The organism is Ruegeria profundi (genome assembly GCF_001507545.1).
GTDB classification, from domain to species: domain Bacteria; phylum Pseudomonadota; class Alphaproteobacteria; order Rhodobacterales; family Rhodobacteraceae; genus Ruegeria; species Ruegeria profundi.
Genome location: NZ_LQBP01000009.1, coordinates 1 through 54,675, shown reverse-complemented (window position 1 = coordinate 54,675; position 54,675 = coordinate 1). Strand labels below are relative to the sequence as shown.

The 54,675-nt window shown below is 57.8% G+C and carries 63 protein-coding genes and 1 pseudogene (1 of these 64 only partly in view); 39 read left to right on the top strand and 25 right to left on the bottom strand.

Annotation, left to right across the window (positions count from 1 at the left end; genetic code table 11):
• From AVO44_RS16440 to AVO44_RS16425, 4 genes are all read left to right on the top strand, one after another.
• A protein-coding gene (locus tag AVO44_RS16440) for a F0F1 ATP synthase subunit C (RefSeq protein ID WP_005981269.1) crosses the window boundary here: on the top strand, positions 1–222 show its 3' portion. The gene continues 3 nt to the left of window position 1, outside the view; 222 of the gene's 225 nt are visible here — the last part of the coding sequence; its start codon lies off the left edge, out of view; it ends in the stop codon at positions 220–222.
• Positions 223–308: 86 nt separating this feature from the next.
• Positions 309–860, top strand: coding sequence for a F0F1 ATP synthase subunit B' (locus tag AVO44_RS16435; RefSeq protein ID WP_068339164.1), 552 nt, complete (start codon positions 309–311; stop codon positions 858–860).
• A 5-nt stretch (positions 861–865) separates the two neighbouring features.
• Complete coding sequence (locus AVO44_RS16430; protein ID WP_068339162.1) at positions 866–1,426, top strand: F0F1 ATP synthase subunit B; 561 nt, start codon at positions 866–868, stop codon at positions 1,424–1,426.
• Positions 1,427–1,595: 169 nt separating this feature from the next.
• Positions 1,596–2,456: a glycosyltransferase family 2 protein gene (locus AVO44_RS16425; protein ID WP_068339160.1), complete on the top strand. Its 861-nt coding sequence runs from the start codon at positions 1,596–1,598 to the stop codon at positions 2,454–2,456.
• Positions 2,457–2,468: 12 nt separating this feature from the next.
• Here the strand turns inward: AVO44_RS16425 and AVO44_RS16420 are convergent, their stop codons facing one another.
• A complete protein-coding gene (locus AVO44_RS16420) occupies positions 2,469–3,239 on the bottom strand; it encodes an FCD domain-containing protein (protein WP_068339157.1) in 771 nt (256 codons plus the stop codon).
• 147 nt (positions 3,240–3,386) lie between these two features.
• Between AVO44_RS16420 and AVO44_RS16415 the strand changes: the two genes are divergently transcribed.
• The 4 genes from AVO44_RS16415 to AVO44_RS16400 all read left to right on the top strand — a co-directional run bounded on the left by AVO44_RS16415 (position 3,387) and on the right by AVO44_RS16400 (position 9,043).
• Complete coding sequence (locus AVO44_RS16415; RefSeq protein WP_068339154.1) at positions 3,387–4,586, top strand: aminotransferase-like domain-containing protein; 1,200 nt, start codon at positions 3,387–3,389, stop codon at positions 4,584–4,586.
• A 45-nt stretch (positions 4,587–4,631) separates the two neighbouring features.
• On the top strand, positions 4,632–5,042 hold the full coding sequence (locus AVO44_RS16410; protein WP_068339151.1) for a hypothetical protein: 411 nt from the start codon (positions 4,632–4,634) through the stop codon (positions 5,040–5,042).
• 140 nt (positions 5,043–5,182) lie between these two features.
• Complete coding sequence (locus AVO44_RS16405) at positions 5,183–8,638, top strand: chromosome segregation SMC family protein (RefSeq protein WP_068339149.1); 3,456 nt, start codon at positions 5,183–5,185, stop codon at positions 8,636–8,638.
• A 54-nt stretch (positions 8,639–8,692) separates the two neighbouring features.
• Positions 8,693–9,043 (top strand): hypothetical protein, encoded by a 351-nt coding sequence (locus AVO44_RS16400; protein WP_068339146.1) that lies wholly within the window; start codon positions 8,693–8,695, stop codon positions 9,041–9,043.
• A 100-nt stretch (positions 9,044–9,143) separates the two neighbouring features.
• Here the strand turns inward: AVO44_RS16400 and cbiB are convergent, their stop codons facing one another.
• Both cbiB and cobD read right to left on the bottom strand, forming a co-directional pair.
• Positions 9,144–10,064, bottom strand: coding sequence for an adenosylcobinamide-phosphate synthase CbiB (gene cbiB, locus AVO44_RS16395; RefSeq protein ID WP_068339143.1), 921 nt, complete (start codon positions 10,062–10,064; stop codon positions 9,144–9,146).
• Positions 10,061–11,026 (bottom strand): threonine-phosphate decarboxylase CobD, encoded by a 966-nt coding sequence (gene cobD / locus AVO44_RS16390; RefSeq protein WP_068339141.1) that lies wholly within the window; start codon positions 11,024–11,026, stop codon positions 10,061–10,063. Before cobD ends, cbiB begins: the two co-directional genes overlap by 4 nt.
• Positions 11,027–11,209: 183 nt before the next feature.
• Between cobD and AVO44_RS16385 the strand changes: the two genes are divergently transcribed.
• On the top strand, positions 11,210–11,572 hold the full coding sequence (locus tag AVO44_RS16385) for a response regulator transcription factor (RefSeq protein ID WP_068339139.1): 363 nt from the start codon (positions 11,210–11,212) through the stop codon (positions 11,570–11,572).
• On the opposite strand, the gene AVO44_RS16380 is transcribed toward AVO44_RS16385, so the two are convergent.
• Positions 11,554–12,543, bottom strand: coding sequence for a glutathione S-transferase family protein (locus tag AVO44_RS16380; protein ID WP_068339136.1), 990 nt, complete (start codon positions 12,541–12,543; stop codon positions 11,554–11,556). The two genes, AVO44_RS16385 and AVO44_RS16380, sit on opposite strands and share 19 nt — an antisense overlap.
• Before the next feature lie 212 nt (positions 12,544–12,755).
• Here AVO44_RS16380 and AVO44_RS16375 point away from each other — a divergent pair, with 212 nt between their 5' ends.
• Entirely contained in the window at positions 12,756–13,109 is a 354-nt protein-coding gene (locus tag AVO44_RS16375; protein ID WP_068339134.1) for a hypothetical protein, read from the top strand.
• Here the strand turns inward: AVO44_RS16375 and AVO44_RS20755 are convergent.
• Positions 13,106–13,860, bottom strand: a pseudogene (locus tag AVO44_RS20755) (IS5 family transposase). The gene AVO44_RS16375 and the pseudogene AVO44_RS20755 overlap by 4 nt on opposite strands.
• A gap of 345 nt (positions 13,861–14,205) precedes the next feature.
• A complete protein-coding gene (locus tag AVO44_RS16355) occupies positions 14,206–15,378 on the bottom strand; it encodes a MalY/PatB family protein (protein WP_068339123.1) in 1,173 nt (390 codons plus the stop codon).
• Between the two features lie 94 nt (positions 15,379–15,472).
• On the opposite strand from AVO44_RS16355, the gene def (AVO44_RS16350) reads away from it, so the two are divergent.
• From def (AVO44_RS16350) to AVO44_RS16335, 4 genes are read left to right on the top strand one after another with little or no spacing between them, the layout of a single operon-like run.
• Positions 15,473–15,991: a peptide deformylase gene (gene def, locus AVO44_RS16350; RefSeq protein WP_068339120.1), complete on the top strand. Its 519-nt coding sequence runs from the start codon at positions 15,473–15,475 to the stop codon at positions 15,989–15,991.
• Positions 15,988–16,482: a peptide deformylase gene (gene def, locus AVO44_RS16345; RefSeq protein ID WP_068339115.1), complete on the top strand. Its 495-nt coding sequence runs from the start codon at positions 15,988–15,990 to the stop codon at positions 16,480–16,482. The genes def (AVO44_RS16350) and def (AVO44_RS16345) overlap by 4 nt, the downstream gene beginning before the upstream one ends.
• Before the next feature lie 2 nt (positions 16,483–16,484).
• Complete coding sequence (gene fmt / locus AVO44_RS16340; RefSeq protein ID WP_068339112.1) at positions 16,485–17,399, top strand: methionyl-tRNA formyltransferase; 915 nt, start codon at positions 16,485–16,487, stop codon at positions 17,397–17,399.
• Between the two features lie 5 nt (positions 17,400–17,404).
• Positions 17,405–17,641 carry a hypothetical protein gene (locus tag AVO44_RS16335; RefSeq protein WP_068339109.1) on the top strand — a complete coding sequence of 79 codons (237 nt, stop codon included), beginning with the start codon at positions 17,405–17,407 and terminating at the stop codon, positions 17,639–17,641.
• 157 nt (positions 17,642–17,798) lie between these two features.
• Here the strand turns inward: AVO44_RS16335 and AVO44_RS16330 are convergent, their stop codons facing one another.
• The 6 genes from AVO44_RS16330 to AVO44_RS16305 form a co-directional block, all read right to left on the bottom strand.
• Positions 17,799–18,422: a trimeric intracellular cation channel family protein gene (locus AVO44_RS16330; RefSeq protein WP_068339105.1), complete on the bottom strand. Its 624-nt coding sequence runs from the start codon at positions 18,420–18,422 to the stop codon at positions 17,799–17,801.
• Positions 18,419–18,886 carry a ribonuclease HI gene (rnhA, locus tag AVO44_RS16325; RefSeq protein ID WP_068339102.1) on the bottom strand — a complete coding sequence of 156 codons (468 nt, stop codon included), beginning with the start codon at positions 18,884–18,886 and terminating at the stop codon, positions 18,419–18,421. The genes AVO44_RS16330 and rnhA overlap by 4 nt, the downstream gene beginning before the upstream one ends.
• The gene (locus AVO44_RS16320) at positions 18,879–19,463 is read right to left on the bottom strand and encodes a class I SAM-dependent DNA methyltransferase (RefSeq protein ID WP_068339099.1); all 585 of its coding nucleotides are present in this window, start codon (positions 19,461–19,463) and stop codon (positions 18,879–18,881) included. Before AVO44_RS16320 ends, rnhA begins: the two co-directional genes overlap by 8 nt.
• A complete protein-coding gene (locus AVO44_RS16315) occupies positions 19,460–19,912 on the bottom strand; it encodes a DUF3429 domain-containing protein (protein ID WP_068339097.1) in 453 nt (150 codons plus the stop codon). The genes AVO44_RS16320 and AVO44_RS16315 overlap by 4 nt, the downstream gene beginning before the upstream one ends.
• On the bottom strand, positions 19,909–20,859 hold the full coding sequence (gene ispH / locus AVO44_RS16310; protein ID WP_068339094.1) for a 4-hydroxy-3-methylbut-2-enyl diphosphate reductase: 951 nt from the start codon (positions 20,857–20,859) through the stop codon (positions 19,909–19,911). The genes AVO44_RS16315 and ispH overlap by 4 nt, the downstream gene beginning before the upstream one ends.
• 194 nt (positions 20,860–21,053) lie before the next feature.
• A complete protein-coding gene (locus AVO44_RS16305) occupies positions 21,054–21,629 on the bottom strand; it encodes a LabA-like NYN domain-containing protein (RefSeq protein ID WP_058283597.1) in 576 nt (191 codons plus the stop codon).
• Positions 21,630–21,769: 140 nt separating this feature from the next.
• Between AVO44_RS16305 and folK the strand changes: the two genes are divergently transcribed.
• From folK to recO, 13 genes are all read left to right on the top strand, one after another.
• Positions 21,770–22,339 (top strand): 2-amino-4-hydroxy-6-hydroxymethyldihydropteridine diphosphokinase, encoded by a 570-nt coding sequence (gene folK, locus AVO44_RS16300; RefSeq protein WP_068339525.1) that lies wholly within the window; start codon positions 21,770–21,772, stop codon positions 22,337–22,339.
• 86 nt (positions 22,340–22,425) lie between these two features.
• On the top strand, positions 22,426–22,779 hold the full coding sequence (rpoZ, locus tag AVO44_RS16295) for a DNA-directed RNA polymerase subunit omega (RefSeq protein ID WP_068339091.1): 354 nt from the start codon (positions 22,426–22,428) through the stop codon (positions 22,777–22,779).
• A 27-nt stretch (positions 22,780–22,806) separates the two neighbouring features.
• Entirely contained in the window at positions 22,807–24,939 is a 2,133-nt protein-coding gene (locus tag AVO44_RS16290; protein ID WP_068339089.1) for a RelA/SpoT family protein, read from the top strand.
• 16 nt (positions 24,940–24,955) lie between these two features.
• Entirely contained in the window at positions 24,956–25,654 is a 699-nt protein-coding gene (locus AVO44_RS16285; RefSeq protein WP_068339086.1) for a DUF2062 domain-containing protein, read from the top strand.
• Positions 25,647–26,393: a pyridoxine 5'-phosphate synthase gene (locus AVO44_RS16280; protein WP_068339082.1), complete on the top strand. Its 747-nt coding sequence runs from the start codon at positions 25,647–25,649 to the stop codon at positions 26,391–26,393. Before AVO44_RS16285 ends, AVO44_RS16280 begins: the two co-directional genes overlap by 8 nt.
• 39 nt (positions 26,394–26,432) lie before the next feature.
• Positions 26,433–27,410: an NADPH:quinone reductase gene (locus AVO44_RS16275; protein ID WP_068339078.1), complete on the top strand. Its 978-nt coding sequence runs from the start codon at positions 26,433–26,435 to the stop codon at positions 27,408–27,410.
• 1 nt (position 27,411) lies between these two features.
• The gene (gene acpS, locus AVO44_RS16270) at positions 27,412–27,831 is read left to right on the top strand and encodes a holo-ACP synthase (RefSeq protein WP_068339076.1); all 420 of its coding nucleotides are present in this window, start codon (positions 27,412–27,414) and stop codon (positions 27,829–27,831) included.
• 57 nt (positions 27,832–27,888) lie between these two features.
• Positions 27,889–28,728, top strand: a complete 840-nt coding sequence (gene lepB / locus AVO44_RS16265; protein ID WP_068339073.1) for a signal peptidase I — start codon at positions 27,889–27,891, stop codon at positions 28,726–28,728.
• Positions 28,725–29,402: a ribonuclease III gene (rnc, locus tag AVO44_RS16260; RefSeq protein ID WP_068339522.1), complete on the top strand. Its 678-nt coding sequence runs from the start codon at positions 28,725–28,727 to the stop codon at positions 29,400–29,402. The genes lepB and rnc overlap by 4 nt, the downstream gene beginning before the upstream one ends.
• Positions 29,403–29,594: 192 nt before the next feature.
• Positions 29,595–30,503: a GTPase Era gene (gene era, locus AVO44_RS16255; protein WP_068339070.1), complete on the top strand. Its 909-nt coding sequence runs from the start codon at positions 29,595–29,597 to the stop codon at positions 30,501–30,503.
• Positions 30,500–30,829 (top strand): DUF1491 family protein, encoded by a 330-nt coding sequence (locus AVO44_RS16250; RefSeq protein WP_068339067.1) that lies wholly within the window; start codon positions 30,500–30,502, stop codon positions 30,827–30,829. Before era ends, AVO44_RS16250 begins: the two co-directional genes overlap by 4 nt.
• Positions 30,830–30,974: 145 nt before the next feature.
• Entirely contained in the window at positions 30,975–31,838 is an 864-nt protein-coding gene (locus AVO44_RS16245; RefSeq protein ID WP_233422008.1) for an autotransporter domain-containing protein, read from the top strand.
• A 95-nt stretch (positions 31,839–31,933) separates the two neighbouring features.
• Positions 31,934–32,659 (top strand): DNA repair protein RecO, encoded by a 726-nt coding sequence (recO, locus tag AVO44_RS16240; RefSeq protein WP_068339062.1) that lies wholly within the window; start codon positions 31,934–31,936, stop codon positions 32,657–32,659.
• On the opposite strand, the gene AVO44_RS16235 is transcribed toward recO, so the two are convergent.
• The 3 genes from AVO44_RS16235 to AVO44_RS16225 all read right to left on the bottom strand — a co-directional run bounded on the left by AVO44_RS16235 (position 32,643) and on the right by AVO44_RS16225 (position 35,524).
• On the bottom strand, positions 32,643–33,035 hold the full coding sequence (locus tag AVO44_RS16235) for an META domain-containing protein (protein ID WP_068339060.1): 393 nt from the start codon (positions 33,033–33,035) through the stop codon (positions 32,643–32,645). The two genes, recO and AVO44_RS16235, sit on opposite strands and share 17 nt — an antisense overlap.
• A 41-nt stretch (positions 33,036–33,076) precedes the next feature.
• Complete coding sequence (locus AVO44_RS16230; protein WP_068339057.1) at positions 33,077–33,631, bottom strand: hypothetical protein; 555 nt, start codon at positions 33,629–33,631, stop codon at positions 33,077–33,079.
• A gap of 201 nt (positions 33,632–33,832) precedes the next feature.
• On the bottom strand, positions 33,833–35,524 hold the full coding sequence (locus AVO44_RS16225; RefSeq protein WP_068339054.1) for an acyl-CoA dehydrogenase family protein: 1,692 nt from the start codon (positions 35,522–35,524) through the stop codon (positions 33,833–33,835).
• A 145-nt stretch (positions 35,525–35,669) separates the two neighbouring features.
• Between AVO44_RS16225 and AVO44_RS16220 the strand changes: the two genes are divergently transcribed.
• Positions 35,670–36,434 (top strand): sulfite exporter TauE/SafE family protein, encoded by a 765-nt coding sequence (locus AVO44_RS16220; protein WP_068339051.1) that lies wholly within the window; start codon positions 35,670–35,672, stop codon positions 36,432–36,434.
• On the opposite strand, the gene AVO44_RS16215 is transcribed toward AVO44_RS16220, so the two are convergent.
• The 3 genes from AVO44_RS16215 to AVO44_RS16205 form a co-directional block, all read right to left on the bottom strand.
• Positions 36,431–36,973, bottom strand: coding sequence for a hypothetical protein (locus AVO44_RS16215; protein ID WP_233422007.1), 543 nt, complete (start codon positions 36,971–36,973; stop codon positions 36,431–36,433). The genes AVO44_RS16220 and AVO44_RS16215 overlap by 4 nt on opposite strands.
• A gap of 33 nt (positions 36,974–37,006) precedes the next feature.
• Positions 37,007–37,297 carry a hypothetical protein gene (locus AVO44_RS16210; RefSeq protein ID WP_068339048.1) on the bottom strand — a complete coding sequence of 97 codons (291 nt, stop codon included), beginning with the start codon at positions 37,295–37,297 and terminating at the stop codon, positions 37,007–37,009.
• A gap of 382 nt (positions 37,298–37,679) precedes the next feature.
• Positions 37,680–39,278 carry a phosphoenolpyruvate carboxykinase gene (locus tag AVO44_RS16205; protein WP_068339045.1) on the bottom strand — a complete coding sequence of 533 codons (1,599 nt, stop codon included), beginning with the start codon at positions 39,276–39,278 and terminating at the stop codon, positions 37,680–37,682.
• A 347-nt stretch (positions 39,279–39,625) separates the two neighbouring features.
• On the opposite strand from AVO44_RS16205, the gene AVO44_RS16200 reads away from it, so the two are divergent.
• Genes AVO44_RS16200 through AVO44_RS16170 form a run of 7 tightly spaced genes read left to right on the top strand, consistent with a single transcriptional unit; the run spans position 39,626 to position 45,049 of the window.
• Positions 39,626–40,330: a response regulator transcription factor gene (locus AVO44_RS16200; RefSeq protein ID WP_068339042.1), complete on the top strand. Its 705-nt coding sequence runs from the start codon at positions 39,626–39,628 to the stop codon at positions 40,328–40,330.
• A 32-nt stretch (positions 40,331–40,362) separates the two neighbouring features.
• The gene (locus AVO44_RS16195; RefSeq protein WP_068339039.1) at positions 40,363–42,081 is read left to right on the top strand and encodes a sensor histidine kinase; all 1,719 of its coding nucleotides are present in this window, start codon (positions 40,363–40,365) and stop codon (positions 42,079–42,081) included.
• A 4-nt stretch (positions 42,082–42,085) separates the two neighbouring features.
• Entirely contained in the window at positions 42,086–42,556 is a 471-nt protein-coding gene (locus tag AVO44_RS16190) for an HPr kinase/phosphorylase (protein WP_068339037.1), read from the top strand.
• The gene (rapZ, locus tag AVO44_RS16185; protein WP_068339034.1) at positions 42,541–43,434 is read left to right on the top strand and encodes an RNase adapter RapZ; all 894 of its coding nucleotides are present in this window, start codon (positions 42,541–42,543) and stop codon (positions 43,432–43,434) included. The genes AVO44_RS16190 and rapZ overlap by 16 nt, the downstream gene beginning before the upstream one ends.
• On the top strand, positions 43,431–43,838 hold the full coding sequence (locus AVO44_RS16180) for a PTS sugar transporter subunit IIA (RefSeq protein WP_068339031.1): 408 nt from the start codon (positions 43,431–43,433) through the stop codon (positions 43,836–43,838). The genes rapZ and AVO44_RS16180 overlap by 4 nt, the downstream gene beginning before the upstream one ends.
• Positions 43,839–43,840: 2 nt before the next feature.
• Positions 43,841–44,110, top strand: a complete 270-nt coding sequence (locus AVO44_RS16175) for an HPr family phosphocarrier protein (protein ID WP_068339028.1) — start codon at positions 43,841–43,843, stop codon at positions 44,108–44,110.
• 39 nt (positions 44,111–44,149) lie between these two features.
• The gene (locus AVO44_RS16170) at positions 44,150–45,049 is read left to right on the top strand and encodes a lysophospholipid acyltransferase family protein (protein WP_068339025.1); all 900 of its coding nucleotides are present in this window, start codon (positions 44,150–44,152) and stop codon (positions 45,047–45,049) included.
• A gap of 51 nt (positions 45,050–45,100) precedes the next feature.
• On the opposite strand, the gene AVO44_RS16165 is transcribed toward AVO44_RS16170, so the two are convergent.
• Positions 45,101–45,976 (bottom strand): 3-hydroxybutyryl-CoA dehydrogenase, encoded by an 876-nt coding sequence (locus AVO44_RS16165; RefSeq protein ID WP_068339022.1) that lies wholly within the window; start codon positions 45,974–45,976, stop codon positions 45,101–45,103.
• Positions 45,977–46,139: 163 nt separating this feature from the next.
• On the opposite strand from AVO44_RS16165, the gene AVO44_RS16160 reads away from it, so the two are divergent.
• The gene (locus tag AVO44_RS16160) at positions 46,140–46,955 is read left to right on the top strand and encodes a DUF6473 family protein (protein ID WP_233422006.1); all 816 of its coding nucleotides are present in this window, start codon (positions 46,140–46,142) and stop codon (positions 46,953–46,955) included.
• A gap of 58 nt (positions 46,956–47,013) precedes the next feature.
• On the opposite strand, the gene AVO44_RS16155 is transcribed toward AVO44_RS16160, so the two are convergent.
• From AVO44_RS16155 to AVO44_RS16130, 6 genes are all read right to left on the bottom strand, one after another.
• Entirely contained in the window at positions 47,014–47,943 is a 930-nt protein-coding gene (locus AVO44_RS16155; RefSeq protein ID WP_068339019.1) for an electron transfer flavoprotein subunit alpha/FixB family protein, read from the bottom strand.
• Positions 47,943–48,701: an electron transfer flavoprotein subunit beta/FixA family protein gene (locus tag AVO44_RS16150; RefSeq protein WP_068339016.1), complete on the bottom strand. Its 759-nt coding sequence runs from the start codon at positions 48,699–48,701 to the stop codon at positions 47,943–47,945. The genes AVO44_RS16155 and AVO44_RS16150 overlap by 1 nt, the downstream gene beginning before the upstream one ends.
• Before the next feature lie 161 nt (positions 48,702–48,862).
• On the bottom strand, positions 48,863–49,435 hold the full coding sequence (locus AVO44_RS16145; RefSeq protein WP_068339011.1) for a cob(I)yrinic acid a,c-diamide adenosyltransferase: 573 nt from the start codon (positions 49,433–49,435) through the stop codon (positions 48,863–48,865).
• On the bottom strand, positions 49,436–49,639 hold the full coding sequence (locus tag AVO44_RS16140; protein WP_068339009.1) for a twin transmembrane helix small protein: 204 nt from the start codon (positions 49,637–49,639) through the stop codon (positions 49,436–49,438).
• Positions 49,640–49,719: 80 nt separating this feature from the next.
• Positions 49,720–50,547, bottom strand: a complete 828-nt coding sequence (locus tag AVO44_RS16135; protein WP_068339006.1) for an SDR family NAD(P)-dependent oxidoreductase — start codon at positions 50,545–50,547, stop codon at positions 49,720–49,722.
• 69 nt (positions 50,548–50,616) lie between these two features.
• The gene (locus tag AVO44_RS16130; protein ID WP_233422005.1) at positions 50,617–51,225 is read right to left on the bottom strand and encodes an SH3 domain-containing protein; all 609 of its coding nucleotides are present in this window, start codon (positions 51,223–51,225) and stop codon (positions 50,617–50,619) included.
• A 201-nt stretch (positions 51,226–51,426) separates the two neighbouring features.
• Between AVO44_RS16130 and parC the strand changes: the two genes are divergently transcribed.
• The 3 genes from parC to AVO44_RS16115 all read left to right on the top strand — a co-directional run.
• The gene (gene parC / locus AVO44_RS16125) at positions 51,427–53,772 is read left to right on the top strand and encodes a DNA topoisomerase IV subunit A (protein ID WP_068339000.1); all 2,346 of its coding nucleotides are present in this window, start codon (positions 51,427–51,429) and stop codon (positions 53,770–53,772) included.
• A gap of 97 nt (positions 53,773–53,869) precedes the next feature.
• A complete protein-coding gene (locus tag AVO44_RS16120; RefSeq protein WP_068338998.1) occupies positions 53,870–54,463 on the top strand; it encodes a hypothetical protein in 594 nt (197 codons plus the stop codon).
• Between the two features lie 113 nt (positions 54,464–54,576).
• A partial coding sequence (locus AVO44_RS16115; RefSeq protein ID WP_038034850.1) for a GTP-binding protein occupies positions 54,577–54,675 on the top strand: 99 nt, incomplete at its 3' end.

The following is a 54,675-nucleotide window of genomic DNA, read 5'->3' as shown; positions in this document are numbered from 1 at the left end:
GAAGGCGATCTCGCACATATCGGCGCAGGCCTGGCAGCAATCGGTTCCGGCGCAGCCGCAATCGGGGTGGGCAACGTAGCAGGCAACTTCTTGGCCGGCGCTCTGCGCAACCCTTCGGCGGCTGCGTCGCAGACCGCAACCCTTTTCATCGGTATCGCGTTTGCAGAAGCTCTGGGGATCTTCGCATTCCTGGTCTCGCTGCTGCTGATGTTCGCCGTCTAATCTGCGGAACCTGATCCTTACGCGCAGGTGGGTCCAAGCCATAGCGGCCCACCTGTTGTAAAGACAATGTTCCGACGGAGGACATCATGGCGACAGAACCCGTAAACGAAGAAGTAGCTGGCTCGTGCGTCGACGCTGGTGGCTCTGCCATCGGGATGCCGCAGCTCTGCTTCGATTGGTTCCCCAACCAGATTTTCTGGCTGGTCATCACGCTGGTCGTCATCTTTCTGGTCCTGTCCCGCGTGGCCTTGCCCCGCATCGCGGCAATCCTGGCCGAGCGCAAAGGGACCATTACAAATGACCTGGCTGCGGCCGAAGATCTGAAGGCCAAGGCGGTCGAGGCCGAAGAGGCCTATAACAAGGCGCTGGCCGATGCCCGTGCCGAAGCGCAGCGTATCGCAGCGGAAGCCCGCGCTGAAATCCAGTCTGGTCTGGATGACGCGATTGCAAAGGCGGATGCGGAAATCGCTGCAAAGGCGGCTGAATCGGAGAAGGCAATTGCCGAAATCCGTGCCGGGGCGCTGGAAAGCATTCAATTGGTTGCCAAGGATACGGCGGCTGAACTGGTGACCGCACTGGGCGGCGAGGCAGATGCCAAAGCCATCGACAGTGCCGTTGACGCGCAGATGAAAGGATAAGTGACATGCGGAACACTCTTGCCCTTATCCTGACCTTTGGCGCAGCCAGTCCGGCATTGGCAGCCAAAGGCCCGTTCTTCTCGCTTGGCAATACCGACTTTGTCGTTCTTCTGGGCTTCATCGTCTTTATCGCGGTTCTGTTCTATTTCAAGGTGCCGGGTATGATCGGCGGTGCGCTGGACAAACGTGCCGAAGGCATCAAGTCCGAACTGGACGAAGCCCGCGCTCTGCATGAAGAGGCCCGCAGCCTGTTGGCGTCCTACGAGCGCAAACAGCGCGAAGTTCAGTCTCAGGCGGATGCCATTGTGGCGGCGGCGAAAGACGATGCTGCTCTGGCGGCCGAGCAGGCCAAGGCCGATCTGGAAAGGTCCATCGCACGCCGTTTGGCCGCTGCACAGGATCAGATCGCGTCAGCCGAAGCCTCGGCTGTGAAGGAAGTGCGCGATCAGGCTGTCACCGTGGCTGTTTCGGCAGCCAACGCGGTGTTGGCAAAGCAGATGACGGCAGCGCAGGCGAACAAGTTGATCGATGCGTCCATCGAGGATGTAGGCGAAAAGCTGCATTGATAAATCAGTGCAAAGTGAGGCGTACCACAGTGTTTCAGGGACGCTTTGCATGGCTTGATCGAATTCGAAACAGGCGAGGGTGCATGCATCCTCGCCTTTAACTATCGGTTTGATTGTTTTTTTAAAATAGTTTACCACCTCAGCGGTTATTCTCGAATTAAACCGAAACATGCCTGAGTTGCCGCGGATCAGCCTCGTGATCCCCAATCTGAATTGCGCCAAGTTCATAGAACGCACGATAAGGTCAGTCCTTGATCAGAACTATCCCAATCTTGAACTGATCCTGTCCGATGGCGGCAGCACGGATGGATCACTCGAAATCATTGAAAAATATAGACCCCATTTCTCGCACATGATTTCCGAGCCGGATTCCGGTCAGGCCAATGCGTTAAACAAGGGTTTTGCCTTCGCGACCGGTGAAATCATGGGGTGGATCAATTCTGATGATATCTTGTTGCCCGACAGCTTGTCGCTTGTTGGATCACTGTTCACGCTCAACCAAAAGACGGAATGGTTGACCGGACGATTGACTGTTATTGACGAGAACGACCAGGTCCAGTGTGCTGTACGTCCCCGGCCTTTGACGCATGAGAGGTTTTTGGCGGCTGACTATCAGTGGATACAGCAGGAATCGGCCTTTTGGCGGCGCAGTCTTTGGACGCGCGCGGGTGGTTATTTAGACGAGTCCTTGAGTCTTGCCGTAGATGGTGAGCTTTGGCTGCGCTTCTCACGGTATGCCCAACTAACGTCGGTTCACAAACAAATCGGCGCGTTTCGGGTTCGCAGCGGACAAAGGTCCGAAGCGATTGATGAATACCACGCTGAGATGCTGAAAGTCATCGACCACGAACGACGGAATGCAACGGAAACGAATGACTTGACCAAGGCGATTTTGGATGCCCCTCTTCAATTGCGCCAACGCAAAGAGGCCGAAGCGACCTTTCCGGGCTTAACGAAACATGATCCAAAGCCGTTCAAACGGTCCAAACTCTGGAAACACGCGCTTTTGCGCCGAATGCATCACATCTAGGGGGCCGCAAAACTAGCGGTTCCCAATCTCATGGTGCAGGCGCTGTCGTGCTATGGCTTCGTTGCGTTCGGCTTTTTGGTGATCTTCCATGCAGCGCTGAACATAGTCCAAGTGCCGGTGGATTGCGCTGCGCGCACCTTCTGGGTCTCGGGCTTGGAGGGCCGTGTTAATGTCGCGATGCTGATCCAGAATTGCGCTGCGCGTAGTGTGTTGCTGAAACATCATTTGGCGATTGTAGAACACGCCCTGTTGCAGCAGGTCGAACATGGACCGCATCATATGCAGCATCACGACGTTGTGGCTGGCCTCGATGATGGCCATGTGGAACTGGGCATCCAGATGGGCTTCATCTTCGGTTGCGTTACGCTCATGCGCTGCCTGCATTTTGTCGAAAATCGCCTGTACGACCTTAAGATCGCTGTCCGAACCCAGCCGTGCGGCGCGCGCGGCAGCCAGCCCCTCCATGTCGCGCCGAAATGAAAGATAGTCGAACACCGCTTCGTTGTGACTGCCGAATAGCCGGATCAATGCAGGGGAAAAGGCCGACCCCAAAACCTCGGCCACATAGATGCCGGACCCGGCCTTGGCGGTAAGTAACCCTTGGTTCTGAAGCTCCGAGATCGCCTCTCTTAGTGATGGGCGCGAGACGCCCAGCCTTTCGGCCAGTTCGCGCTCGGCCGGTAAGCGCTCACCCGGTCGCAGGATGCCACGCAGGATCAGCAACTCGATCTGCTTCACCACTGCGATAGACAGCTTTTCGGTCCGGACTTTCTGAAAGGGCATGTGTGATTTTCTCGATTTGGTCAAATCATATGACCACGTATCGGTGGCTAGCTCAAGGAAGCGGATACCGCTTTTAGCAAGAAGGTCAGCATTATTGACACTTATCGATAGCCGGTTAATCTGACGATGTGAGAACGGAGGAGACTCATGTCGACAAAAGACCTGTTCGCCACCCGGACATCGCGAATGAAGGCGTCCGAGATACGCGAGCTGCTCAAACTGCTGGACCAGCCTGGCATCATTTCGTTTGCGGGCGGTATTCCGGACCCGACCTTGTTTCCGGCAGATGAGTTTGCCGCAGCCTTCCAGCGCGCGCTTGCGCCTGACAGCCGGGCCTTGGCGCTGCAATACTCTGTCAGCGAGGGATATCTTCCGCTACGCGAATGGTTGGTCGATCACATGCGGCAGATCGGGGTTGAGTGCGGCGTCGAAAACGTCCTGATCACCTCGGGGTCGCAACAGGCGCTGGATTACCTTGGTAAATTGTACTTGTCTCCGGGCGATACTGCGCTGGTTGGGTGGCCCACCTATCTGGGCGCGCTGGCCGCATTTAACGCTTATGAACCGCGTTTTGATCGGCTTCACGTGAATGGCAATCAGGGGGAGCCTGAATATGCCGCAGCAGCGGGTGAAGGCGCGGTAAAATTTGCCTATCTGTCACCTGATTTCGCCAACCCAACCGGAGAGACCGTAGATCTACGCGGTCGCGAAGATCTGCTGGATTTGGCAGACGATTTGAACTGTGCGGTGATCGAAGACGGAGCCTATCAGGCGCTGCGTTATAATGGTGAACCGATCCCGCCGGTGTTGGCGCTGGAATTGGCGCGCAAAGGTTCAATAGAAGACTGCCGGACTGTGTACTGTGGCAGTTTCTCGAAAACCCTCTCGCCCGGATTGCGCGTGGGCTGGGTTGTGGCTGCGAAGCCCGTCATTTCACAACTGGTGTTGATGAAACAAGCCGCAGATCTGCACTCGGCCACCATCAACCAGATGGCGGTCAACGACGTGGCGCGTGCTTGCTTTGACACGCATATCCCCAAGCTGCGCCGCGTCTATGGCGCACGTCGTGACACAATGCTGGGCGCGCTGCAGCGGCACATGCCGGACGGAGTGGAGTGGACCCGACCCGAGGGCGGTATGTTCATCTGGGTGACCCTTCCCAAAGGCGTGAACGGGGCCGATCTGTTGGAAAAGGCGCTTGAAACGGTCAAGGTGGCTTTTGTTCCCGGTCAGGCATTTTTCCCGGACGCCACCGGGTCCAATACGATCCGCCTGAGCTTTTCGAACTCGGATGAGGATACGATCCGTGAGGGCATCCGCCGGCTGGGGGATGTCTTGCGGGCCTGAGTGCCGGAAAGGATCCGTTAACCAAATTGCGGCAAAGCTGTTGGCATGATCCGCTTTCTGTTCCTTCTGTTGGTGCTGGCCGGGTGTTCGGCTGGCACCCCTTTTTTCCGTGACATACCAGCCACCCGCATCGCGGTGAATGGCAGTGTCTTTGATGTGCGTGTGCGCGGACATCTGGCTGAGGCCGTGCGGATCAACACCCAATATGCACCGCGCCTAGGTCCGATCCGGGACAGGGCCGGATTGGCAATGGCGCAGGTTTCTGGCTGTCCTATTCTGGACGTGCTTGGGGATGCTTCGGTAACGGTCGGGGTGTTGGGGTGCGATCGTGAGGCTGGTGAGCGTCTATTGCTGACCGCGATTTCAACCCCGAACTACGAATGTGTCGACTATGGCATTTATGAAAACTTGGGGCATGGATACGGCTACCAGGTATTTGAATGCACGCCATACTGACATACGCAGAATTTCGCGTATTCGGGCAAGATATTGTGGATAAATTGGCCTGATGACCCATATCCTGCGCAACTCCGTTGACTCAAGCCCACTCCGTTGCGCAGACTTGCGATACGTAGGAATCACGGGACCCGTCACCTTTGCGCTTCAGCAAACTCAAACTCACCGGCTTTAAAAGCTTTGTTGATCCAACCGATCTGATCATCGCGGATGGGTTGACCGGTGTGGTGGGTCCGAATGGCTGCGGCAAATCCAATCTTTTGGAAGCCTTGCGCTGGGTGATGGGGGAAAACCGCCCCAAATCGATGCGTGGTGGCGCGATGGAGGATGTGATCTTTGCCGGGGCCGCCACGCGCCCGGCCCGCAATTTCGCCGAGGTTGTCCTGACCATGGACAATTCCGAACGGCTCGCGCCGTCCGGGTTTAATGACACCGATCAGTTGGAAATCGTAAGGCGCATTACGCGCGACGTGGGCAGTGCCTATAAGACCAACGGCAAGGACGTGCGCGCCCGTGATGTGCAGATGCTGTTTGCGGATGCTTCAACCGGGGCGCATTCGCCCGCGCTTGTTGGGCAGAACCGCATTGCCGAGTTGATTAACGCCAAGCCCCGCGCCCGCCGCCGTATTCTGGAAGAGGCCGCTGGAATCTCCGGTCTCTATCAGCGCCGTCACGAGGCTGAGCTGAAGCTTAAAGGCACCGAATCCAATTTGACACGTGTCGATGATGTGCTTGAGCAATTGGGCACGCAACTGGCGCAGCTTGCCCGGCAGGCCCGTCAGGCCGCGCGCTACCGTGAAATTGGCGAGCAGCTGCGTCAAGCTGAGGGCATGCTGCTTTATCGTCGTTGGAAAGAAGCTGACATCGCCCGTCAGCAGGCCGAAGAAAAGCTGCGCGACAGAACGACCGAGGCGTCCCGCGCCGAGGCCGAAGCCCGCGCCGTTGCCGCCAAGCGCGCCGAGATAGAGGAGGCTTTGCCACCCCTGCGGGAGGAAGAAGCCATTGCCGCCGCCGTGCTGCAACGCCAGCAGGTGCAGCGCGATCAGCTTTCGGATCAAGAAACCCGAGCCCGCCAGACGATAGAAACACTGACCAACCGCATTCAGCAGTTAAGCAACGATATCGAGCGTGAAACCGGATTGAATCGTGACGCAGGCCAGATGATTGAACGTCTGGAATGGGAGGCGCGCGAGCTTGCCAAGGCCGCCGAAGGGCATGGCGATAAGGTGGCCGAAGCCGCCGAGGTCGCGCGCGAGGCTGCCTCGGTCCTGAAGGACCGCGAAGATCTTCTTTCGCAGGAAACCGAGGACATGGCACGCCTCGTCGCCCGACACCAATCCGCGCAGCGTTTGGTCGAGGACAGTCGCAAAACACTGGCCCGGTCAGAGGCCGAAGAGGAAAAAGCGCGCGGCGCAGTGGATCAGGCGCGCGAGGCGTTGAATAACGCAAGCGACGCTTTTGAGGCCGCGCAACAGGGTGAAGAAGAAGCCCGCGAAGCCGCGGAAGCTGCCGAGGAAGCCCTCGCCGCCGCAGACGAATTGCGCAACGAGACCCAATCGCGCGAGGCCGAGGCTCGCGCGCAAAGGTCCGAGGCCGAAGGTGAGCTTGGGGCGATCCGCGCGGAAACCTCTGCTCTGGCCAAGCTGGTTGAACGCGATACTGCCGAAGGTGGTCAAGTTCTGGATCTGCTGCGCGTCGAGCCGGGTTATGAAAAGGCGCTGGGTGCGGCGCTGGCTGATGATTTGCGCGCGCCTTTGGTCGAAGGGGATGGTCCGTCGGGCTGGGTTCAGGTCGCAAGCTACGATTCTGATCAGCCGATGCCGGATGGGGTTGAACCTCTGGCTCTGCACGTGTCTGGCCCTGATCGTCTGAGCCGCCGGATCGCGCAAATCGGTCTGGTTGATCCCGATCAGGGAGCGCGACTGCAAGCCCTGCTGAAGCCGGGACAGCGTCTGGTGTCACGCGCGGGCGACCTGTGGCGCTGGGATGGATTTCGCGCTTGGGCCGAAGACGCGCCAAGTGCCGCAGCCTTGCGTCTTGAGCAGTTGAACAAGCTGGAAGCTTTGAAACAAGAGCTTTCTCAGGCCGACGCGCGGGCCGAAGGCGCCCGTGCCGCGCATGAGACGCTGTCGCAGCAACTGGCCGATGTGACAGAGGCCGACCGCCGCGCGCGCGAGGCACGCCGGGCCGCGGATCAGCGCATGGCCGAAACCGCGCGCCAGTTGAGCCGGGCTGAGGCTGATCGCAATTTGGCAGAGGGCAAGCTGGAAACCCTGACACTCGCCGTGGATCGCCATAAACAGGACGCGATGTCAGCCCGCGGGCAATTGCGCGAGGCTGAAGGCGCATTGGCTGGGTTGGGTGATCTCAACACAGCCCGCGCGAAGGTTGAAGACATTAAGCAAACGGTCGAGGCCGCGCGGATCACTATGCTGACCCATCGCTCGACCCATGACGAACTGCGCCGCGAGGGCGAGGCCCGGACGCGACGCGCGCAGGAGGTGACCAAAGACCTCAGCGGCTGGAAGCATCGTTTGGAAACAGCCGAAAAGCGGATCGCGGAACTGGTCGAACGCAAGGAAAGCTCGGAAGAGGATCTGTCCGAAGCCATGGCCACCCCCGGCGAAATCGCCGAGGCACGCGAAGAACTGAATGAGCTAATCGAAACCGCAGAGGGCCGCCGTGCCGAGGCAGCCGACAGGTTGGCCGAAGCTGAATCGCGGCAACGCGAGGTTGTGACGGCCGAACGCGACGCTGAGCGGCAGGCCTCGGAGGCCCGCGAAGCCCGTGCAGCGGCCGAAGCGCGTTGTGATGCCGCGAAGGAAAGCGTGACAGCTGCAGCTGAGCGGATTGCCGAGGATCAGCAACTGACGCCCAATCAGCTTTTGAATCGATTGGATGTAAACCCTGATCAAATGCCCGCAGCGGACGCTTTGGAGGCCGAGGTAAACCGCCACAAACGTCAGCGCGATGCGATGGGGGCGGTCAATCTGCGAGCCGAAGAGGATGCCAAAGAAGTTCAGGAAGAATTCGATACGCTGAACTCGGAAAAAGCTGATCTGGAAGAGGCGATCAAAGCGCTGCGCAGCGGAATAGCCAGCCTGAACCGCGAAGGGCGCGAGCGTCTGCTGACCGCGTTTGAGCAGGTGAACTCGAACTTCGCGATGCTGTTCAAGCATCTGTTTGGCGGCGGTGAGGCAAATCTGGTCATGGTCGAAAGCGATGACCCGCTGGATGCCGGGCTTGAAATCATGTGCCAGCCGCCGGGTAAAAAACTGTCGACCCTCAGCCTGCTGTCGGGTGGCGAGCAGACCCTGACGGCGACGGCGCTGATCTTTGGCGTTTTCCTTGCCAACCCGGCACCTATCTGTGTGCTGGATGAGGTTGACGCACCGCTGGATGACGCGAACGTCACCCGTTTCTGCGATCTGCTGGATGAAATGTGCCGCCAGACAGACACGCGGTTCCTGATCATCACACACCACGCGGTGACGATGGCGCGCATGGATCGGCTGTTTGGCGTGACAATGCAAGAGCAGGGCGTTAGTCAGTTGGTATCGGTCGATCTTAAGAAGGCCGAGCAGATGGTTGCCTGATCCATCACCGGAACGTGACACCGGTTTCTGCACCAACTGGAGTAGGGTGCCATCATGATCAGATTTGTTATTCTTGCATTGCTGTCGGCCGCCCCTGTCGCGGCTGCCGACTGGCCCATGAAACCCGGTGATACCCGCCTTTCGTCCCAAGAGCTGGACGCTTTAGCGGGCCAGACGCTGACGTTTTATGATGATGGGCAATCCAAATTTTCGGTCGGAGGGGCTTATTCCTATACTTATGCAAGCGGAGAATCTGCGTTTGGGACGTATTCCATCGCCGAAGATGGCAGCGTCTGTATCGCTTATCGAAACGGGTTCAGCCGCTGTGACCTGTACGTTCATAGTGGCGAGCGTCTCATTCTGATTGATCAAAAGGGGGATCGCTATCCCGTTAGGCCTGAGTAGGGCTTTTCCTGCGGCGGGATACGTCTTTCAGGATTGCTAGCTGAATTTTCGGTGCTGGAGTCTGGGTTTGTGACGCAGTACGCCTCGTAAGGAGCTTTGGTCAAAAGAAAAGGCCTATCCCGCTCCACACCACCAAAATCCCAACCGCAAGTCCCCAGACGGTCCACAGCATGTCACATGCGCTGAAAACCTCCTCCGCGCCGATTTCTCTCCGGGCCGCGCCATTAACCCATGCCAGATCCCGGACTTGACCGTCGTAACTTCGCGGGCCAGCAAGGGCCACATTCAGGGCGCGCGCCATAGCGGCCTCTGGCCAGCCAGCGTTAGGAGAGATATGGCGGCGCGCATCGGCCACTATGTTGGGCCAACTTGCCCATTGCCCGGTCAGACCCATGATCATGACGCAGGTCAGGCGTGCGGGTATGAGGTTTAGCACATCGTCCATCCGGGCAGCCGCCCATCCGAACTCACGGTATTTTTTAGTGCGGTAGCCAATCATGCTGTCCGCCGTGTTGACGGTTTTGTAAATCAAAAGCCCCGGCAGTCCGGCGACCAGAAACCAGAAAGCCGGTGCGATGACGCCATCGCTTAAGTTTTCGGCTGCGCTTTCGATGGCGGACCGCGCGACCTGCGCCCTTGTCATATTGCCTGTGTCCCTGGATACGATCATCGCGACACTGGCGCGACCTTCAGACAGGGATCGGAGCAGTCCGTGGCCCACATCACGCACGTGCGAAACCAACGATTTCTGCGCAAGCAAGATGGCGCAGACGAGTGTTTCTACCCATGGTCCAAGTAGAGACGAACCCCAGCCCAAAACAAATGCACCGATGACCAGCAGCACGAGTGCGACCGTCCCTTTCAGGCGCCGACGGACCTCGTGGTTTAGGAGCTTGTCCAACCATCCCACAACGTTCCCCATCATCACAGCGGGATGGCGAACACGGGACCATAGCCAATCGGGTTCCCCAAGCGCCGCATCCAGACACATGGCGCACACCAGCAGAAATGGGGTGCTCACAATGCGGCCTCCAACCTGTTCCAGCCCGTCGCGGGCGGCAATCCCAGTCGCAGATATGTTTTGGAATAGGGAAAAACACGGCTCCAGATGTGGGCGCGGGCCAGCCGGTCCTGCCACTCATTGGCATCGTCCACGTCATAGAGCCGGAACAGAGCGGTTCCCCCCACAAGGTCTGCCCCCCTGGTCGTCAAAAGCCGATCCAAGCGCTTCGTGTCAGCGGTCAATCGGTTGCGGGTTGCATTAGCCCAGTCGGTGTCACACAGCGCCAGTTCACCGATCTTGAGGGCCGGACCTGAGACCGCCCATGGTCCGATCAGGTCGTTCAGTCTGGCGATGAGCTCGGGCTGGCCGATGGCAAACCCCAGCCGCAACCCCGCCAGCCCCCAGAACTTACCAAAGCTCTTCAGGACGATCACACCGGGTCGAGCGGCGAGATGTATCAGCGACGCTTGGGGAGTGACATCGCAAAAGCTTTCGTCAATCACGGTCAGCGGGGCGCTTGCATCCGCTTCCTTCCACAGCCGCCCGTCGGGGTTGTTCGGGTGCACAATTACGCGCGCCTCTGCCGGGCTGTCTGCCTGAACGCTCCAGCCCTGTGCGGCGAAGGCAGCGGCGTGCTCGTTATAGGTGGGTGTGGTGATTTGAACGCGGCCCGGCGCGGCCAGCGCCGGAATCCGCGCGATAATAGCTGAGGCACCGGGCGCGGGCAGAATTGCCGCCCCCTCGGGCACCGCCCAAAACTGGCGGGCGGCTTTGCTTAGTCGTTCGAATGCACCATGATCGGGCAACTCAAACCAGTCTGAAGACGTCAAACCTGTTACATCATAAGGTACGGGATTGATCCCCGTGGACAGGTCCATCCAATCTGAGCGCGCGCCGCCAAAACTTGCTATCGCCTCGTCCAGGCCACCGCCGTGATCGCGCGTGGTGCGAGGGGTCAAGTGTTTCTTCTGGCCCGCCATCGGAACCTCGTTGGAATTGCCTGTTCGGGCTCTTTTCAAGCGGAATTTCGCCGTTTGCACAAGCAAATGTGCGTGATCCAGGTGATGCCATCCGGCAGCGTTAACGCTTTGTTAACGAAATGGCGTGATCACGGATTAAGGGAATGTTTATTTCCTTCTCTAACAAGTGCCCAGGTTATAACGATGAATGTTTTGATAGTTGAAAGTAACCCCGACCTCGGTCGGGTTTGGAAGCGGCATCTGGAGCGGTACGGCGCCGAAGTGACGTTGGTGACCGGGCAAGAGGCTGCTATTCTTGCCCTGTACGGGCAAGAATTTGAAATCATCGTGCTGGATCTGGTTCTGGAAAAAGGCAGCGCATTGGCAGTTGCGGATTTCGCCAGCTACCGAAGGCCCGAAGCGCGGGTGATCTTTGTCACCAACACGACCTTTTTTTCGGACGGATCCATCTTTGCCCACAGCCCAAACGCCTGCGCTTATGTGCAAAGCGCAACGCCGCCAGAAGACCTGGCGGCGATGGTTCAGCACTACGCGGCGGATCGTTGACCGCGCCCATGCGGCTCCATGTAGTCCAAAACAGGGTTTACCGGAATGATCCGGTTGGGGTTGATCGTGTCATGGCTATAGTGGTAGTGGCGCACGATGTGGTTGATGTTTACCGTCTCGGCCACACCAGGCCACTGATACAGCTCTCGCGTATAGGCCCATAGGTTCGGATAGTCGATCAAGCGACGCTTGTTGCATTTGAAATGCAGGTGGTAAACCGGGTCGAACCGGATCAGGGTGGTGAACAACCGCCAGTCGGCTTCGGTTACGCGATCCCCCATCAAGTACCGTTTGTGGGCCAGTCGATCCTCCAGCCAGTCGAGGGTTTCAAACAGGGGGTGAACGGCGGCGTCGTAGGCCTGTTGCGACGTGGCAAAGCCGGATTTGTAGACGCCGTTGTTGACGTTGGAATAGATCCGCGCGTTAACCTCTTCGATTTCGTCCCGCATCGCTTCGGGCCAATAGTCGTCGGTGTTTCCTGTAATGCCGTCAAAGGCCGAGTTGAACATACGGATGATCTCGGAACTTTCGTTCGAAACGATCGTTTCCTGTTGTTTATCCCAAAGGATCGGCACGGTGACGCGGCCAGAATAGTTTGGATCAGCTTTGGTATAAATCTGGTGGGCATAGTCGAGGCCGAACAGTTTGTCTCCGGTCGCGCCGTGCTCATCCGTCTTGAAGGTCCAGCCCTTGTCCAGCATGTCCGGATGCACAACCGAGACCGAAATCAGATCGCTGAGCCCCTTCAGCTTGCGGAAAATCAATGTTCGATGTGCCCACGGGCAAGCAAGGCTGACATAAAGGTGATAGCGGTTTGGTTCAGCCTTGAAACCTGCCTTGCCAGACGGACCGGCACTGCCATCGGCAGTCAGCCAGTTACGAAACTGGGCAGTGCTGCGTTTAAAGGCGCCACCAGTGGATTTGGTGTCGTACCAGGTGTCATGCCATTTGCCGTCGACCAACAGGCCCATTGGGTGTCCTCCGCATTGCGATTTCTTCAAACATAGGAGGTTGCACGCGGCCTTCCCACTTCAGAGGCCGCGCATATGGTCTGCACCTGCGCACAGAGGGGCCTGAGATTTCGATGCAACAGGTTCGATATGCGCAAATCTATGTGGCCGACTTTACTGGATTTTTACAATCCGGACTTCACAATAGAGTTCGTTGCCCGGGGAATTGTGCCATGACGACTTATATTTCAAAGGAAATAAGCGCTGAATTGGATGCTGCGCGAATCGCGGGGTTGAAAAAGACCAGCCGCCTGCGCGTCGAGTTTGGCGACAATACATTTAAAATACTCAGATTGTGGAAAGACGGCTTTACGGTTGAGGCTGAAACAACACCGCAACTGCGCGGCCTTGTGGATATCTACGACGGGGCGCGCCACCTTTACCAATGCCTGATCATCGCCGATGAGGAAGAGGCTGGTGAAATGCGGTATGAATTCAAACGCAGTACAGCCGCCGCCGACACGGCTCCGCTCGACTTCTATCGCCCACCTGATGCGCCGATTGCGTTGCTGGGGTACGAAGACTAGGCAGCCGACTCATAAAACTCGATCCAAAGGCGCACTGATGCCAGTTTGATCATTGCCAGGAAGTTGCGTGAAGTTTTCTCGTAGCGTGTGGCGATACGGCGGAAGGAGGCTTTGAGACGCCCGAAGAAGCGCTCGATTTTGTTGCGCTCTTTGTAAAGGTCCGCGTCGAATTCGGCGGGCAGCTTTCGGTTTGCTTTGGACGGGATCACGTCGATGGCACCCTGTTCCCAGATCATATCCCTGATCCAGTCTGCATCATATGCCTTGTCTGCCAGCACACGCTGGCCTGGCTGCAACGCATCCAGCAACCGCTTGCAGGGCGGTGCGTCATGGGCCTGACCGGGGGTCAGCTCGAACCGGATGGGCAGGCCGTCCTGGTTCACAAGTGCATGAATTTTCGTGCCTAACCCGCCGCGCGAGCGCCCCAGGCAACGACGCGGGTCGTTTTTTTGAGCGTGGTTGCAGAATGATGGGCGCGCACGGACGTGCCATCCACCATGACCGTGTCGACGTTGTGGGCATCGGCCACAGCTTCCATGATCCGGTCCCAGTGGCCCGCATAGGTCCAGCGGTTGAAGCGATTGTAGATCGTGGTGGGCGGGCCGTATTCCTCAGGCAGATCGGCCCATGGGATGCCGGTGCGCAGGACGTAAAAGATGCCATTAATCACGCGCCGGTCATCCACCCGTTTCACGCCGCGTGATTTGTTGGGTAGCACCTGTTTGATGAACTCCCACTCCAGATCGCTCATATCAGATCGCGCCATTTTCCTGCTCCCGACTGCTTTTCAGGAAACACAATCACAAGCCTATGGGAATGAACAGAAATTAATGGGTGTAATGCCTAGCCAAATTTGCCTGCTTCGGTATCGATTGGACGCAGTAGTTCACAAAACGCACCGGAACAGCATGCTGACGCGCAGTGCATATCTCGCGTCAGCAGGTGGTTGGCCTATGTGCATGGTCACCGAATGCCTTGAAAGATGGTCACAACCATTGGCTGTTCGTGTAGACGTGCGCAGCTTGGATGCCAGCCAAAACGTGCTGCGCCGGGCGAAAGCGGAAGACGGATTTCAGCAAGGCCCGGCGCATGACCGTCATTGAAGATCGGAAAACGCGTGTTTCAACCGCTTGCAGGCCTCTTCTACCCGTGCGTGTTGCGTGGCCAGATTGAACCGTTCAAAGGTTTCTCCGCCAGTGCCGAAGCCCGGGCCGGATGATGTGGCGATCCGGGCATCCTTGCGCAGACGCTTCATCACCTCGTCATGCGTCATTCCCGTGCCCGAAAAATCTACCCAGGCCAGGTAGGTGGCCTGCAGGGGCATTGACCAAAGTCCCGGAATTTCGGCAATGGTTGCATCGAACAGTTTGCGGTTGCCATCTAAATGCACCATTTGCGCATCCACCCACTCCGCGCCTTCGGGTGTATAAGCCGCTGTGACCATAGAAACGCCTAACGCACTGGGCATGTAATCCAGTGTTTTCAGCCGATGCCGCATGGCGGCGCGCAAGTTGTGATCAGGGATGATCATATTTCCCGTGCGCTGCCCCGCGATGTTGAACGTTTTGGAGGCCGCGGTCAGCGTCACCGTAAAGGGCTGCGCTTCGGGCGCGGCCTTTGCCATAGGTATGAAAGTTTGGCCTGGAAAAACAAGATCCTGGTGGACTTCATCCGATACGAGGATCAAGCCATTGCGCATGGCAAACGCGGCCACAGCGCGCAATTCTTCGTTCGACCACACCCGGCCCGAAGGGTTTTGGGGCGAGCACCACATCAACAGTTTTTCCGACCCGTCCAACCGCGACTGCGCATCTTCGAAATCAATGCCATAGCTGTCGCCATCCCGCACCAGCGGGCATTCCACAACCCGTCGTCCGGTCTTGTTAATCTTGTGGGCGAATTCGTGATAAACGGGGCTGAATATAACGACGCCATCACCGGGATCGGTCCAGACATCCAGACACAGGGCAATTGCATTGCCCAACCCTTGCGAGGTCAGAACCCAATCCGTGTCGATCGACCAATCGTGGCGGTTCTGCATCCACCACTGGACTGAGGCCAGATACGCCGGATGTTCCCAGGAATAGCCGAAGACACCGTGATCAGCTGCGTTGCGGACTGCCTCTCTTACGCAGGGCGCAGTGGGGTAGTCGGAATCTGCGGTCCACATGGCCAACCCGTCCTGTGGCGAGACGCCATACAGGTCTTCCATCTTGTCCCATTTTGAACTGTTCGTCCCCCGGCGGTCGATCACGTCATTGAAAGTCATGTTTTCTCCATCTGTCCGCTGCGAAGCTAGTCACAATCGCGGCAGGTGCAAGGGGGGCGTTGCGGCGGGGGGCGGGATGGCCTAAATCAACCCTATGAAACGCAATATCCTGATCCATCCCGACCCCCGTCTGAAAAAGGTCTGTGCCCCTGTCACCGACCTGTCGGATGAGCTGCGCAACTTGGCCGATGACATGCTGGAGACAATGTATGATGCGCCCGGCATTGGGCTGGCCGCGCCACAAGTCGGCGTTCTGGATCGACTGATCGTGATGGACTGCGTGAAAGAAGAGGGTGAGGCGCCGCGCCCGTTGGTCATGTTCAACCCCGAGGTCATCGCCTCGTCTGACGAAACCAATGTCTACGAAGAAGGTTGCCTGTCGATACCTGAGCAATTTGCCGAGGTGACGCGGCCCAAGGTAGTAGATGTGACCTGGCTGGACCGCGACGGCAACTTGCAGAAGGAAACGTTTGACGGGCTTTGGGCGACGTGCGTTCAGCATGAGATTGATCACCTGAACGGCAAGCTGTTCATCGACTATCTCAAACCGCTGAAGCGTCAGATGATCACGCGCAAGATGCAGAAGCTGAAACGCGAGATGGCCCGTACATGACGATTCGCCCCTGCCTGCCATGGCCCGATAAACGCTTGCGGACCAAGGCCGAAGATGTAGCTGAAATCACGGATGATATTCGCGCCATCTGGGACGATATGATCGACACGATGGAGGCGATGCCCGGTGTTGGTCTTGCCGGGCCGCAGATTGGTGTCATGCTGCGGTTGGCGGTTGTTGATGGCTCGACCGAGCGCGGCCGGGCGGTGCGCATGGCGAACCCCGAAATCCTGCACAGCTCGATTGAATTGCGTGAACACGACGAAGCCAGCCCGAACCTGCCCGGTGTTTCGGCCAAGGTAAAACGTCCTCGTGCTGTGACGGTAAAGTACCTGAACGAAAAAGGCATTGTGGATCGCCGTGATTTTGTAGGGATCGAGGCCACCAGCGTGCAGCATCAGATCGATCATCTGAACGGCAAGATGTATTTTGATCGGCTGAGCAAGGTGAAGCGCGATATACTGCTGCGCAAAGCCAGAAAGCAGGGTTAGGAATGCGCGTCGTTTTCATGGGCACGCCGGACTTCTCGGTTCCAGTGTTGGACGCGCTGGTAGAGGCCGGGCATGATATTGCTGCGGTGTATTGCCAACCGCCCCGGCCTGCCGGGCGTGGCAAGAAAGACAGACCAACGCCGGTGCACGCACGGGCCGAGGCGTTGGGTCTGCCCGTCCGTCATCCGGTGTCGCTAAAGTCGCCTGAGCAGCAAGAGGCCTTCGCCGCGCTAAACGCTGACCTTGCGGTGGTCGTGGCCTATGGTTTGTTGTTGCCACAGCCCATTCTGGATGCACCGGCGAACGGGTGCCTGAATATCCATGCAAGCCTTTTGCCGCGCTGGCGTGGGGCTGCGCCGATCCACCGCGCGATCATGTCGGGGGATGCAGAGACCGGCATTTGTATCATGCAAATGGAGGCCGGGCTGGACACTGGTCCTGTTCTATTGCGTCAGGCCACGGATATCGGGCCCGAGGAAACCACCGCGCAGCTGCACGATCGTCTTTCGCAGATGGGCGCGGACCTTATCGTCGAGGCGCTGAGACGTCTTCCTGATCTGACACCCGAGCCTCAGCCCGAAGATGGCGTGACCTATGCGTCGAAGATCGACAAGGCCGAAGCCCAGGTGGACTGGACCCGCCCTGCGGTTGAAATCGACCGTCAGATCCGTGGCCTTTCCCCGTTTCCCGGTGCCTGGACCAAAATAGGCGGTGAAAGGGTCAAGCTGTTGGCCTCAAAACAAGCCGATGGGCAGGGTATGCCCGGGACAGTTCTGAATGGAACGCTCCGCGTGGCATGTGGTACGGGCGCGGTTGACCTGTTGCGCCTGCAACGGGCCGGCAAGGGCGCACAGGACACGGAAACCTTTTTGCGGGGCTGGCCGGTCGCTGCCGGAACCTGCCTGAGCTCGGAGTAAGCCAGATGTTCATGGTCCTGATGGGCACTGTCGTGATCGCCGGGATCGTTGGATACCTCTCCGAGAAAACCGGCTTTACCCATAACGGATATGTGCCTTCGATCATCATTTGTGTGGGTGGCGCGTTCTTGTTTTACTTTGTGCGGATCATGTTCGGGATCAGCTTTGGCCCTCCGGGGCTGGACGCCGTCCTGTCATCCATCGGTGCGCTGATCATCGTGCCGACGCATTGGAGGAAGTGATTCAAGTGTGGTCAGGGCCGCGGCCCGGCAACCGGCTGCCAGTCGGTGGTACTTGGTGATCAACGTATCGGCGCGCTGCCGGACGGCTAAGCGCGCAAGACGCTATCCGTTCATGCGATAGTCGCAGAATATGCGTCAGTTCAAGCGTCACCTCCCGCTAGGTGCGAGGGGGGCGGCTTTTGTAGACCGGCAGTTTCCAACCAAACAACAACGATCCGGCCCGCAAAGCCCAGCAAACCAGCGCGCACGCCCCCAGTGTGATCAATTCATCGAAGCCAAGGCGGTGCACGACAACCGCGGTCATGGCGCCAGTAAAAGCGCATGAAACGTAAAGCTCACCTTGTTTGAGGACCAGTGGTACTTCGTTGCAGACCACATCGCGCATCAATCCGCCCAGGCACCCCGTGCAAATGCCCATCAACACCACGATTGTACCGGATTGCCCGAGCGACAAGGCGACACCAGTGCCAGCGGCAACCGCGATAGACAGGGCGAAACTATCCAGCCAGATCAGCCAATTGTACCGGCTTTCAACCAGGTGGGCGGTCAAGAAGACAAGCACCGCTGCACCGGTTCCGATAAGGATGTAATCCGGTTGACCGACCCAAAACACCGGATGCCTGTTCAGCAAAAGATCGCGTACCGTGCCGCCGCCCACCGCCGTGAGACAAGCGATGAAAGCAAACCCCACCAGATCGAGCTGCGCCCGGCTGGCCACCAATGCGCCGGTCAAGGCAAAAACCAGAACCGAGGCATAATCCAGCAGCGCCAGACCGTTCACGATTTTGCCTTTTGAGGTTTAAACGGAGCCATGCCGGCGCGGGCCAGTTCATCTGCTTTTTCGTTTTCGGGGTGACCGGCGTGGCCCTTGACCCATTCCCAGGTTACGTTATGCCGGATCTGCGCCTCATCCAACCTCTGCCATAGATCGACATTCTTTACAGGTTTCTTGTTCGAGGTCTTCCAGCCGTTCCGCTTCCACCCGAATATCCACCCCGTCACACCGTTCTTAACATAGGCGCTGTCGGTGACGATGGTGATTTTCGAGGCACGCTCAAGAGTTTCCAGCGCGCTGATCGCGGCCAGCAGTTCCATGCGGTTGTTGGTCGTGTTGGCCTCACCCCCGTTCAATTCGCGTTCTTTCAGAACAGTGTCGCCATCCATCGCGCGCAGCAAGACGCCCCAGCCTCCCGGTCCGGGGTTGCCGGAACACGCGCCGTCGGTATAGGCGAACAGTTCAGCCATGGGCCATCACCAGGATAAAGCCGTCATAGGATCCGGCCAGCCCTTTGCCCATGCCGGTTGTGATACGGTCGATTGAGAACCCCGCCTGTGCCAGCGCGTCCTCGATCTCAGTCTGCGAGAAATAGGTGTAAGAGCGGTCCAGTTCGTCGCGGTGTTCGCCGGTTCCCAGTTTCAGGCCGAGGAAAAAAATGCCACCCGGTTTGAGCGCCTTGTGGATGGCGGCCAAATGGCGCGGGAAGGCCTCGCGTGGGGCGTGCAGCAAGGAAAAGCTGGCGTAGATGCCGTCATACGTGTCCACTTCGGTCACGTCGTCGAAAGTGCCCAGATGTGCGTCCACGCCATTGTTACGCGCATGTTCGACAAATTCTGGCGTTGCGTCCAGCGCCCGCACTGTCAGCCCCTCTCGCATGAAAAAGGCACTGTCTGATCCGGGGCCAGACCCTAAGTCCAGCACAAGCCCAGCACCGACCGCATTGGCAAATGCTTGCCGGGACTCGATCTGTTCCGGGGGCAAAGGGATTTTCAGGTAGTCTGCCACGCGGGTGGAATAGGCTTTGATCGTTCTTTCGTCGGTCACAGGTATACCCCCACAGCTAGGCAAGCCAGCACAATGGCCGTCAGTAACACACGCAGGCGCAACCACCAGGTCGGGGTCAGCCGCCAGTATGCAAAAATGGCATCAAGCACCAAAAGGCCGGTAAATCCATAGATCAGGTTGGTGCCCGCACTCACCGGTCCTCCGCCAGTTTGGACAAAGGCCCAAAGCGCGGGAAGCACGGACAGGGCATAGCAGGTCGCGGCCTTACTGCCCGACGTCTTGGTGGCGAAGCCCCACAGAACGCCGGACATAAAGCTGAGGATGACCGAGCCGTAGAACAGTTGGACATACGGTCCCACAAAACGTGATCCGAACGCCTGCGTCCCCCATGCGTGCAGGTCGTCATTCAGGTAAGTGAGCGCGCCCCAGATAAAGGGGATCAACCCAGCTAGCCCAAGGAACAGCGGAGCCCTTGGTATACCGCTCATGCGGGTACTCTCAGGACGCGCGGGACTTTGAATTCAACGTTTTCCACGGCCGTTTCCACCAGTTCGACGGTCACATCGTAATGTTCGCGGAAGGCGTCGATCACCTCATTCACCAGTATTTCGGGGGCCGAAGCACCCGCCGTGACGGCAATCGATGAAATCCCTTCAAGCGCGCGCCAGTCAATCTCGGTCGCGCGTTGCACCAGTTGCGCGTAATTGCACCCGGCGCGCGAGGCGACCTCGACCAGGCGACGCGAGTTGGATGAGTTCGGCGCACCTACAACCAGCAGCGCATCCGATTTCGGAGCCACAGCCTTCACGGCTTCCTGCCGGTTGGTGGTGGCGTAGCAGATATCTTCCTTATGCGGGCCGACGATGGCCGGGAACCGTGCCTCAAGCGCTGCTATGATATCTTTAGTGTCGTCAACGGACAGTGTGGTCTGCGTGACAAAGGCCAGCTTTTCCGGGTCGCGCACCTGCACCGTCGCGACGTCCTCGACGGTTTCGACCAGCAACACCTCGCCCTCAGGCAGTTGGCCCATGGTTCCGACAGTCTCGGGGTGGCCCTTGTGACCGATCATGATCATTTGCAGACCAGCATCGGCGTGGCGCTGTGCCTCAACATGCACTTTTGAGACCAGCGGGCAGGTGGCATCGACGTAGATCATCTCGCGCGCCGCGGCCGAGGCAGGCACGGATTTTGGTACGCCATGTGCGGAAAAGATCACCGGCCGATCATCAGGGCATTCGTCCAGTTCCTCGACAAACACCGCGCCTTTGGCGCGTAACCCGTCGACGACAAATTTATTATGCACGATCTCGTGGCGCACGTAGACGGGCGCACCCCACTTCTGCAACGCCATTTCCACGATTTTGATGGCGCGATCGACTCCGGCGCAGAATCCGCGCGGGGCAGCAAGGTAAAGGGTCAGGCGTGGCTTTGTCATGTCGCGATCTCCATAGGGCACAGGTAAGTCTTTTCGTGGCCTTGGTCCAGACGCGACCGTGTCATTTACCTGACACGAATCGATGTTAGCCAATAGGTGTTTAAGCACCTGTTCATTGGTATAGCGAAGGCGCGGTCAGAACAAACACTCTGACCGCGCCGAATTCTTGAACCGGTTTTGTGCGAAGCTGACGCTTACTGACCGCCGGCGGCGGCGACGCTGCGTGGCTCCATCGGCATTTCACGCGGAGGCCGCCCGATCACGTCGCGCAAATCTTCCAACTCGATGAAGTTATCCGCCTGACGGCGCAATTCATCCGAAATCATTGGCGGCTGGCTGCGGATGGTTGAGACAACCGATACACGCACGCCCTGCCTTTGAAGGCTGGCAATCAACGGGCGGAAATCCCCATCGCCCGAAAACAGCACAATATGATCGACGCGCGGCGCCAGTTCCATGGCATCGACGGTCAATTCGATATCCATGTTGCCTTTGACTTTCCGACGCCCCATGCTGTCGGTGTATTCCTTTGCCGGTTTGGTCACCATGGTGAAGCCGTTGTAATGCAGCCAGTCGACCAAGGGACGGATCGGCGAATACTCGTCGTTTTCCAAAAGCGCTGTATAGTAGAAAGCACGAAGCATTTTTCCGCGGCGCATGAATTCCTGACGCAGCAGTTTGTAGTCGATATCAAACCCCAGTGCTTTTGCGGCTGCATAAAGATTCGAGCCGTCGATGAACAGCGCTAGCCGTTCGTCTTTATAAAACATAAATAGATCCTTCCGGTACAAACCAGCGGCGCCGAGTGGTAGGTGAGTGAGCTAGTGAATGAGCAACACGCTGATATGCCTATAATTAGGGCATTTTAAACGTATCGCAAGCAGGCAATTTGTCAAATATGGGGGATGAAATGCGCAAATCTTCGTCAGAAGCGGTGATAGCATTGGGTGCAAATCTCAGTTTGAGCGCATCAAGACCCAGAGTGACACTTGAAAGGGCAATTGACGCAATTTCGCGTCAAGGGTTTGTGATTCGCGCCATCAGCCGCTTTTTCGAGACCCCATGTTTTCCTGCCGGGGCCGGGCCGGACTATGTGAATGCGGCTGTCGTGGTCGAAACTGACAAGACCCCGCTCGAGCTGCTGAACATGCTGCACGACGTCGAGCATGAATTCGGTCGCGAGCGGGTACAGCGCTGGGGCATGCGCACGCTCGATCTGGATTTGATTTGCTACGATGATCTTGTCCTGCCGGACTTGGCCGAGTACGAACGATGGCGGGTCTTGCCGCTTGACGCGCAGAAACAACAGGCGCCGCAAGAGCTGATCCTGCCGCACCCACGCCTGCAGGACCGCGCCTTTGTGCTGGTCCCGATGGCGGACGTGGCCCCGGGTTGGCGTCACCCGGTGTTGGGGCGCACTGTCACTGAGATGCTTGCAGAACTGGACGCTGATGAGATCAAGGCCGTCACCCCCGTGTGATGGATGCCATTTCCTGCTTGTCAAGCCGGGGATTCGCGCATAGATAAACGTCTTCCTGACATGGATTCAGTAACGGAGAGCGCCCAATGGCCCGCGTGACGGTTGAAGATTGCGTAGACAAGGTTCCAAACCGGTTCGAACTGGTAATGCTCGCCGCGCATCGTGCGCGCGAGATTTCTGCCGGTGCGGCGATCACCGTCGATCGTGACAATGACAAGAACCCTGTTGTGTCACTGCGCGAGATTGCCGATGAGACGCAAAGCGCCGATGAACTGCGCGAGCGCCTGATCGAAGCGAACCAAACGCAGATCGAGGTTGATGAGCCCGAAGAAGACCAGATGGCTCTTCTCATGGGTGCGGAATCGGACAAGCCTGTCGAAGATGACATGTCCGAAGAGAAGCTGTTGCGCGCTCTGATGGAGGCTCAAGGCCAGGGGTAACCCAAGCTTACACAAGGTGCGGACCGGATGATTTCTGCTGACGACTTGATTGCGCTGGTCCGCAACTACAACCCCAAAACCAACGCAGACCGCATTGCCCGCGCATTTGAATTTGGACGTCAGATGCACGAAGGGCAGTTCCGCCATTCTGGCGAGCCTTATTTCACTCATCCTGTTGCCGTTGCCGCCATTCTAACCGAACAGCGTCTGGATGATGCCACCATCATCACGGCACTTCTGCATGACACGATCGAGGATACCAAAGCCAGCTACGGCAAGGTGGCCGATCTGTTCGGGGATGAGGTCGCCAAGCTGGTCGATGGCGTAACCAAGCTGACCAACCTGCAACTTTCCAGCCGAGAGACCAAGCAGGCCGAGAATTTCCGCAAGCTGTTCATGGCGATGTCCAAGGACCTGCGGGTTATCCTGGTTAAACTCGCCGACCGTTTGCACAACATGCGCACGATCAAGGCGATGCGCCCGGAAAAGCAGATTCAAAAAGCGCGTGAGACGATGGATATCTATGCGCCGCTTGCGGGCCGCATGGGTATGCAATGGATGCGAGAGGAGCTGGAAGACCTTGCCTTTCGGGTGCTCAATCCCGAAGGACGTCAGTCAATCATCCGGCGTTTTATCACGTTGCAGCGCGAAACCGGCGACGTAATCCATCGTATCACCGGCGATATGCGGCATGAGCTGGAAAAGGCCGGGATCGACGCAGAGGTCTTCGGACGGGCCAAGAAACCGTATTCGATCTGGCGCAAGATGCAGGAAAAGGATCAGGGCTTTTCGCGCCTTTCGGATATCTACGGTTTCCGCATCATCACTCAGACCGAAGAAGATTGCTATCGCACGCTGGGCGCGATCCATCAGCGCTGGCGCGCCGTTCCTGGGCGGTTCAAAGACTACATAAGCCAGCCGAAATCGAACGGATACCGCTCAATTCACACGACGGTTTCTGGACGCGATGGCAAGCGGGTCGAGGTTCAGATACGTACCCGCCAGATGCATGACGTGGCCGAAACGGGCGTGGCGGCGCACTGGTCGTATCGCGATGGTGTGCGTTCGGAAAACCCATTTGCCGTGGACCCGGCCAAGTGGATCGCGAATCTGACCGAACAGTTCGACAGCGAAGAGGATCACGAAGACTTCCTCGAAGCGGTCAAGCTTGAGATGTATTCGGATCAGGTCTTCTGTTTTACGCCCAAGGGCGACGTGGTAAAACTGCCACGTGGTGCGACGCCGATAGATTTCGCCTATGCCATCCACACGCGGATCGGGCACGCCTGCGTGGGTGCCAAGGTTGACGGCATCCGCGTACCGCTGTGGACCCGGATCAAGAACGGGCAATCGGTCGACATCATTACCGCTGATGGGCAGACCCCGCAGGTCACATGGCTTGAGATCGCGGTGACTGGAAAAGCCCGGACATCGATCCGCCGCGCGCTGCGCGAGGTCGACCGCGAGCGATTTATTAAGCTTGGCAAGGAACTTGCCCGGTCGGGCTTCGACCACGTGGGTCGCAAAGCCACCGACAAAGCCCTGGATACTGCCGCCAAGCACCTGCGGCTCAAGGATCGTCACGAGCTGTTGGCGCGCCTTGGAAGCGCCGAATTGACGGCGCATGACGTGGTCAGTGCGGTTTATCCCGAACTGACACAGGATGACGGCGATGCTATTTCCCCGCGCCGCGCGGTGATCGGTCTGGAACCCGGACAGAAATTCGAACGCGCACCGTGCTGTCAGCCTCTGCCTGGTGAGCGTATTGTCGGTATTACGTATCGCGGCAGGGGCGTGGTTGTGCACGCAATCGATTGCGATCGACTGTCTGAATACGAAAGCGAGCCTAACCGCTGGGTTGACCTGCACTGGCATTCGGGCACGCACCCGGCGGTGTATGGTGTGACGCTTGATCTGACCATCGGAAATGACGCTGGGGTACTGGGGCGTATTTGCACATTGATTGGCGAGAAAAAGGCCAATATCTCGAACCTGGAATTCGTTGATCGCAAACCGGATTTTTACCGACTTCTGATCAGTGTCGAGCTGCGCGACCTAGAACAGTTGCATTCGCTGATGCTTACACTTGAGGCCGAAAGCGACGTCGCCGCGGTTGATCGGTATCGCGACAAGGAAAAAACCGCTGTAGCGGCTGTTTGAGAGAGGGTGATCAGGAGTGGTTTTTAAGCGCCGAGACCGACGCTCACCCATTCAGATCGCTTCGGAGTTCGTTTATCCGCGCGGCGGATGGACCCGTGCCTTTCACTACGTCAAACACCGTATCCGGCGCCTGCCCGATTCACCTGAACGTATTGCGCGCGGCGTTGGGGCGGGCGTGTTTACTGCGTTCACGCCCTTCTATGGGTTTCATTTCTTTATCGCAGCGCTGATCAGCCGATTGATCAACGGCAATCTGCTGGCTTCGTTGAGCGGTACATTTTTCGGAAATCCCCTGACTTATGTTCCCATCGCCGTGGTCTGTCTGCAAACGGGTCATTTTCTTTTGGGGGACGATTTTGAAGAGGGTGAAACACACGGCCTGACGGACAGTTTCGTTCAGGCGCTGGGTGATCTGAAGAACAACTTTATGGCCATGTTCACAGATCGCGTCGCTGATTGGGGCGGGTTGAGTATTTTTTACGACGAAGTGTTCTTTCCTTACATGATCGGGGGCATCTTTCCGGGGCTCATTGCCGGGTTCGTCTGTTATCACCTCAGCCTTCCGGTGGTTCGTACCTACCAGCAACGCCGCCGTGCGCGGATCAAAGCGAAATTCGAAGAAATCAAGCGTCTGGCCGAAAGCGAACCTGCCGTTCCGGTATCAAACCCTCTAGGCTCGGGCCAGAGTTCGGGAAAGGAATCAAGCGATGTCTGAAAACCACCTGCGTCTGGGCGTGAATATCGACCATGTCGCTACCGTGCGGAACGCGCGCGGTGGAGACTATCCCGACCCGTTGCGCGCCGCCAAACTGGCGGAAGAGGCTGGGGCAGATGGAATTACTGCCCATTTGCGTGAAGATCGCCGCCACATCTCGGACGCGGATATCGATGGTCTGATGGAAGTTCTGTCAGTGCCGCTGAACTTCGAAATGGCTGCGACGCCGGAAATGCAAAAGATCGCCTTGCGCCATAAACCGCATGCCGTTTGCATTGTCCCGGAAAAACGCGAAGAGCGTACAACCGAAGGCGGGCTTGAGGTCGCGCGTGAGGAAAACAAGCTGGCCCATTACATCGCGCCGCTGCGCGAGGCGGGGTGTCGCGTGTCGATCTTCATTGCAGCCGACCAGCGCCAGATCGAGGCGGCGCACCGCATCGGTGCCGAAGTGATTGAGCTGCACACAGGCGCTTATTGCGACGCCCATGCCGAAGGCCGGGTGGATGAAGCCGCAACCGAACTGGAAAGCCTGCGCCAGATGTCCGCTTTTGCCCACTCACTAGGTCTTGAGGTGCATGCTGGGCACGGTTTGAACTATGAAACGGTGCAACCCGTCGCGGCTTTCCCTGAGGTGCGAGAGTTGAATATCGGCCATTTCCTGATCGGTGAGGCGATTTTCCGTGGTCTCACCCCGGCGATAGCCGAGATGCGTCGCCTGATGGATGAGGCACGAGCCTGATCAGGTTGCGCAACGCACGCAGGATCAAGAGGGGACGCCATGAAGGCAATCACTTATCGTAGCTTTGGCACGGCAGATGACGTGCTTGAACTGGTCGACATGCCTGACCCCGTTGCTGGACCGGGTGAAGTCGTGGTTCAGTTGAAGGCCACGGGGATCAATCCATCGGATGTCAAACTGCGCGGTGGCGCGCGCCCCGGGGCGGTCATGCAGTATCCTGTTGTCATTCCACATTCGGACGGTGCTGGGGTTATCGTGGCCGTCGGTACGGGTGTCGATCCGGCTCGGGTCGGCGAACGGGTCTGGATCTGGAATGGCCAATGGCAACGCGCGTTCGGAACCGGTGCAGAGTATATCGCCCTGCCGTCCGAGCAGGCGGTTTTTCTGCCGGAGACGACCAGTTTTGCCGAAGGGGCTTGCTTTGGAATCCCGGCAATGACCGCGTGGTACGCGTTGTATGCTGACGGGCCGATTGCGGACAAGACGGTTCTGGTGACCGGGGGTGCGGGAACTGTGGGGCGTTACGCCTGTCAGATGGCCGCCCTTGGTGGTGCACGGGTCATCACAACGGTGAGTTCGCAGGAAAAGGCCGCACATTCTGGCGCGGATGAGTTTGTGAACTACCGCACTCAGAATGTGACGCAAGCTGTGATGGACATGACCGATGGCGCCGGTGTTGACCGTATTGTCGAAGTCGATTTTGCAGCCAATCAGGAAGCCTCGCTGGGTTTGATCCGACCGGGCGGCACCATCGCAAGCTATGCATCGGCGTCGCAGATGCGCCCAGAACTTGATTTCTACGGCTTCATGTTCAAGAACATTCGCCTGCACATGCTGATCGTGTATCAGTTGGACGCCGTCGCGCGGCGCAGGGGCGAAGCCCAACTGACGGAATGGTTGGAGCAGGGCGTTTTGACCCATGCGGTCGTGCCTGCGGGGCATTTGGCCGATGCTGCGGCAGCTCACAAGATGGTCGAAGCCGGTGAGAAGATGGGCACTGTGGTTCTGGAGGTGTGATGTGATCCTTGGCATCGGCACGGACCTCGCGAATATCGAACGCATTCAGGGTACGCTTGACCGTTTTGGCGACCGTTTCCGCAACCGTGTCTTCACTGAAACCGAGCAGAACAAGGCCGAACGCCGGGCCGACACCGCGGGAACCTACGCCAAGCGCTGGGCGGCGAAAGAGGCTTGCTCAAAGGCTTTGGGTACCGGTTTGCGCATGGGCATTTCGTGGCGGGATATGGCGGTCACCAATCTGCGCACGGGTCAGCCCGTGATGCATGTCACCGGCTGGGCCGCCGAACGTCTGAAAGAGATGACGCCCGAGGGTCACGAGGCCATTATCCATGTCACACTGACTGATGACCACCCATGGGCGCAGGCCTTCGTTGTGATTGAGGCCCGCCCGCTTCAAGATCACGCCGCTCAGTCTTGACTTGCCCCCAACCGCCCCGCATGTAGCACCCCAACAACCCAAGGACCGGAGAGCAGTATGGCCGAGGACGTCAAAACCGGAAATCCCATATGGGAGACGATCAAAACCATCGTCTACGCCCTGTTGATCGCCGGCGTTTTCCGTACCCTGTTCTTTCAGCCGTTTTGGATTCCTTCCGGTTCTATGAAACAGACCTTGCTGATCGGGGATTTCCTTTTCGTTAATAAGATGGCCTATGGCTATTCCTATGCGTCCTGCCCCAGTCTGATTATCCCCAGTGTCGGTTTGAACATTGATGCCGAAGATATCTGCGGCTGGATACCAGGAGGCGACAATTCCCGCATCCTGGGCGGAGAGCCCGAGCGTGGCGACGTCATTGTTTTTCGCCATCCGGTCACCGGGCGTGACTACATTAAGCGACTGATCGGCATGCCGGGTGACCGTATTCAGATCCGCGACGGACAGGTTATCCTGAATGGGACCCCGGTGCCGCAACAACCAGATGGCGTCTTTACTGAAACTGCCGAGCCGCAGGGGCCGCAACGACTGCGCCCGCGCTGTGAAAATGGCCCCGTCGGCATTGGTGGTGCCTGCGAAAAATCCCGCCTGATCGAGACTTTGCCTAATGGGGTGTCCTACGATGTCCTGAACATCGGCAATCAGGCTTCGGACAATACTGGCATCTACACCGTGCCCGAAGGCCACTATTTCTTCATGGGTGACAACCGCGACAATTCCAGCGACAGCCGCCTGCCGCAATCCGCCGGTGGCGTTGGCTATGTGCCGTATGAAAACCTGATTGGTCGTGCGGACCGGATCATGTTCTCGTCTGCGGGCCGGTCGATGCTGTTCTTCTGGACATGGCGCAGCGATCGCTTTTTCAAGGCGATCAATTGAAGCTATCGGCAGAGATAAAGGCGTTCCAGCGGCGTCTCGGGTATGAGTTTTCTGACCCGGAACTGCTGGTACGGGCGCTGACCCATGGCTCGGTCTCATCGGCAACGCGGCCCGACAATCAGCGCCTTGAGTTCCTTGGTGATCGGGTATTGGGACTTGTCATGGCCACAGCGCTGCTGGAGGCCGACAAAAAGGCGTCCGAGGGCCAACTTGCTCCGCGTTTCAATGCGCTGGTTCGCAAAGAGGCTTGCGCGGACGTCGCCCGTCAGATCGATCTGGGTGCAGTGCTTAAGCTGGGCCGGTCCGAGATGCTGTCTGGCGGCCGCCGCAAGCAGGCTTTGTTGGGCGACGCGATGGAGGCCGTCATTGCCGCGATTTATCGCGATGCAGGGTTCGAGGCTGCACGAGATGTGATCCTGAGGCTATGGGGTGATCGCATCCACAAGGTTGAAGCCGATGCGCGCGACGCAAAGACCTCGTTGCAGGAATGGGCGCAAGCGCGTGGGCAGAGGCCGCCTTCATACGTTGAACTCAAACGCAGCGGCCCCGATCACGCGCCCGTTTTCACCATCGCTGCCCGCTTGCAGGACGGAGCAGAGGCGCAAGCCACCGCCGGGTCCAAACGGCAGGCCGAACAAGCTGCGGCCAAAGCGTTGTTGGACCGACTAACCTGAACGCACCTTCCGTGTAGGTGGGCTGACGGGTGGTAGCGATCCCTTGACAGGCCGCGGCATCACACCCATCGCTAGCAGTGCGTGATAGCGGTGTGGCAGCGGTGGCGCAGGGCAGCAATGCGACAAATCCCTCTGGTCCGTCGGGTGTTTCTGCTATAGGGGTGCGCACTTGCTAACAGGATCGCAACACACATGAGCACACGCGCCGGATTTATCGCCCTGATCGGAGAGCCAAACGCAGGCAAATCTACCCTTCTGAACCGCATGGTCGGGGCTAAGGTCTCGATCGTGACGCATAAGGTTCAGACGACTCGCGCCCGTATTCGCGGCGTGGCGATGGAAGGCGACGCGCAGCTGGTCTTTGTGGACACGCCCGGCCTGTTCAAGCCCCGCCGCCGCCTGGATCGCGCCATGGTCGCTGCTGCGTGGGGCGGGGCCGCAGATGCCGATATCGTCGTGCTGATGGTCGAGGCCCATCGCGGCATCACCGAAGGGGTCGAACGCATCCTCGAAGGTCTGGATGAGATCGGACAGGGCCGCAAGATCGCGCTGGCGATCAACAAGATCGACAAGGTTCCGTCCGAGAAACTACTGGCCCTGACCAGCGAGTTGAATGCGCGTTACCCTTTTGCCGAAACCTTTATGATTTCGGCGGAAAAGGGCCACGGCGTCGACGATCTGCGCAAGTGGCTGGCCGCGGAAGTGCCCGAAGGCCCGTGGCTTTACCCCGAAGACCAGATTGCCGATCTGCCCCTGCGCATGATTGCCGCCGAGATGACGCGCGAGAAACTGACCCTGCGCCTGCATCAGGAGTTGCCCTATCAGTTGACGGTCGAGACCGAGAACTGGGAGGAACGCAAGGATGGCTCGGCCAAGATCGATCAGGTGATCTATGTCATGCGCGATGGTCACAAAGGTATTGTTCTCGGCAAACGCGGTGAGACTATCAAGGCTGTCAGCCAAGCGGCAAGGGCAGAGCTTGAAGAGTTTCTGGACCGCAAGATCCACCTGTTCCTGCAAGTCAAAGTCCGGCCCAACTGGTTGGAAGAGTCCGAGCGCTACTCGGAAATGGGTTTGGATTTCAAAGACGGCAACGCATGACCCGCCTGACGGCCGAATTCTGGGTTCACGCCTATCTGGCGCGGCTTCGCTTTCAGGAAATCCCGGCCTTTGTCGTGACCCACGGCGACGATACGGCGGGTGCGGTACTGGTCAAGCTGAACACGCTGGACGGGCAGGCGATTGCCTTCCAGCGCAGCTTTGATTTGATGAGCGGTGAACGCAAATGGGTGGAACTCTCCTCTGGCCCCGAGACCGAGGTGGATCAGGCCATCCAGCGCCAGCGCAGTTTTGATCCCGACCTTTGGGTGATTGAGGTCGAGGACAGGCAGGGCCGTCACCTTCTGGGTGACGAAGGGTTGGACTAGCTTCCAGCCCTGGTTGCCACAGTTTAGCATTCTATTTCTGCGATACGTTCTACCGTTCGCACCGAAGTGTTATCTGTCCTTGTAACCCGCCCTATTGAGGTTGAGCTTGATGAAAACGATTGCCCGACTATGCTGCGTTTCTGCGATGATTTTCGGTTTTTTTGCGTCACCTTCGCTTGCGCAGCCCCGGTTGGGATGGGGTTATCAAATCGATGGTCTCGCCGCGTATCAGGGTGACGCAGATTTGAGTGAGGGTGGTGAGTTTTCTGCAAGCCGCATTTTCCTGCGCACCACAGCGCTTTATACGTTTCAAGATGACACGTCGCTTGGAGTGTCGGCAAGCTTTGGCCGGTTGGACTACAACTTCAGTCAGGCCAATAACCAACCATGGGAAGACATTCGGGACATCCGCGTTGCGGTACCGCTTCGGTTTGGTGTTGGGAACGCGACCACGGTTTTCATCTCTCCGCAAGTCAGGTGGGACTATCAAAGCGGGGCCGAGGCCAGTGATGGCAGAACCTATGGCGTTTTTGCGGGCGTCGCCTGGAAGCTGAACGAGCGGCTGACCATCGGCCCGGCTTTTGGGGTGTTTTCGCAGATCGAAGACAATGATATCGACTTTTTTCCCGCTCTGCTTGTTGATTGGGATATCAATGACCGCTGGAATCTGAACACCGGCTCGGGGGTTGGGGCAACGCAGGGGCCGGGCCTGACGCTCAGCTATGCGCTCAACGACACGATGAACCTTGCCGTGTCGGCCCGGTACGAGCGTATCCGGTTCCGGCTGGACGATGATGGGCTGGCACCGAACGGCGTGGGCGAAGACAAAAGCATCCCCGTGGTGATCTCGTTTGGGTATAACCCCAATCCGGGCGTTTCGTTGAATGTCTTTGCAGGGGCCGAGCTTGATGGACGTCTGACGCTGGATGACGCGAATGGAGCGGAACTTAGCCGCCAGAGCTATGACACAGCCCCGCTGGTGGGTGCGGCCTTCAGGGTCAGGTTTTAAGCGCGCCTGGTTTAGGTCATCACAGCCCTTGCGAATATTGGCGCCTTGCGATCTGTTGCGGGCAAGGGGAAACCCGCAGGCATAAGGAGCCCAAGTTGGACTGGCGTGATCACGGTATCCTTTTGACCACGCGTCGCCATGGGGAAACGGCGGCGATTGTCGAGGTTTTTACCGAAAGCCATGGCCGCCATGCGGGCGTTGTGCGGGGCGGAACCAGCCGCAAGATTGCCCCGATCCTGCAACCGGGGGCGCAGCTGGATGTGCTTTGGCGCGCCCGGCTTGAAGAACATATCGGAACCTTTCAGGTCGAACCGCTGCGGTCGCGTGCTGCGGCTGCATTCTCTGGCCGATTGGCCCTGGCAGGATTGAACGCCGTTGTTGCGCTGCTGACGTTCTGTCTGCCAGAGCGGGAGCCTCATCCGGCGATTTATACGCAAACCGAACGGTTGATGGACTTGCTCGGGCAGGACGAGATTTGGCCGCTGGCTTATCTGCGGTGGGAATTGGCCTTGTTGGAAGAGTTGGGGTTTGGTCTTGATCTTTCGTCCTGTGCAGTGACCGGTTCAACCAGCGGTTTGGCCTATGTCTCACCCAAAACCGGCCGCGCGGTCAGTGCCAAAGGGGCAGGGGAATGGGCAGACAGGCTGTTGCCGCTGCCCCCGTGCTTGAGAGGAGAGGGGCGCGCGCCCGACGCTGAGATTGTACTTGGCCTTCAGACAACCGGATATTTTCTGGCACACCATCTGGCCCCGTCGCTGGGGAATTATCCTCTGCCCGAGGCACGGGCGCGTTTCGTGGATCAGTTTACTCGACGGCTGTGAACACCATCTCGTGCCCGGCATCATTGCGCAGGATCAGAACGTTGCCAGATACCTCGGACTGGGTCATGGCCATCAGGGCGGCAAAGTAGAACCCTTCGGCTTCAAGCCCGGCGCAGGCGGCGCGGGTGGCCGTCAGATCGGCGATTTCGAACCATGGGTAGGGCGCGGTCAGGGTGCCGCTATAGCTGTTGCAAGGGGCGTTGCCTTCGATCCTGCCTTGCTCAGGAAAGCGTAGCAGGGCGCTGGCCTTGTAAGGCTGCCCATCGATTTCCTGCAGCGCCCAGGTCGTGTCGGCCGCGCCATAAGCGGCGACGGTCTCATCCTTGTCGCATTGAAACAGGGCCAACATCGGCAGGGTCAGGATCAGGCGTATCATGTAACCGGTTTAACCCACCAAACGCCCGGACGGAACCGCTGCTACAAAGGCAACTCACCATTCAGCAGCTCTTGCCGCACTTCCAGCCGGGGGCGCCAGTTGTATTTGGTGTCTTCCTGTACGGGCGCCCATGTCAGTGCACCGCTGGCCCGCCAGGGATCAAGGATGATCCCGTCATACATCGAATCTCCTTCGGCGCTGATCAGGGCCGAGTGATGGATGATCCTGAATTGGGTGGGTGGCGATGTCGCCCAATGGATATCCAGCGTGCGAAAATCTTCCTGCCGCAGGCGCTTGGTCATGGCTTCGGCCCAGTCATTGCACAAACCGCGCTCACGAAAGCCATTGATAACCTTGGCATTGTGGATGATGGCCGAGTCAGTGACATTCCAGTCCTGCTTTAGCTGCTGTGAGTAGGTATACGAGAGGGTAGCGGCCGTTCGCGCTTCGACCGGATCGACATCGGGACCAAGGGATTGGATCGCATATGCCAGCGTGTCGATATCGTTTTGGCTGGCCGTCGGCTGTGTGGTGGCGCAGCCGCCCAGCACAAGGGCAGTCACGATTGCCCAAGCTACGAATAGTCTTTTGGTCATTCCTGCTGCGATCCTTTGTATCGGGGCCAGTAGGTGATCTATCGGGGATCAGGGCCAAGTTCAAAGGTGAAATTCACTTGTCGGAGGATCACCACCGACGCTTGAGCCCCCGTGCCCGTCATTTGTGCAATTTCAATTTCGCAAGAAAAAAACCCGGCACGCTGGCCGGGTTAGTTGGGGAAACAGGAGCGCCGAATTCGGTCACCCAAGCAAACGCCGGGCTATGACCTGTGCCTGAATTTCGGCTGCTCCCTCGAATATGTTCAGAATGCGCGCGTCGCACAGGACGCGGCTGATCTTGTATTCCAACGCAAACCCGTTGCCGCCGTGGATTTGCAGGCCATTATCCGCAGCGGCCCAAGCCACACGCGCGCCCAGCAGCTTGGCCATTCCAGCCTCAAGATCGCAGCGGTGCCCATTGTCCTTCTCGCGGGCCGAGAAATAGGTCAGCTGACGGGCGATCATGATCTCGACCGCCATCATCGCCAGCTTGCCCGAGACGCGGGGGAAATTGATCAGGGATTTGCCGAATTGCTTGCGGTCCTGTGCGTATTGCATGGCGATGTCCAGCGCGCTTTGCGCCACACCGATAGCACGCGCGGCGGTTTGGATACGGGCGGATTCGAAGGTCTCCATCAGTTGTTTGAAGCCTTTGCCCTCTTCTCCGCCCAGCAGGTTTTCCGCCTTCACGTGGAAGCCGTCAAAGCCCAGCTCATATTCTTTCATGCCACGATAGCCCAGAACCTCAATCTCGCCGCCGGTCATGCCCGGGGTTGGGAAGGGGTTTTCATCCGTTCCCGGCGTTTTTTCGGCAAGGAACATGGACAGGCCACGGTGATCGGTGCTGTCCGGGTTGGTGCGGGCCAGCAGGGTCATCACATGAGTGCGCGCGGCATGGGTAATCCATGTCTTGTTACCGGTAATCTGGTAATCGCCGTTTTCATCCTTCACGGCCCGCGTTCGCAGGCTGCCAAGGTCAGAGCCGGTGTTCGGTTCAGTGAAAACAGCGGTCGGCAGGATTTCGGCGCTGGCCAGTTTTGGCAACCAATTGGCTTTTTGCTCTTCCGTGCCGCCTGCGATGATCAGTTCTGCTGCAATTTCCGACCGTGTGCCCAGCGAACCCACACCGATATAGCCGCGCGAAAGCTCCTCCGAAACCACGCACATCGAGGCCTTGGATAGGCCAAACCCGCCAAACTCTTCCGGTATGGTCAGGCCAAAGACGCCCATCTCGGCCAGTTCTTCAATGATTTCCATCGGGATCAGTTCATCCTTCAGGTGCCATTCATGCGCGTTTGGCTCGACCTTTTCTTGGGCGTAACGTCGAAACTGGTCGCGGATCATTTCCAGTTCCTCGTCCAGCCCCGAAGCACCGAACATGGTGGCCCCGGCCTGATCCTCCATCAGCGCGACAAGGCGGGTGCGCGCGGCCTGAGTATTGCCGTTTTGTGTAAGGGTCATGACCTCGGGCCCCATCAGTGCACGCATGTCGTCCTGACCTAATCCAAGATCCTGAAGGCGAACGATTTCCCCCTGGTTCATCTGGATGCCGCCGTAAATCTGCCAGAGATATTCGCCAAAGGCGATCTGGTGCAGCAACTGTTCGATCTCGCCGAACTTGCCGTCGGCCTCCAGCGCTTCAGCCCAGTGTTGCATCTGTTGCAGCGATTGGGCGTAGGTCGCCAGCCATGCCAGTCCATGAGCGGCCGTTTGATGCGCCTCAATCAGCGCACCAGATACACGCCCATCCTCGGTCACAGCGTTGCGCACAATCGCGCGAGCGCGATCAAACACCGTTTCCACCGCCGGGATAGCCGCACGGGTCAGTGCCAGAAGGTCGGGCAGAATAGCGGATGGTGTCATCTGGGTAACATCTTGTCCGTCAGGGGCCATGAATCACGTCCTTTTCTGGTGTCGTCCGGTCATATCATGCTGCACGTGCAGCGCAAGAAAAATACGAATTATAGCGAGAAATAGTTCTAAAATTGCTTTGTCAATTTTGCAGTGCAGCGCGCGTCAATAGTGGTATCACGGGGCCATGACACTGCTTTCCTTGCTTAACCCAAACGAACTGTTATTGGCCGCTGGCGTTGCGCTTGTGGCCGGTTGGGTCAAAGGTATGGTTGGATTTGCCATGCCGATGGTACTGGTTTCGGGGCTCAGTATGTTCCTGCCGCCGGACTTGGCGCTTGCCGGGTTGATTTTGCCGACTTTGGTAACGAATGGCTTTCAGGCCCTTCGCGAAGGTATTCCGGCCGCCATATCCGCGATGAAGGCGTTTCGCGTGTTCCTGGCCGCAGGGCTGGTGTTTTTGGTGATCGGGGCTCAGGTGGTCAGTTCGCTGCCCGTGTCAACGTTTCTGTTGATAATCGGCATCCCGGTTTCGTTTTTTGCCCTGATTCAGGTTTTGGGCGTGCAATTGGTCCTTCGTAATCCGTCACCTCGGATTGAATTGGGCATTGGTTCTGTTGCGGGGTTTGTCGGAGGAATGTCGGGCATCTGGGGGCCGCCAACCGTTGCGTATCTGACTGCGCTGAACACACCAAAAGCAATGCAAATGCGGGTTCAGGGGGTGATCTACGGCTTGGGGGCCGTTGCACTGATGGTGGCCCATGTGGGGTCGGGGATATTCCGGGCCGAAACGGCACCGTTCTCGGCCGCATTGGTCATACCTGCGGTCATAGGGATGTGGATCGGTTTGCAATTGCAATCACGCATCGATCAGGCGCTGTTTCGAAAAGTGACGCTGTTGGTCCTGCTGGTAACTGGATTGAACCTATTACGACGAGGGTTGATGGGTTAACCGCGCTTGTCGGCAATACGAAAGGCGAAGTACAAAGCCAGCATCAGGAAGAAAAGCCCTGAAATATCACCGATTAAAAAAGCGACATACTCGGCGCGTGCGCTACCGAAAGCTATGTTGGTCAGACCTGAGACAAGAAAAGACGTTATGATCCCCACCGCCATAACACAGGCCCAACACGGTTTGCGGTCAGGTCGGGGGAACAAGTCCCAACCAACCCATTTGCATATGTAGAACACCGCCGGAACGGACGTGACGGCAATGACGATGGCCATCAATCGGCTTGGCAGGAAAACATCACTGCCACCCAAAAGGGCGAAGACGACAAATACGCCGGGTAAAAGCGCGAAAACCGCCCGCCATCCCAGCAGCCAAGCTGCCAAAACCCGCACACCATGGGGCAGGAACAGCAGGCTGGCCCGGCTGGGATATTCGGCGAAAAACATGTTCTGAAGCGGCGCCAGAACTTCGAACGTCAGCAGCGATGCCACGATATAAGCCAAAGAGGCGTAGAACGTGTCCGTAGCCCACCTGCGCACGAGTTTCAGCCACCAATGCGCGAATTTGCAGTGTTACTTTGGGGCATGAACGATGTACCGCCCTCGATTTGCGGTGCCGCTTTGCGACAGATACCCTTTTTCAACCAGTGATTTCAACGCGCGAAAAAAGGTCGGGCGTGAGACGCTTTGCACCAACGTATGCTCGATCAATCCGAATGTGCGTACCTCGTCGTCTGACTTCGAAAGCTCTTCGGCCGCGTAGTATATGTCGCGCTCCACCGGAGACAGTTGCTCAAGGCCCAGCGTGCGTTCCATACTCTGCATCAGTTTACGCAGTTCAGTCAGTTTTGAGATTTCCGTCATAGTCTACCTGTCTTTACTTATGCCAACCGTTGCCGCCCCGCGGCACGACCAGAGATGCCAATTCTTTGGCGGCGTCCCAAAGGTCGCATGTTGACACTCATCCCCTCTGTCGCAGACGTATTTTGTCATTGGGTGGCAAATGTGTTGATTTGAGAGTTTGCCCGAGCGACCCAACAGTATTTACGTCCCGCCCGAAGAAAAGGCTTCGGGCATTTTTTATTTCGACAGATGCAAAAACTAATTGAATAGCACGTTTCGGGCAACGCGTTTTGTGCAGACAATGTGACATACAACGATATTGTGATGTTGCCGAGATTTTTTGGCGATATTGTCTGCAAGCTGCCCAAAAGGACGTTGGGGGCAAGATGCCCCCAATGTCAGATCAGCCGATTGCGACGGCTTTGATGTCTTCGTCGATGAAGGGCAGGTACTGTTCGAAATTCTCTGCGAACATCTGCACCAGTTTGTCGGCCTGTTTGTCAAAGGCGGCTTGATCGTCCCAGGTGCGGCGCGGGTCCAGAAGAACCTCGGCCACGCCGGGCACGGCCACGGGCACGTCAAACCCGAAATTGGCATCCTTGCGGAACTCGGCGTCGCGCAGCGACCCATCCAGCGCAGCGGTCAGCAGCGCTCTGGTTGCCCGGATCGGCATTCGGGACCCGACACCATACGCGCCACCGGTCCAGCCGGTGTTCACCAGCCAGCATGTTGCACCGTGCTGAGCGATTTTTTCACGCAGAAGGTTGCCGTACACCTCCGGGCGGCGCGGCATGAATGGAGCGCCGAAACACGTTGAGAATGTCGGCTGGGGTTCGGTGATGCCACGTTCGGTCCCTGCAACTTTCGAGGTGAAGCCCGAAAGGAAGTGATACATCGCCTGCGCCGGGGTCAGCCGCGCGATCGGAGGCAGAACGCCAAATGCGTCGCAGGTCAGCATGATGATATTCTTCGGGTGACCGCCAAGGGCGCTGCTGGATGCATTCGAAATGTATTCGAGCGGGTAGGCGCAGCGCATGTTTGCCGTCAGCGAGTCATCCTCGAAGTCCAGTGCCTTGGTTTCAGGATCGAACACCATGTTTTCGATCACCGTGCCGAATTTGCTGGTGGTGGCGTAGATTTCCGGCTCGGCCTCGGGGTTCAGGTTGATGGTCTTGGCATAGCAGCCGCCTTCGAAGTTGAACGTTCCGCGGTCCGACCAGCCATGTTCGTCGTCACCGATCAGGGTGCGCGCAGGGTCAGCGGACAGCGTGGTTTTTCCGGTGCCCGACAGGCCAAAAAACACGGCGGTATCGACCGGGTTGCCAACGGCATGGTTGGCCGAACAGTGCATCGGCATCACGCCTTTTTCAGGCAGCATGTAGTTGAGCAGGGTGAACACAGATTTCTTGTTTTCACCCGCGTATTCAGTGCCACCGATCAGGATTAGTTTACGGTCAAAGTTCAGCGCAATCACGGTCTCGCTGCGACAGCCGTGCTTGGCCGGATCCGCCTGGAAACTGGGGCAGTTGATGATGGTGAAATCAGCGACGAACTCGTCCAGGTCCTCGCGATCCGGGCGACGCAGAAGATGACGGATGAAAAGGTTGTGCCAGGCCAGTTCTGTAACCATGCGAACATTTATTGAAAAGGCGGGGTCAGCACCGCCTACCAGATCCTGCACAAAGTAGTCTCGGCCCTTCATATGGGCCAGCATGTCATCGTGCAAAGCGTCAAAGCCTTCGGGGCTCATCTCGGCATTGTTTTCCCACCAGATAGTGTCCGCAACGCTGTCGGTCTTGACAACGTGCTTGTCCTCGGGCGAGCGGCCAGTGAACTTGCCGGTGGTAACCAGAAAAGCCCCGCCATTGCCAAGGGTGCCTTCGCCGCGCTTCAGCGCCTCTTCGATCAGCGCTGGTTCCATGAAGTTATAATAGACATTTCCCAGACCCCCGATGCCCTGATCTTCGAGGCGGAATTGCGGGTTGACCCGTCCAGATGTCATGTGTGTCTTCTCCTGTGGCGGCGCTTCGGCGGGTGGGCCGCATGCGCTCTTGGGGCATTTTGCCGGATCGTTCCGGCGGACAGACGGGTCTTATCATGGTCATTTAGGGCGTGAACAGGACGGTTTGGCGCAGTTAGCGCAACCAAATTCAAGTTTAGCGCCACCAGAAATTTCCTGACGGCAATCAATGCGCGTTTCTGAAGCCATTAACGGCTTTTTTGCCGCAGCTGTGTGACAACAAACGCACGATTCGCAGATACGGATTGATTCGCGGACATAAAAACGACAAAGATGCCCTACTAATAAGCGAAATATTGCATGAGTGAGCAGGAATAGGGGTAAACCCGATGTCGAAGATTGCACTGGTGGACGACGACAGAAATATTCTGACGTCTGTGTCCATGACTCTCGAAGCCGAAGGGTTCGAGGTTGAAACCTATAACGACGGGCAAGCAGCCCTGGACGCATTCAACAAAAAACTGCCCGATATGGCCGTGCTGGATATAAAAATGCCACGCATGGACGGTATGGACCTGTTGCAGAGGCTGCGGCAGAAAACCCAGATGCCGGTCATCTTTCTAACGTCGAAGGACGATGAAATTGATGAGGTTCTTGGCCTTCGCATGGGCGCGGATGACTATGTAAAAAAGCCTTTTTCACAGCGGTTGCTGGTTGAACGCATCCGTGCGTTGCTGCGCCGGCAGGAGGCTACGTCCGGCGATGTGACCAATGCCGCTTCGGGCGATACCAAAGTGATGGAACGGGGTGACCTGCGGATGGACCCGCTGCGCCATGCGGTCAGCTGGAAGGGGGCGGACGTTTCACTGACCGTGACCGAGTTTCTGTTGCTGCAAGCGCTGGCGCAGCGCCCCGGTTTCGTCAAAAGCCGTGATCAGCTGATGGATGTCGCCTATGATGATCAGGTCTATGTCGACGACCGGACCATCGACAGCCACATCAAGCGCTTGCGTAAAAAAATGCGCGCCGCAGACCCAGAGTTTTCGGCAATCGAAACACTGTATGGCATCGGATACAGGTATAACGAAGAATAAGCGTGGCCACTGAGAAGGGGTAACCGAACCTCGTGCGCGATACAGAGCAAGCAAGCGAATTGCGGGACGGCGACGTCGTTCTGGGGGATGACTGGGTCATCCCGCAGGATCCGGAGTCTGCCGAGCTGCGGGCGTCACGCCAACGTCGCAACATGTTCTCGTTGCGGGGCTCGCCTTTGGCGCGCAGGATTATCACCTTCAACCTGATTGCTCTTGTTATCCTTGTTACGGGGCTGCTGTACCTTAACGATTCCCGCGAGGACCAGGTCCAGCAAACGGCGCGCAACCTGATCGGTGACGCGCAGCTTGTCAGCAACGTGTTCGAAACCCAGCTGCGGCAGAACCTGATTGGGCATTCTCAGGTCACATCTGCACTGGACGTCAAGGATACGCTGGCTGGGCTCAGCCTGCCAGACGGGGGCGAAGTTTTTGTATACGACGCAGACGGCACGCTGATTGGCTGGACGCGCGGGGTGGCGGCCCCTTCGCAGAACACTGCGTTGTTAAAAAACGGCTCCGAGGTTCAGACCGGCAGCACTTTGATCAGTGATGCGCTGAACGCCGTCTGGACCGGACTGTCCCGGGTGTTTACACGCTCGGAAGCGGACGAGGCTCCGACGCTGGCGCAGCGCGTGCAAGATCTCATTCCTGAGGCCTTGCGGGGAGAGTTACAAGTCGAAGCGGTAAAGGATGCAGCCGGCAAGACGGTTATTGTCGCGGCGGCTCCGATCCTGCAGGATGGGGCGCCTATGGGGGCTGTGGCAATGGCCGGTCCTGCTGGTGAAATCGACGCGCTGGCCCGGCGCGAACAGGAACGTATCCTGCAAATGTTCGTCGTGGCACTTTTGGTCTCTATCGGCCTAAGCCTTGTTCTGGCATCCACCATTGCCAACCCGCTGGCGGATCTCGCCGCTGCGGCCGAGACGGGCAAAGACCGGGGGGCTGGTGTCAATCCGGGCCGCATCCGCATTCCCGACCTGAGCGCGCGGCCAGATGAAATCGGGCGTCTCAGCCAGGCTTTGCGGGGGATGGTTTCAGCATTGTACAACCGCATCGATGCAAACGAACAGTTTGCTGCTGATGTCGCGCACGAAATCAAGAACCCACTTGCGAGTTTGCAGTCGGCCGTTGGAACTTTGCGTGTGGTCAAGCGCGACGACCAACGCGATAAATTGCTGGGCGTGATCGAACATGATGTGCGTCGGTTGGATCGTTTGGTCAGTGATATCTCGAACGCGTCACGCCTAGACGCTGAGTTGGTAAAGGAAGAGGAACAGCCTTTCGATCTGCTCAAGCTGCTGGAAAATATCGGGCAGTATTTGGGTGAAGACGCCCGCGCCAAAGGCATTGATTACATTACCGATCTTCCGCGTCAGCCGATTGTCGTCAATGGGCTTGAGGCGCGTCTTGCGCAGGTTTTCGTCAACCTGATCACTAACGCGATTTCATTCTGCGAAGACAGCGACGCCATACGCGTCTGGGTGCGTCGCCGAGAAAACCGAGTGCTGATCGTGGTCGAAGATACAGGCCCCGGCATTCCGGATCAGGCGTTGACCAAAATCTTCAAACGGTTCTATTCGCAGCGGCCGGAAGAGCATTTTGGCAACAATTCGGGCCTTGGGCTGGCGATCTCGAAACAGATTGTAGAAGCTCATGGCGGTGTGATTTGGGCCGAGAATATTCGCCCGACCGAGGCAGACATTACATCGGACCCGCTGGGTGCGCGATTTGTGGTGGGGTTGCCGGTGTAAACGCATGAATGGCCAGACCCTCTTGGACATTCGACATCAAAACACAGCTATCGTTCACGGAACATGCGTGGCCGTCGAAGGGCGCGGCGCTTTGGTCGTGGGACCTTCGGGATCAGGTAAATCGGCGTTGGCCTTGCAGATGATGGCATACGGGGCAGCGCTGGTTGCCGATGACCGTGTTGCCCTGAGCATGGTTGACGGAGCGGCTATTGCGGATGCTGTTCCGACGTTGCGCGGAGTGATTGAGGCTCGGGGCGTTGGGTTGCTTCGTGCAAGAACCGCTGGGGCAACGCCGGTTTGTTACGTGGTGGATCTCGATCAATCCGAACCCGCCCGTTTACCGGAGCCGGTGAACACGGTTGTCCTGAGGCAAACTGTGCCCTTGCTTCGGGCGGCAGGCATCCCCAATTTGTCCGCAATACTGATGCAACTTCTGAAAATGGGGCGTTTAGACCCGGAATGGCCCAGCACTTAAAACCGCAACGGCGTATTGTTTTGGTCACAGGCCCATCAGGCGCGGGCCGTTCGACTGCAATCCGTGTGCTTGAAGACCTGGGCTTCGAAGCCATCGACAATCTTCCCATGGGTCTGTTGATGCGCCTTTTGGACGGGCCGCAGGATGATCGGCCGATGGCCTTGGGTATCGACGCGCGCAACCGCGATTTCTCGACAATCGGGTTCATCGAACTGGCCGTGCGCCTGAGGCGCATGGAGCAGGTTGATTTGACGACGCTTTACCTTGATTGCAATGACGAGGTTTTGCTGCGGCGTTTTTCGGAAACTCGCCGCCGACATCCAGTGGCCACTGATGCAAGCCCGGAAACAGGTGTGCGGCAGGAAAAAGAGCTTTTGGCCCCGATCCGCGAGATTGCAGATACGCTGATCGACACCTCCCCGCTGAATGTCCACCAACTGCGCGAAGAGGTTGAGCGCTGGTTTGCTCCACAAGGCGGGCGGCACCTTGCGGTTTCGATTGAGTCATTTTCGTATAAACGGGGCCTTCCGCGCGGGCTTGATATGGTCTTCGACTGCCGGTTTTTGGCCAATCCCTATTGGAGGCCGGAACTGCGGTCAGAAGATGGTCGAAACCCGGACGTTGCCAGTTACGTAAAATCTGATACGAATTACGCTCCGTTTTTCGATCGGGTTGTGGATTTGCTGAACCTGTTGCTGCCAAGCTTCCGTGCAGAGGGCAAAGCACACCTGTCAGTGGCTTTTGGCTGTACCGGCGGGCAACATCGGTCGGTTGCCATGGCAGAAGCGGTCGCAAAGGCTCTTGCAGAGAAGGGGCAGCAAGTGGCAATTAGGCACCGCGAAATGGAACGTCGATCGTTGAATGTGAGGCCGGATTGATCGGGATTGTAATCGTAGCACATGGTGGGTTGGCCAGAGAGTATCTGGCTGCCGTTCAGCATGTGGTTGGAAAGCAACCCGGTCTGATCGCGATTTCGATTGAGGCAGACCATAATCGCGAGGAAAAGCAGGCCGAAATTTGTGTGGCCGCTGACAGTGTGGATGTTGGGGATGGGGTCGTTGTCGTGACCGACCTGTTCGGGGGCAGCCCGTCGAATCTAAGCCTACGCGCCTGCGCCCCGCATGATCGTCGTATCCTTTATGGTGCAAATCTGCCTATGTTGATTAAACTGGCCAAAACCCGCCATCTGCCTGTGGCAGACGCCGTTCGGCAGGCGATGGAGGCTGGACGTAAATACATCAATGCGCAAAATGTGACATTAGAAGAAGACCGGACTGATTAAGAATGACCAACCGAAGTTTGAAAATAGTAAACGAAAAGGGTTTGCACGCCCGCGCCTCGGCCAAGCTGGTTGAGGTGGTCGAGGGCTTTGATGCCCAAGCCGAAGTATCCAAAGACGGTTTTTCTGCTTCGGGCGACAGCATTATGGGCCTTTTGATGTTGGCAGCATCGCGTGGAACGACTATTGACGTCGAGACGTCCGGACCGGATGCTGAGGCGTTAGCTGATGCTTTAGAAACCCTGGTGAATGACAAGTTCGGGGAAGGGTTCTGACCTCATCGGCTGCGCGATGAAGAACGGGATGACCAGGAATTGGCGGAAACTACGCACGAGACCAAGACAGGCCCTTTGTTGGATGGGACCAAAGATCAGGGCGAAATCTACGACCGTAGAACCCTGACTTACGCGAACTCGTTCGACGATGTTTGGACCTCAACCGCCATTCGCGCGATTGAATGGTGCACCGGCAAACTGACCATTCTGCGTATGGTCAACAAATTCGAAAAGAAGAACGAATATTACCGCGGTCAAAGGTTTTGGGGCGGCGCGCTTGAGGTTATGGGAATCGACCTGACCACGCCGGAAGAGCAGATTGCCCGCATTCCCAAAGAAGGCCCGGTGGTCGTGGTGGCGAACCATCCGCACGGTATGGTAGACGGTATGATCCTTGCTGAGTTGATCGGCCGGGTCCGCAGTGACTACAGAATCCTGACCCGCTCTGTTTTGACCGGTTTGGACGAGGCGGCGACATCATTCATGATCCCGGTTCCGTTCCCGCATGACCCCGAGGCGCAAGGCAAAATGCTGGAAATGCGCGGTAAGGCAATGGATCACCTGAAACAAGGCGGGGTCGTGGCATTGTTCCCGTCGGGTGTTGTTATGTCCTCGGACGACTGGTTTGGGCCCGCGCAGGAACGGGAATGGAACGTGTTCACCGCCAAGATGATCCGCCGTTCTGGTGCGCGTGTGGTTCCCATCTTTTTCCCCGGCCGAAATTCGCGCGCTTACCAGATCGCCAACAGGCTGTCCCCGATTTTGCGGCAGGGGCTTTTGCTGCATGAGATCGTGCGCTCGTGCAACAAACCGCAGTCACCTGTCATCGGAGAGCCGATTTCGGATGAAGATATGCAACTGCTGGAGCGTGATCCGCGCGGGTTTATGGCGTGGTTGAGAAAACACACGATGTCATTGGGCGAGACGCTGAAACGCTAGACAGTCACGTCACCCAAACCCGAAGGGCCAGAGGGGCTTTGCCCCTCTGCATTAGCGGGTGGGGACCGGAACCTCGCCCCTGTAGTCATAAAACCCACGATCGGTCTTGCGCCCCAGCCAACCGGCTTCTACATATTTGGTCAGCAATGGGCAGGGACGGTATTTTGTGTCTGCCAACCCATCATGCAGCACGTTCATGATGGCCAGGCAGGTGTCCAGCCCAATGAAATCAGCCAGTTCCAGTGGGCCCATCGGATGGTTCGCGCCCAGCTTCATGGATTGGTCTATGGACTGCACGTTTCCAACGCCCTCGTACAATGTATAGACCGCTTCGTTGATCATTGGCATCAGAATGCGGTTCACGATAAAGGCGGGGAAGTCTTCGGCACTGGCAGCCGTTTTTCCCAAACGATCCACGACGGCCTTGCACGTGTTGAAAGTTGGTTCATCCGTCGCAATGCCGCGGATCAGCTCGACCAGTTGCATCACCGGAACCGGATTCATGAAGTGAAACCCCATGAACCGCTCTGGCCGGTCTGTGCGGCTGGCCAGCCGGGTAATTGAAATGGACGAGGTGTTCGAGGTCAGGATTGTGTGCGGTTGCAGATGCGGTTGCAGATCCTCGAAGATTGCCTGTTTGATTGTCTCGCGTTCGGTTGCGGCCTCGATCACCAGATCGGTCTGCCCCAGTTCGGGCAGCTCAAGCGTGGTTTTGATCCGCTTGAGGGCGGCCTGCATCGCCTCTTCCGTGATTTTCCCGCGCGAGGCCTGGCGCGCCATGTTGCCTTCGATCGTAGACAGTGCGGCATTCAGCGCGTCCTGATTCACGTCATTCAGCAGAACGTCATATTCCGCCAGGGCCAGAACATGAGCGATGCCATTGCCCATCTGACCTGCGCCGATCACTCCGACTGATTTTACGTCCATGTTCTGATGCCTCTGAGTCTCGGGGTTGGGGGGACACTAGCGGCAGATCGGTAGGGGCGGCAAGGGGATCAGGCGCATCCAATTTGCTTTAAATGCGCACATTAGGACTTTCTCAAGACTTGCGGCTTCAAGATGGCAACCGGGTGAGAAATGGGTGAGTGTTATGAGCTATCATCAAACAGGCTCGGCAGGTGCCGGGCATGCCGTATGCCAATACGGTGAATCACGTCTTTGGTTTCGTGGGCCAGAGCGGTCGTTGGATACCGTCTACATGGTTTGCACGGGCGGGGATGAAACCTATGGGCGGTTTGTGGAACGTCCATTTGCCACGATTCTCGAAGAAAAGCTGGATCGGCGCTGCCTGAATCTTGGAAGTCTTTTCTGCGGGGTTGAGGCGTTGTGCAACGACGCAGGATTGTTCAAGCTTTTGAATATGGCCGAGTTGTGCATCCTTCAGGCGCCGGGTGTTCTCAGCCAGACGAATCACTTTTACCGGGTCCATCCCCGGCGCAATGACCGGGTTCTTACACCAACATCGGACTTGATCGAGCTATATCCCGAACTGGACTTCACCGATGTTCATTTCGTGCACCACTTGATGAGTTCTTTACAAAGTCATCAAGATGCGCGTTTCGAGGTTGTTGTCGATGAGTTGCGCCACAACTGGGTTCGGAAAATCAGTGACTTGCTACACAGGCTGGAGGTACCGGTCATTCTGTTGGGGCTAAGAGTGCTGCAACACAAAGATGGAGACCGCCAAAATGAAAGTACAGTTGTAACACCGGAAATGTTCGAGGCTGTACGCCCCCTATGCGCGGATTTTATTGAAGTTTCGGTGCCTGTATCCGGCCAGTCCGACGCGCTTGAGGATATGTTGTTCGGAACGTTACAGCAGCCGATGGCCGAACATATGATCGGCCCGGCGGCGCATAAGGCAATTGCCGACGCGCTGTTGGGGCCGATCCGAAGGCAAATCTAAAAAAAAGGCCCGCCTTTTGGCGGGCCTTCGAGTATATTAGTTGAAAGTCGTAGCAGACTTACCCGAGTTTCTCGGTCAGCTCCGGCACAGCCTGGAATAGGTCGGCGACCAGACCGAAGTCGGCGACCTGGAAGATCGGTGCTTCTTCGTCCTTGTTGATCGCAACGATGACCTTCGAGTCCTTCATACCCGCCAGGTGCTGGATCGCGCCCGAGATGCCGACAGCGACATAGAGGTCAGGTGCAACAACCTTACCGGTCTGACCCACCTGCCAGTCATTCGGGGCATAGCCCGAGTCAACCGCGGCACGCGAGGCGCCAACGGCGGCGCCCAGCTTATCGGCCAGGGTTTCGATCAGCTTGAAATCGTCTTCCGAGCCGACACCACGGCCGCCCGAGACAACGACACCGGCCGAGGTCAGTTCCGGACGGTCGCTTTCGGCCACCTTATCCTCGACCCAGGACGACAGGCCTTCGGCGGCCGGGACCGAGATGGTCTCAACCGGGGCCGCGCCGCCTTCGCCCGCCGCGTCAAAGCTGGCGGTCCGCAGGGTGACAACCTTTTTGGCGTCGTTCGATTTCACGGTCTGGATCGCGTTGCCCGCATAGATCGGGCGCTCAAAGGTCGAGCCGTCAACCACGCCGGACGCATCCGAGATTACCATTACGTCCAGCAGCGCGGCCACGCGCGGCATCACGTTCTTGGCGTCGGTGGTCGCGGGGGCAACGATGTGCTCGTACCCGTCGGCCAGTGACACGATCAACGCGGCCGTTGATTCTGCAAGACGGTGACCCAAAGACGCGTCTTCGGCCACCAGAACTTTGGACACACCGTCAATCTTGGCGGCGGCCTCGCCAGCAGCAGCAGCCGAGCCGCCCGCGGCCAGAACGGTCACGTCGCCCAGTGCCTTGGCGGCGTTGACAGCCTTGGCGGTGGCGTCCAGCGACAGCTCACCGTTATTGACTTCTGCCAGAAGAAGAACAGCCATTACACAGCCCCCGCTTCTTTGAGTTTTGCAACCAGCTCGTCGACCGAGCCCACGACGATACCGGCAGCGCGTGCCGGCGGCTCGTCGGTTTTGACGATTTCCAGACGCGGGCTGACATCGACGCCGTAGTCGGCGGCGGTTTTCTCATCCAGCGGCTTTTTCTTGGCCTTCATGATGTTGGGCAGCGACGCATAGCGCGGCTCGTTCAGGCGCAGGTCGACGGTCACGATGGTCGGCATCTTGACGCTGATGGTCTGCAGGCCGCCATCCACCTCGCGGGTGATCTTGGCGCTGTCGCCTTCGATATCCACCTCAGAGGCAAAAGTGCCCTGGCTCCAGCCCAGCAGTGCCGACAGCATCTGGCCGGTGGCGTTCATGTCGTTGTCGATCGCCTGCTTGCCGCACAGAACCAGTCCGGGTTGCTCTTCCTCGACCACTTTGGCCAGGATTTTGGCAACGGCCAATGGCTCGATATCGGTGTGCACATCGTCAGCCGCAACGACCAGAATCGCGCGGTCGGCCCCCATGGCCAGCGCGGTACGCAGCGTTTCCTGCGCCTGCTTTACGCCCACCGAAACAGCAATAACTTCATCCGCCTTGCCCGCTTCTTTCAGGCGGATCGCCTCTTCTACGGCGATCTCGTCGAACGGGTTCATCGACATTTTGACATTGGCGAGATCAACACCGCTACCGTCCGCTTTCACGCGGACTTTCACATTATAGTCAATCACGCGTTTGACAGGCACGAGTACCTTCATTTTAGCGCTTTCTCCTCAAAAAACGGTAAGCCGCGAAGCGACTCCACCAATGCTTTCGGGGGATTGAATAGCGTCTCAATTCCCTCTGCAACAGAGTAAAATCGTCACGTCATGGTCTTGGGACGTCGCGTTTCGTGTTTTTTGCCGCTGCGTCTCAAAACTTATCGGTTGGCGCCCGGGACCCACAAAACATCCTGAGTGCCGTTTTCATTGGCGCAGCGGGCCGCAACGAAGAACCAGTCGCTCAGGCGGTTCAGGTATTTCACTGCGACTGCGTTTACCGGCTCCAGATTGGTCAGCTCAACCGCCAACCGCTCGGCCCGGCGCGAAACTGTGCGACACACATGCAGATGGGCCGCCAACCGAGAACCGCCCGGAAGGATGAAGCTGCGCAGCGGTTCCAGCGTTTCGTTCATCACGTCGATCTCGGCCTCAAGCCGGTCGATCTGCGATGCAACGATGCGCAGCGGCGGATAGTCGGCCTCGGCGTCCTTTTCCATGTCGGGGCGGCAGAAATCCGCGCCCAGATCGAACAGGTCGTTCTGGATGCGCGACAGGGCGGCATCAACGTCGCCTTCGGCCTCGGTGCGGGCCACGCCAACGAACGAGTTCAACTCGTCTACGGTGCCATAGGCCGCCACGCGACCGGAATATTTTGCAACCCGTTCACCGTTGCCCAAGGCGGTTTTCCCGTCATCGCCGGTACGGGTGTAAATCTTGTTCAGGACGACCATTTACTGCGCTCCTTGTCCACGTAGCCAGACATAGAGCACGATCAGCAACACGGCAATGAACTGAAACAGGATACGCAGGCGCATCATCTTGTTGCTTTTCATCGCTGCCGCTTTGCCGCTTTTGCCAAAGTTTGAGATGCCTATCGCCAGCACGACGACAACAGCCGCCATGGCCAACAGCAAAACGACCATCAAAAGGTCCATGGGTACACCGTCCGCGTTTCTTGTTTCGTTAGTCTACCATCTAGCTTTGCAGATTGGAAAAGCGAACGGGTAATTTCGCCTCAGATGTCCGAGAGGATGCGGTCGATGGCGCGGGTCGGTAAAATACGGCGCAGGTATCCGGCAACGTAAGTTGGTGTCGTCACATAATACCGCGCGCGCGGTCGTTTTGTCTCGACGGCACGTGCCAGCTTGTTGGTCACTGCCGAAGCGGGCAATTCGAACCGGTCGGGTCCCGAGGATTCGTATAGTCTTTTCAGTAACGAAGCCTCGTACCGCGCGCGCAGGGCCGAGTTCTGCCAATTGATGAACCGTTCGAAAAAAGGGATCGAGTTTTCCCGGATTTTTGAAGTGATCGGTCCGGGTTCAATCAGGATCACCTTTATGTCGGTATCTGCCAGTTCCAGGCGCAGCGTGTCTGTAAGGCCCTCGACCGCGTATTTTGTTGCCACGTAAGCTCCGCGCCATGGAAAGGCCACCAACCCCAGAACCGAGGAATTCTGAACGATTCGACCGTGCCCCTGTGCCCGCATTGCCGGAATTACCTGTCGCGTGAGTTCGTGCCATCCAAAAAAGTTGGCCTCGAAAATCTGGCGCAGGCCCTCCGTCGGCAAATCTTCGACCGCTCCGGGCAGGCCATGTGCGCCGTTGTTGAACAACGCATCAAGCGTGCCCCCCGTGGCTTCGAAAACCGAGGCCAGCCCCGCCGCGATGCTGTCTGCATCGGTATAGTCGATGCGTGGGCTTTCAAACCCCTGCGCCCGCAATCGGTCGCAGTCACGCTGCTGACGACAGGACGCAAACACGCGCCAACCCCGTGCGCGCATACCATGAGCGGCATCCTGACCAATGCCCGAAGAGCAGCCGGTGATAAGAATGGTCTTTTGCATGATCTTCCTGACTCTGAACCTCGCCCATAGCTATTGCGAGGCTGTGGTCAGGGCAATCACACCACTGCGTCAGTCCGGGATTTTTCGAACCAGCGATGCCGAAATCCATCCGATTTGTTGCTGTGGCAACACGCGCAATCGCAGCCAGCCGGTTCCGGACTCGCTCAGAACCTCGACCTTCTGGCCGATGGTTGCCTTACCAACGATGGGATAGATCGTACCGGGCCCGTCGCGCATGTTTACACGGGTGCCCGAAATCTCGCGAATGTCCTTTTCCGGCTCGGGCAGGGTCGGTGCTTCGGCGACATCGCTCTGCACCTCGGTCGTGACCTGGCTCAGCCCGGCTACACCGTCTTCCAGCGAGGCCAGCGTGAAGTTGGCGCTTTGATCGGCAAAGATTGTCAGGCTTGAGAACGACGCAAGGCTCGCGTCGTCGGCAATGATCTGAACCACTTCTTCGGGTTTGGCCTTTGGCGGCTCGTGGCTCGTTGGTACTCGGGCTGCAACATTGGTTACAAGCTCTTCGGCGCGCGCAGGCGCGACAGTTGTGGTCTGGGCTACAACTTCACGTTGAGGTTGGTCGCTGCGCAGGCCGCGTGGTTCGAAGTTCGGCCCCCCGCTCATGATGTAAAAGCACCATCCGAGTGCAGCGAATGAGATTACAATAAGGCGCGTCATGGCGCATCCCCCGGGTCAATCGTAAGAAACAAGAAATAAGCAGCAGTCTAATTCCAATAGGTTACCATATTTCATGCATCCTGTCGAAAGACGGGGGAAATTGCGGGGGTGCCTCCCCTTGTTGCAAAAAGCGCCACTTGTCCCCAGTAAATATGTGCTGGTCGCTTTACCAAGGCGCAGTTGCGGCGTATCACATCATGTATGAATGATACGATCGACAACCCCAACATGGAGGCCCCCGAAAACGGGGGCGAGGTGGCCGAGCCGCTGCGCCGCGCGATTGGCGAACGCTATCTGACCTATGCGCTGTCCACGATCATGCACCGGGCGTTGCCGGATGCGCGGGATGGATTGAAGCCTGTTCATCGGCGAATCCTATACGCCATGCGCGAGCTGCGACTCAGTGCGACGGGTGGCTTCCGGAAATCCGCCAAGATTTCGGGCGACGTGATGGGTAACTATCACCCGCATGGCGACGCCGCGATTTACGACGCGATGGCGCGTCTGGCGCAGGATTTCAACGTGCGTTACCCGCTGGTCGATGGGCAGGGGAACTTTGGCAACATCGACGGCGATAACCCGGCGGCCTCGCGCTATACCGAGGCGCGGATGACCATCGTGGCCGAAGCTCTGCTTGAGGGGCTGAACGAAGACGCCGTTGATTTTCGTGACAACTATGATGGCACGCTGACCGAGCCGGTCGTGCTGCCCGCGCAGTTTCCGAATCTTTTGGCCAATGGGGCCAGCGGTATCGCGGTGGGCATGGCGACGAATATCCCGCCGCATAACATCGCCGAGCTTTGTGATGCCTGCCTGCATCTGATCAAAACGCCGGATGCGCGCGACGACACGCTGTTGAACTACGTGCCCGGCCCGGATTTCCCGACCGGTGGCGTTATCGTAGAGCCGCCCGAGAGCATCGCGCAGGCTTATCGTACCGGGCGCGGCTCGTTCCGCCTACGTTGCAAGTTCGAGGTCGAGGATCTGGGCAGGGGTCAGTGGCAAATTGTCGTCACCGAGATCCCCTATCAGGTTCAGAAATCCAAGCTGATCGAAAAGATCGCCGAGCTGATCCAAACCAAGAAAATTCCGATTCTCGCAGATGTGCGCGACGAATCCGCCGATGACATCCGGGTGGTTCTTGAGCCTCGCTCCAAGAATGTGGACCCCGAGGTGCTGATGGGCATGCTCTATCGCAACTCGGACCTTGAGGTGCGGTTCAGCCTGAACATGAACGTGCTGATCGATGGGGTGACACCCAAGGTCTGCTCGATGAAGGAAGTGCTGCGGGCCTTCCTCGACCACCGGCAAGAGGTGCTGCTGCGCCGCTCGCGCCACCGTCTGGGCAAAATTGACCACCGGTTAGAGGTGTTGGAGGGCTTTATCGTCGCCTTCCTGAACCTCGACCGTGTGATCGACATCATCCGCTATGACGACGACCCCAAGGCGGCGCTGATGCGCGAAGATTGGGGCATCGATCATGTCCGCGCGACCGATGAGTCCGATTATGTCTCGCCCAAGCCGGGTGAGGGTGAGTTGTCCGAGGTTCAGGTCGACGCGATCCTGAACATGCGCCTGCGCAGCCTGCGCCGTCTGGAAGAGATGGAACTGGTCCGCGAGCGCGATGAATTGATGCTGGAGCGCGCCAATCTTGAGGATTTGCTGGCCGATCCGACCCTGCAGTGGTCAAAGATTGCTGAGCAGCTGAAAGAGACCAAGAAAACCTTCGGCAAAGACTACGAAGGCGGCGCGCGGCGCACGCGCTTCGCCGAGGCAGGTCAGGTCGAAGAGGTTCCGCTTGAGGCGATGATCGACAAGGAACCGATCACGGTCGTTTGCTCTCAGATGGGCTGGATACGCGCCATGACGGGCCATATCGACCTGAACCGCGAGTTGAAGTTCAAGGACGGCGACGGTCCGCGTTTCATTTTCCATGCCGAAACGACGGACCGACTGGTGGTTTTTGCCTCAAACGGGCGATTCTATACGGTTAGTGCCGCTAATCTTCCCGGAGGTCGCGGCATGGGTGAGCCCCTGCGCCTGATGGTTGACCTGCCGAACGAGGCGCAGATTATCGACATCCTGATTCACAAGCCCGGGCGCAAGCTGCTGGTGGCGTCGGGGGCGGGCAACGGATTCATCGTGCCCGAGGATGAAGTGCTGGCCCAGACCCGCAACGGTAAACAGGTGCTGAACGTCAAGGGCGACGAAGCGGCGATGATCTGTAAGCCGGTTCAGGGCGATCACGTGGCCGTTGTATCGCAGAACGGCAAGTTCCTTGTGTTCCCAACAGAGGAACTGCCCGAGATGACACGCGGCAAAGGTGTGCGTCTGCAGAAATACAACATGGCGCGTGGACGGCAGGGCACTTTGGAACTGGATGGTGGCCTGTCCGACGTCACTACGTTTAACTGGGAAGACGGCCTGAAATGGTCCATGGGCGGCGACAAGACCCGGCACGAGGCTGATATGTCCCAGTGGCTGGCCAAACGCGCCAGCGTCGGAAAAAAACCGCCTTATGGTTTCCCGCGCGACTACAAGTTCTGATGACCGCGTGGGTCTGTGGTGAAATTCCGCCGATACGGCTTGGCACAGGCCGTATCAGTGGGCTAAATCATAAAAAACAAGCCTATCGAGACATGACATGTTGCGTATTCTGACCTTGATCGCCGGACTGGCCCTTTTGGGCGCTTGTACACAGACACAAGTGTACGAAGAACCCGAGTCGCTGGGCGAATTCAAGCTGCGCGTCAATTATGCGTTCGCCGAGAAAGCGAGGCAGGGTCCGGTCTCCCGCGACGCGACCCCCAAGGAGTGGGAAGAGGCGATCCAGAACGCCGTGGATATCCGTCTGGGCCGTTACGACGGCGCGCAGGAATATGACATTGGCATCAGCCTCGAAGGTTACATGCTTGCACCTCCGGGTGTGCCAGTTATCTATAACCCCAAAAGCACGGCCATCGTACTTGTGAACGTCTACGATGTTCGCAAAAAAGAGTTTTTGGCAAAGGCCAAACAATTCCAGGTTCTTGAAGACACGACCGGCGAAAGTGCCCTTGCCGGGTCTGGTCACGCCCGCACCCGAGAAGAGCAAATGAACGGTTTGGCGTTGAAAGTGGCCGACCGGGTCGAGGAATGGCTGGCCGAAGAACACGAGGCAAATGGCTGGTTTGACCGTCGCCCGGACCTGATCCAACCGCTTGATTCCGGCGTCGTCACGCAAAATCCGGCATCATAACCCGCTTTCGATGCAGGATGTGCTTGATTTCCCCCTTTGAACCAAATATCCCGCGCGCGCAGATGTAACCACGGGACCAAGGGTCCCCCAAATTGCAAAAGGGCGCCTGAGGAATGGCAAAGGAAAAGTTTGAGCGTACAAAACCGCACGTCAACATCGGCACGATTGGCCACGTTGACCATGGTAAGACGACGCTGACCGCAGCAATCACC

Bases quoted from the DNA above. Each gene is read 5' to 3' on its own strand.
- AVO44_RS16305 (WP_058283597.1), bottom strand. From the start codon at position 21,629: ATGTTTTATAAAGACGAACGGCTAGCGCTGTTCATCGACGGCTCGAAT.
- AVO44_RS16410 (WP_068339151.1), top strand. From the start codon at position 4,632: ATGATCCGCTTTCTGTTCCTTCTGTTGGTGCTGGCCGGGTGTTCGGCT.
- AVO44_RS16380 (WP_068339136.1), bottom strand. From the start codon at position 12,543: ATGGGCCTGTTGGTCGACGGCAAATGGCATGACACCTGGTACGACACC.
- AVO44_RS16155 (WP_068339019.1), bottom strand. From the start codon at position 47,943: ATGGCTGTTCTTCTTCTGGCAGAAGTCAATAACGGTGAGCTGTCGCTG.
- ispH (WP_068339094.1), bottom strand. From the start codon at position 20,859: ATGACAAAGCCACGCCTGACCCTTTACCTTGCTGCCCCGCGCGGATTC.
- AVO44_RS16400 (WP_068339146.1), top strand. From the start codon at position 8,693: ATGATCAGATTTGTTATTCTTGCATTGCTGTCGGCCGCCCCTGTCGCG.
- AVO44_RS16435 (WP_068339164.1), top strand. From the start codon at position 309: ATGGCGACAGAACCCGTAAACGAAGAAGTAGCTGGCTCGTGCGTCGAC.
- AVO44_RS16230 (WP_068339057.1), bottom strand. From the start codon at position 33,631: ATGACCAAAAGACTATTCGTAGCTTGGGCAATCGTGACTGCCCTTGTG.
- era (WP_068339070.1), top strand. From the start codon at position 29,595: ATGAGCACACGCGCCGGATTTATCGCCCTGATCGGAGAGCCAAACGCA.
- AVO44_RS16200 (WP_068339042.1), top strand. From the start codon at position 39,626: ATGTCGAAGATTGCACTGGTGGACGACGACAGAAATATTCTGACGTCT.
- AVO44_RS16120 (WP_068338998.1), top strand. From the start codon at position 53,870: ATGTTGCGTATTCTGACCTTGATCGCCGGACTGGCCCTTTTGGGCGCT.
- AVO44_RS16205 (WP_068339045.1), bottom strand. From the start codon at position 39,278: ATGACATCTGGACGGGTCAACCCGCAATTCCGCCTCGAAGATCAGGGC.
- AVO44_RS16235 (WP_068339060.1), bottom strand. From the start codon at position 33,035: ATGATACGCCTGATCCTGACCCTGCCGATGTTGGCCCTGTTTCAATGC.
- lepB (WP_068339073.1), top strand. From the start codon at position 27,889: ATGGCCGAGGACGTCAAAACCGGAAATCCCATATGGGAGACGATCAAA.
- AVO44_RS16160 (WP_233422006.1), top strand. From the start codon at position 46,140: ATGAGCTATCATCAAACAGGCTCGGCAGGTGCCGGGCATGCCGTATGC.
- AVO44_RS16420 (WP_068339157.1), bottom strand. From the start codon at position 3,239: ATGCCCTTTCAGAAAGTCCGGACCGAAAAGCTGTCTATCGCAGTGGTG.
- AVO44_RS16425 (WP_068339160.1), top strand. From the start codon at position 1,596: ATGCCTGAGTTGCCGCGGATCAGCCTCGTGATCCCCAATCTGAATTGC.
- rnhA (WP_068339102.1), bottom strand. From the start codon at position 18,886: ATGGCTGAACTGTTCGCCTATACCGACGGCGCGTGTTCCGGCAACCCC.
- AVO44_RS16175 (WP_068339028.1), top strand. From the start codon at position 43,841: ATGACCAACCGAAGTTTGAAAATAGTAAACGAAAAGGGTTTGCACGCC.
- AVO44_RS16335 (WP_068339109.1), top strand. From the start codon at position 17,405: ATGTTCATGGTCCTGATGGGCACTGTCGTGATCGCCGGGATCGTTGGA.
- rpoZ (WP_068339091.1), top strand. From the start codon at position 22,426: ATGGCCCGCGTGACGGTTGAAGATTGCGTAGACAAGGTTCCAAACCGG.
- parC (WP_068339000.1), top strand. From the start codon at position 51,427: ATGAATGATACGATCGACAACCCCAACATGGAGGCCCCCGAAAACGGG.
- AVO44_RS16140 (WP_068339009.1), bottom strand. From the start codon at position 49,639: ATGGACCTTTTGATGGTCGTTTTGCTGTTGGCCATGGCGGCTGTTGTC.
- AVO44_RS16135 (WP_068339006.1), bottom strand. From the start codon at position 50,547: ATGCAAAAGACCATTCTTATCACCGGCTGCTCTTCGGGCATTGGTCAG.
- AVO44_RS16190 (WP_068339037.1), top strand. From the start codon at position 42,086: ATGAATGGCCAGACCCTCTTGGACATTCGACATCAAAACACAGCTATC.
- AVO44_RS16145 (WP_068339011.1), bottom strand. From the start codon at position 49,435: ATGGTCGTCCTGAACAAGATTTACACCCGTACCGGCGATGACGGGAAA.
- AVO44_RS16225 (WP_068339054.1), bottom strand. From the start codon at position 35,524: ATGGCCCCTGACGGACAAGATGTTACCCAGATGACACCATCCGCTATT.
- fmt (WP_068339112.1), top strand. From the start codon at position 16,485: ATGCGCGTCGTTTTCATGGGCACGCCGGACTTCTCGGTTCCAGTGTTG.
- AVO44_RS16315 (WP_068339097.1), bottom strand. From the start codon at position 19,912: ATGAGCGGTATACCAAGGGCTCCGCTGTTCCTTGGGCTAGCTGGGTTG.
- AVO44_RS16280 (WP_068339082.1), top strand. From the start codon at position 25,647: ATGTCTGAAAACCACCTGCGTCTGGGCGTGAATATCGACCATGTCGCT.
- AVO44_RS16290 (WP_068339089.1), top strand. From the start codon at position 22,807: ATGATTTCTGCTGACGACTTGATTGCGCTGGTCCGCAACTACAACCCC.
- folK (WP_068339525.1), top strand. From the start codon at position 21,770: ATGCGCAAATCTTCGTCAGAAGCGGTGATAGCATTGGGTGCAAATCTC.
- AVO44_RS16245 (WP_233422008.1), top strand. From the start codon at position 30,975: ATGATTTTCGGTTTTTTTGCGTCACCTTCGCTTGCGCAGCCCCGGTTG.
- AVO44_RS16150 (WP_068339016.1), bottom strand. From the start codon at position 48,701: ATGAAGGTACTCGTGCCTGTCAAACGCGTGATTGACTATAATGTGAAA.
- cobD (WP_068339141.1), bottom strand. From the start codon at position 11,026: ATGGCGGGCCAGAAGAAACACTTGACCCCTCGCACCACGCGCGATCAC.
- def (WP_068339115.1), top strand. From the start codon at position 15,988: ATGACGATTCGCCCCTGCCTGCCATGGCCCGATAAACGCTTGCGGACC.
- AVO44_RS16250 (WP_068339067.1), top strand. From the start codon at position 30,500: ATGACCCGCCTGACGGCCGAATTCTGGGTTCACGCCTATCTGGCGCGG.
- AVO44_RS16165 (WP_068339022.1), bottom strand. From the start codon at position 45,976: ATGGACGTAAAATCAGTCGGAGTGATCGGCGCAGGTCAGATGGGCAAT.
- def (WP_068339120.1), top strand. From the start codon at position 15,473: ATGAAACGCAATATCCTGATCCATCCCGACCCCCGTCTGAAAAAGGTC.
- AVO44_RS16130 (WP_233422005.1), bottom strand. From the start codon at position 51,225: ATGACGCGCCTTATTGTAATCTCATTCGCTGCACTCGGATGGTGCTTT.
- AVO44_RS16430 (WP_068339162.1), top strand. From the start codon at position 866: ATGCGGAACACTCTTGCCCTTATCCTGACCTTTGGCGCAGCCAGTCCG.
- AVO44_RS16385 (WP_068339139.1), top strand. From the start codon at position 11,210: ATGAATGTTTTGATAGTTGAAAGTAACCCCGACCTCGGTCGGGTTTGG.
- AVO44_RS16415 (WP_068339154.1), top strand. From the start codon at position 3,387: ATGTCGACAAAAGACCTGTTCGCCACCCGGACATCGCGAATGAAGGCG.
- AVO44_RS16355 (WP_068339123.1), bottom strand. From the start codon at position 15,378: ATGACTTTCAATGACGTGATCGACCGCCGGGGGACGAACAGTTCAAAA.
- AVO44_RS16375 (WP_068339134.1), top strand. From the start codon at position 12,756: ATGACGACTTATATTTCAAAGGAAATAAGCGCTGAATTGGATGCTGCG.
- rapZ (WP_068339034.1), top strand. From the start codon at position 42,541: ATGGCCCAGCACTTAAAACCGCAACGGCGTATTGTTTTGGTCACAGGC.
- AVO44_RS16220 (WP_068339051.1), top strand. From the start codon at position 35,670: ATGACACTGCTTTCCTTGCTTAACCCAAACGAACTGTTATTGGCCGCT.
- AVO44_RS16210 (WP_068339048.1), bottom strand. From the start codon at position 37,297: ATGACGGAAATCTCAAAACTGACTGAACTGCGTAAACTGATGCAGAGT.
- AVO44_RS16275 (WP_068339078.1), top strand. From the start codon at position 26,433: ATGAAGGCAATCACTTATCGTAGCTTTGGCACGGCAGATGACGTGCTT.